This is a genomic window from Kribbella sp. NPDC055110 (assembly GCF_053607525.1).
This window is the reverse complement of record NZ_JBSGTS010000009.1, coordinates 57,672-113,864: the sequence shown is the minus strand read 5'-3', so window position 1 is coordinate 113,864 and position 56,193 is coordinate 57,672. Positions and strand designations below refer to the sequence as shown.

General features: G+C 68.2%; 55 protein-coding genes, 2 tRNA genes and 2 riboswitches (2 of these 59 running past the window's edge). Of the genes, 21 read left to right on the top strand and 36 right to left on the bottom strand.

The features are described 5' to 3' along the window. The 9 genes from ACWF0M_RS16540 to ACWF0M_RS16500 form a co-directional block, all read right to left on the bottom strand. Positions 1-294 carry the start of a nucleoside hydrolase gene (locus ACWF0M_RS16540; protein ID WP_452236521.1) on the bottom strand. It extends 624 nt beyond the left edge of the window, so the window shows 294 of its 918 coding nt (coding positions 1-294); it begins with the start codon at positions 292-294; its stop codon lies beyond the left edge, outside the window. A gap of 8 nt (positions 295-302) precedes the next feature. Next, complete coding sequence (locus ACWF0M_RS16535) at positions 303-1,121, bottom strand: carbohydrate ABC transporter permease (RefSeq protein WP_452236520.1); 819 nt, start codon at positions 1,119-1,121, stop codon at positions 303-305. Then, positions 1,118-1,978, bottom strand: coding sequence for a carbohydrate ABC transporter permease (locus tag ACWF0M_RS16530; protein ID WP_452236519.1), 861 nt, complete (start codon positions 1,976-1,978; stop codon positions 1,118-1,120). Before ACWF0M_RS16530 ends, ACWF0M_RS16535 begins: the two co-directional genes overlap by 4 nt. Further along, positions 1,975-3,258: a sugar ABC transporter substrate-binding protein gene (locus ACWF0M_RS16525; protein WP_452236518.1), complete on the bottom strand. Its 1,284-nt coding sequence runs from the start codon at positions 3,256-3,258 to the stop codon at positions 1,975-1,977. Before ACWF0M_RS16525 ends, ACWF0M_RS16530 begins: the two co-directional genes overlap by 4 nt. A gap of 157 nt (positions 3,259-3,415) precedes the next feature. After that, positions 3,416-3,491 (bottom strand) — tRNA-Glu (locus tag ACWF0M_RS16520). 78 nt (positions 3,492-3,569) lie between these two features. Then, a tRNA-Gln gene (locus tag ACWF0M_RS16515) sits at positions 3,570-3,641 on the bottom strand. A gap of 117 nt (positions 3,642-3,758) precedes the next feature. After that, positions 3,759-4,670, bottom strand: a complete 912-nt coding sequence (locus ACWF0M_RS16510) for a CPBP family intramembrane glutamic endopeptidase (protein ID WP_452236517.1) — start codon at positions 4,668-4,670, stop codon at positions 3,759-3,761. After that, entirely contained in the window at positions 4,667-6,175 is a 1,509-nt protein-coding gene (gltX, locus tag ACWF0M_RS16505; RefSeq protein ID WP_452236516.1) for a glutamate--tRNA ligase, read from the bottom strand. Before gltX ends, ACWF0M_RS16510 begins: the two co-directional genes overlap by 4 nt. Next, on the bottom strand, positions 6,168-6,956 hold the full coding sequence (locus ACWF0M_RS16500; protein ID WP_452236515.1) for a fumarylacetoacetate hydrolase family protein: 789 nt from the start codon (positions 6,954-6,956) through the stop codon (positions 6,168-6,170). Before ACWF0M_RS16500 ends, gltX begins: the two co-directional genes overlap by 8 nt. 40 nt (positions 6,957-6,996) lie before the next feature. Between ACWF0M_RS16500 and ACWF0M_RS16495 the strand changes: the two genes are divergently transcribed. The 3 genes from ACWF0M_RS16495 to ACWF0M_RS16485 are packed head-to-tail and all read left to right on the top strand — an operon-like array spanning position 6,997 to position 8,531. Beyond that, positions 6,997-7,479, top strand: coding sequence for a GNAT family N-acetyltransferase (locus tag ACWF0M_RS16495; protein WP_452236514.1), 483 nt, complete (start codon positions 6,997-6,999; stop codon positions 7,477-7,479). Further along, positions 7,476-8,327 carry a 3-methyladenine DNA glycosylase gene (locus ACWF0M_RS16490; RefSeq protein WP_452236513.1) on the top strand — a complete coding sequence of 284 codons (852 nt, stop codon included), beginning with the start codon at positions 7,476-7,478 and terminating at the stop codon, positions 8,325-8,327. Before ACWF0M_RS16495 ends, ACWF0M_RS16490 begins: the two co-directional genes overlap by 4 nt. Positions 8,328-8,336: 9 nt before the next feature. Beyond that, on the top strand, positions 8,337-8,531 hold the full coding sequence (locus tag ACWF0M_RS16485) for a hypothetical protein (RefSeq protein WP_452236512.1): 195 nt from the start codon (positions 8,337-8,339) through the stop codon (positions 8,529-8,531). Here ACWF0M_RS16485 and ACWF0M_RS16480 read toward each other — a convergent pair. Both ACWF0M_RS16480 and ACWF0M_RS16475 read right to left on the bottom strand, forming a co-directional pair. Next, the gene (locus ACWF0M_RS16480; RefSeq protein WP_452236511.1) at positions 8,518-9,144 is read right to left on the bottom strand and encodes a class I SAM-dependent methyltransferase; all 627 of its coding nucleotides are present in this window, start codon (positions 9,142-9,144) and stop codon (positions 8,518-8,520) included. The two genes, ACWF0M_RS16485 and ACWF0M_RS16480, sit on opposite strands and share 14 nt — an antisense overlap. After that, positions 9,141-9,965: a class I SAM-dependent methyltransferase gene (locus ACWF0M_RS16475; RefSeq protein WP_452236510.1), complete on the bottom strand. Its 825-nt coding sequence runs from the start codon at positions 9,963-9,965 to the stop codon at positions 9,141-9,143. The genes ACWF0M_RS16480 and ACWF0M_RS16475 overlap by 4 nt, the downstream gene beginning before the upstream one ends. 588 nt (positions 9,966-10,553) lie before the next feature. Between ACWF0M_RS16475 and ACWF0M_RS16470 the strand changes: the two genes are divergently transcribed. The 4 genes from ACWF0M_RS16470 (at position 10,554) to ACWF0M_RS16455 (ending at position 16,694) form a co-directional block, all read left to right on the top strand. After that, on the top strand, positions 10,554-11,819 hold the full coding sequence (locus tag ACWF0M_RS16470; protein WP_452236509.1) for a Fic family protein: 1,266 nt from the start codon (positions 10,554-10,556) through the stop codon (positions 11,817-11,819). Positions 11,820-11,888: 69 nt separating this feature from the next. Then, a complete protein-coding gene (locus ACWF0M_RS16465; protein WP_452236508.1) occupies positions 11,889-12,470 on the top strand; it encodes a DinB family protein in 582 nt (193 codons plus the stop codon). Positions 12,471-12,530: 60 nt separating this feature from the next. Then, a riboswitch (cobalamin riboswitch) is annotated at positions 12,531-12,698 on the top strand. 160 nt (positions 12,699-12,858) lie between these two features. Next, positions 12,859-15,645: a ribonucleoside-diphosphate reductase subunit alpha gene (locus ACWF0M_RS16460; protein WP_452236507.1), complete on the top strand. Its 2,787-nt coding sequence runs from the start codon at positions 12,859-12,861 to the stop codon at positions 15,643-15,645. Next, entirely contained in the window at positions 15,642-16,694 is a 1,053-nt protein-coding gene (locus tag ACWF0M_RS16455) for a ribonucleotide-diphosphate reductase subunit beta (protein WP_452236506.1), read from the top strand. The genes ACWF0M_RS16460 and ACWF0M_RS16455 overlap by 4 nt, the downstream gene beginning before the upstream one ends. Before the next feature lie 67 nt (positions 16,695-16,761). Here ACWF0M_RS16455 and ACWF0M_RS16450 read toward each other — a convergent pair whose 3' ends face one another. From ACWF0M_RS16450 to ACWF0M_RS16435, 4 genes are all read right to left on the bottom strand, one after another. Next, complete coding sequence (locus ACWF0M_RS16450; RefSeq protein WP_452236505.1) at positions 16,762-17,604, bottom strand: alpha/beta hydrolase; 843 nt, start codon at positions 17,602-17,604, stop codon at positions 16,762-16,764. Between the two features lie 97 nt (positions 17,605-17,701). Beyond that, a complete protein-coding gene (locus tag ACWF0M_RS16445; RefSeq protein ID WP_452236504.1) occupies positions 17,702-18,280 on the bottom strand; it encodes an isochorismatase family protein in 579 nt (192 codons plus the stop codon). Positions 18,281-18,292: 12 nt separating this feature from the next. Then, positions 18,293-19,582, bottom strand: coding sequence for an MFS transporter (locus ACWF0M_RS16440; RefSeq protein ID WP_452236503.1), 1,290 nt, complete (start codon positions 19,580-19,582; stop codon positions 18,293-18,295). Between the two features lie 32 nt (positions 19,583-19,614). Next, positions 19,615-20,061 carry a MarR family winged helix-turn-helix transcriptional regulator gene (locus ACWF0M_RS16435; RefSeq protein ID WP_452236502.1) on the bottom strand — a complete coding sequence of 149 codons (447 nt, stop codon included), beginning with the start codon at positions 20,059-20,061 and terminating at the stop codon, positions 19,615-19,617. 154 nt (positions 20,062-20,215) lie between these two features. Between ACWF0M_RS16435 and ACWF0M_RS16430 the strand changes: the two genes are divergently transcribed. From ACWF0M_RS16430 to ACWF0M_RS16410, 5 genes are read left to right on the top strand one after another with little or no spacing between them, the layout of a single operon-like run. Beyond that, positions 20,216-21,415, top strand: coding sequence for an ROK family transcriptional regulator (locus tag ACWF0M_RS16430; protein ID WP_452236501.1), 1,200 nt, complete (start codon positions 20,216-20,218; stop codon positions 21,413-21,415). Positions 21,416-21,426: 11 nt separating this feature from the next. Next, positions 21,427-22,725, top strand: coding sequence for an extracellular solute-binding protein (locus ACWF0M_RS16425; protein WP_452236500.1), 1,299 nt, complete (start codon positions 21,427-21,429; stop codon positions 22,723-22,725). Positions 22,726-22,731: 6 nt separating this feature from the next. Next, a complete protein-coding gene (locus ACWF0M_RS16420; protein ID WP_452236499.1) occupies positions 22,732-23,691 on the top strand; it encodes a carbohydrate ABC transporter permease in 960 nt (319 codons plus the stop codon). Beyond that, entirely contained in the window at positions 23,688-24,509 is an 822-nt protein-coding gene (locus tag ACWF0M_RS16415; RefSeq protein ID WP_452236498.1) for a carbohydrate ABC transporter permease, read from the top strand. Before ACWF0M_RS16420 ends, ACWF0M_RS16415 begins: the two co-directional genes overlap by 4 nt. A gap of 18 nt (positions 24,510-24,527) precedes the next feature. Continuing rightward, entirely contained in the window at positions 24,528-25,997 is a 1,470-nt protein-coding gene (locus tag ACWF0M_RS16410; RefSeq protein ID WP_452236497.1) for a glycoside hydrolase family 3 protein, read from the top strand. Here the strand turns inward: ACWF0M_RS16410 and ACWF0M_RS16405 are convergent. The 6 genes from ACWF0M_RS16405 to ACWF0M_RS16380 form a co-directional block, all read right to left on the bottom strand. Continuing rightward, positions 25,990-26,226, bottom strand: a complete 237-nt coding sequence (locus tag ACWF0M_RS16405; RefSeq protein ID WP_452236496.1) for a hypothetical protein — start codon at positions 26,224-26,226, stop codon at positions 25,990-25,992. The genes ACWF0M_RS16410 and ACWF0M_RS16405 overlap by 8 nt on opposite strands. Continuing rightward, entirely contained in the window at positions 26,223-27,812 is a 1,590-nt protein-coding gene (gene cimA / locus ACWF0M_RS16400) for a citramalate synthase (RefSeq protein ID WP_452236495.1), read from the bottom strand. Before cimA ends, ACWF0M_RS16405 begins: the two co-directional genes overlap by 4 nt. A gap of 365 nt (positions 27,813-28,177) precedes the next feature. Continuing rightward, positions 28,178-28,576: a hypothetical protein gene (locus tag ACWF0M_RS16395; RefSeq protein WP_452236494.1), complete on the bottom strand. Its 399-nt coding sequence runs from the start codon at positions 28,574-28,576 to the stop codon at positions 28,178-28,180. 77 nt (positions 28,577-28,653) lie between these two features. Further along, complete coding sequence (locus tag ACWF0M_RS16390; RefSeq protein WP_452236493.1) at positions 28,654-29,745, bottom strand: branched-chain amino acid aminotransferase; 1,092 nt, start codon at positions 29,743-29,745, stop codon at positions 28,654-28,656. Positions 29,746-29,794: 49 nt separating this feature from the next. Then, a complete protein-coding gene (locus tag ACWF0M_RS16385; protein WP_452236492.1) occupies positions 29,795-30,844 on the bottom strand; it encodes a 3-isopropylmalate dehydrogenase in 1,050 nt (349 codons plus the stop codon). Beyond that, entirely contained in the window at positions 30,841-30,996 is a 156-nt protein-coding gene (locus ACWF0M_RS16380) for a hypothetical protein (RefSeq protein WP_166680506.1), read from the bottom strand. The genes ACWF0M_RS16385 and ACWF0M_RS16380 overlap by 4 nt, the downstream gene beginning before the upstream one ends. Positions 30,997-31,142: 146 nt before the next feature. On the opposite strand from ACWF0M_RS16380, the gene ACWF0M_RS16375 reads away from it, so the two are divergent. Further along, positions 31,143-31,709: an O-methyltransferase gene (locus ACWF0M_RS16375; RefSeq protein ID WP_452236491.1), complete on the top strand. Its 567-nt coding sequence runs from the start codon at positions 31,143-31,145 to the stop codon at positions 31,707-31,709. A gap of 98 nt (positions 31,710-31,807) precedes the next feature. On the opposite strand, the gene serA is transcribed toward ACWF0M_RS16375, so the two are convergent. The 5 genes from serA to ACWF0M_RS16350 form a co-directional block, all read right to left on the bottom strand. Next, on the bottom strand, positions 31,808-33,406 hold the full coding sequence (gene serA / locus ACWF0M_RS16370; RefSeq protein ID WP_452236490.1) for a phosphoglycerate dehydrogenase: 1,599 nt from the start codon (positions 33,404-33,406) through the stop codon (positions 31,808-31,810). Between the two features lie 119 nt (positions 33,407-33,525). Then, on the bottom strand, positions 33,526-34,713 hold the full coding sequence (locus tag ACWF0M_RS16365) for a S1 family peptidase (protein WP_452236489.1): 1,188 nt from the start codon (positions 34,711-34,713) through the stop codon (positions 33,526-33,528). Positions 34,714-34,831: 118 nt separating this feature from the next. Beyond that, positions 34,832-35,851, bottom strand: a complete 1,020-nt coding sequence (gene ilvC, locus ACWF0M_RS16360) for a ketol-acid reductoisomerase (RefSeq protein ID WP_327641168.1) — start codon at positions 35,849-35,851, stop codon at positions 34,832-34,834. A gap of 27 nt (positions 35,852-35,878) precedes the next feature. Further along, the gene (ilvN, locus tag ACWF0M_RS16355; RefSeq protein ID WP_452236488.1) at positions 35,879-36,517 is read right to left on the bottom strand and encodes an acetolactate synthase small subunit; all 639 of its coding nucleotides are present in this window, start codon (positions 36,515-36,517) and stop codon (positions 35,879-35,881) included. Beyond that, positions 36,517-38,268: an acetolactate synthase large subunit gene (locus ACWF0M_RS16350; RefSeq protein WP_452236487.1), complete on the bottom strand. Its 1,752-nt coding sequence runs from the start codon at positions 38,266-38,268 to the stop codon at positions 36,517-36,519. The genes ilvN and ACWF0M_RS16350 overlap by 1 nt, the downstream gene beginning before the upstream one ends. Positions 38,269-38,647: 379 nt before the next feature. Between ACWF0M_RS16350 and ACWF0M_RS16345 the strand changes: the two genes are divergently transcribed. Together ACWF0M_RS16345 and ACWF0M_RS16340 are read left to right on the top strand one after the other, a co-directional pair. After that, positions 38,648-39,367: a class I SAM-dependent methyltransferase gene (locus ACWF0M_RS16345; protein WP_452236486.1), complete on the top strand. Its 720-nt coding sequence runs from the start codon at positions 38,648-38,650 to the stop codon at positions 39,365-39,367. A 2-nt stretch (positions 39,368-39,369) separates the two neighbouring features. Next, a riboswitch (ZMP/ZTP riboswitch) is annotated at positions 39,370-39,453 on the top strand. A gap of 18 nt (positions 39,454-39,471) precedes the next feature. Then, the gene (locus ACWF0M_RS16340; protein ID WP_452236485.1) at positions 39,472-40,377 is read left to right on the top strand and encodes a 5-aminoimidazole-4-carboxamide ribonucleotide transformylase; all 906 of its coding nucleotides are present in this window, start codon (positions 39,472-39,474) and stop codon (positions 40,375-40,377) included. Here ACWF0M_RS16340 and ACWF0M_RS16335 read toward each other — a convergent pair. The 4 genes from ACWF0M_RS16335 to ACWF0M_RS16320 all read right to left on the bottom strand — a co-directional run bounded on the left by ACWF0M_RS16335 (position 40,367) and on the right by ACWF0M_RS16320 (position 43,286). Next, positions 40,367-40,900, bottom strand: coding sequence for an AAA family ATPase (locus tag ACWF0M_RS16335; RefSeq protein WP_452236484.1), 534 nt, complete (start codon positions 40,898-40,900; stop codon positions 40,367-40,369). The genes ACWF0M_RS16340 and ACWF0M_RS16335 overlap by 11 nt on opposite strands. Before the next feature lie 65 nt (positions 40,901-40,965). Next, positions 40,966-41,247, bottom strand: coding sequence for a ubiquitin-like small modifier protein 1 (locus ACWF0M_RS16330; protein ID WP_452236483.1), 282 nt, complete (start codon positions 41,245-41,247; stop codon positions 40,966-40,968). After that, positions 41,244-42,338: a WD40/YVTN/BNR-like repeat-containing protein gene (locus ACWF0M_RS16325; protein ID WP_452236482.1), complete on the bottom strand. Its 1,095-nt coding sequence runs from the start codon at positions 42,336-42,338 to the stop codon at positions 41,244-41,246. The genes ACWF0M_RS16330 and ACWF0M_RS16325 overlap by 4 nt, the downstream gene beginning before the upstream one ends. Before the next feature lie 15 nt (positions 42,339-42,353). Next, positions 42,354-43,286 carry a 2-hydroxyacid dehydrogenase gene (locus tag ACWF0M_RS16320; RefSeq protein WP_452236481.1) on the bottom strand — a complete coding sequence of 311 codons (933 nt, stop codon included), beginning with the start codon at positions 43,284-43,286 and terminating at the stop codon, positions 42,354-42,356. A gap of 76 nt (positions 43,287-43,362) precedes the next feature. Here ACWF0M_RS16320 and ACWF0M_RS16315 point away from each other — a divergent pair, with 76 nt between their 5' ends. The 4 genes from ACWF0M_RS16315 (at position 43,363) to ACWF0M_RS16300 (ending at position 47,766) form a co-directional block, all read left to right on the top strand. Further along, a complete protein-coding gene (locus ACWF0M_RS16315; RefSeq protein ID WP_452236480.1) occupies positions 43,363-44,742 on the top strand; it encodes an FAD-binding oxidoreductase in 1,380 nt (459 codons plus the stop codon). Continuing rightward, on the top strand, positions 44,739-46,025 hold the full coding sequence (locus ACWF0M_RS16310) for a class I SAM-dependent methyltransferase (RefSeq protein WP_452236479.1): 1,287 nt from the start codon (positions 44,739-44,741) through the stop codon (positions 46,023-46,025). The genes ACWF0M_RS16315 and ACWF0M_RS16310 overlap by 4 nt, the downstream gene beginning before the upstream one ends. 80 nt (positions 46,026-46,105) lie before the next feature. After that, a complete protein-coding gene (locus tag ACWF0M_RS16305; RefSeq protein ID WP_452236478.1) occupies positions 46,106-47,179 on the top strand; it encodes a PQQ-dependent sugar dehydrogenase in 1,074 nt (357 codons plus the stop codon). 71 nt (positions 47,180-47,250) lie between these two features. After that, the gene (locus tag ACWF0M_RS16300) at positions 47,251-47,766 is read left to right on the top strand and encodes a general stress protein (protein ID WP_452236477.1); all 516 of its coding nucleotides are present in this window, start codon (positions 47,251-47,253) and stop codon (positions 47,764-47,766) included. Between the two features lie 308 nt (positions 47,767-48,074). On the opposite strand, the gene gatB is transcribed toward ACWF0M_RS16300, so the two are convergent. Genes gatB through gatC form a run of 3 tightly spaced genes read right to left on the bottom strand, consistent with a single transcriptional unit; the run spans position 48,075 to position 51,371 of the window. After that, positions 48,075-49,571: an Asp-tRNA(Asn)/Glu-tRNA(Gln) amidotransferase subunit GatB gene (gatB, locus tag ACWF0M_RS16295; RefSeq protein ID WP_452236476.1), complete on the bottom strand. Its 1,497-nt coding sequence runs from the start codon at positions 49,569-49,571 to the stop codon at positions 48,075-48,077. After that, positions 49,568-51,073, bottom strand: a complete 1,506-nt coding sequence (gene gatA / locus ACWF0M_RS16290; RefSeq protein ID WP_452236475.1) for an Asp-tRNA(Asn)/Glu-tRNA(Gln) amidotransferase subunit GatA — start codon at positions 51,071-51,073, stop codon at positions 49,568-49,570. Before gatA ends, gatB begins: the two co-directional genes overlap by 4 nt. Position 51,074: 1 nt before the next feature. Further along, entirely contained in the window at positions 51,075-51,371 is a 297-nt protein-coding gene (gatC, locus tag ACWF0M_RS16285; protein WP_130387521.1) for an Asp-tRNA(Asn)/Glu-tRNA(Gln) amidotransferase subunit GatC, read from the bottom strand. A 213-nt stretch (positions 51,372-51,584) separates the two neighbouring features. On the opposite strand from gatC, the gene ACWF0M_RS16280 reads away from it, so the two are divergent. Further along, positions 51,585-52,229, top strand: a complete 645-nt coding sequence (locus tag ACWF0M_RS16280; protein WP_452236474.1) for an ACT domain-containing protein — start codon at positions 51,585-51,587, stop codon at positions 52,227-52,229. A gap of 1,074 nt (positions 52,230-53,303) precedes the next feature. On the opposite strand, the gene ACWF0M_RS16275 is transcribed toward ACWF0M_RS16280, so the two are convergent. Both ACWF0M_RS16275 and ACWF0M_RS16270 read right to left on the bottom strand, forming a co-directional pair. Continuing rightward, positions 53,304-53,492 carry a hypothetical protein gene (locus tag ACWF0M_RS16275; protein WP_452236473.1) on the bottom strand — a complete coding sequence of 63 codons (189 nt, stop codon included), beginning with the start codon at positions 53,490-53,492 and terminating at the stop codon, positions 53,304-53,306. Between the two features lie 112 nt (positions 53,493-53,604). Continuing rightward, positions 53,605-54,603, bottom strand: a complete 999-nt coding sequence (locus ACWF0M_RS16270; RefSeq protein ID WP_452236472.1) for a hypothetical protein — start codon at positions 54,601-54,603, stop codon at positions 53,605-53,607. A 90-nt stretch (positions 54,604-54,693) separates the two neighbouring features. On the opposite strand from ACWF0M_RS16270, the gene ACWF0M_RS16265 reads away from it, so the two are divergent. Then, the gene (locus tag ACWF0M_RS16265; RefSeq protein ID WP_452236471.1) at positions 54,694-55,161 is read left to right on the top strand and encodes a hypothetical protein; all 468 of its coding nucleotides are present in this window, start codon (positions 54,694-54,696) and stop codon (positions 55,159-55,161) included. 83 nt (positions 55,162-55,244) lie between these two features. Here ACWF0M_RS16265 and ligA read toward each other — a convergent pair whose 3' ends face one another. After that, positions 55,245-56,193, bottom strand: partial view of an NAD-dependent DNA ligase LigA gene (ligA, locus tag ACWF0M_RS16260; RefSeq protein WP_452236470.1) — the 3' portion only. It continues 1,160 nt past the right edge of the window; 949 of the gene's 2,109 nt are visible here — the last part of the coding sequence; the start codon falls outside the window, past its right edge — the gene reads right to left on this strand; the stop codon is at positions 55,245-55,247.

Sequence of the window (56,193 nt, the reverse complement as noted above, 5' to 3'; positions counted from 1 at the left end):
CGGCGCGCTGTCGGCGCTGATGGTTTCGCGGGAGAGGTCGTCGTGCAGCGTGCCCTCGTGCCCGGCCCACCAGACCTTCCGCCCCGACAACGGCTCCACAGCACCTGGTACGACGACCAGGTCGCGGCCGGCCAACGCGGCGTACCGTCGCGCGAGTTGGGCGCGCAGCCGCGTGTCGCCGTACACCGTGTGAACCTCGAGCAGCTCGAGGTCCGGGCTGCCCAGGATCTGGGCCAGAGCCATGGCGTCGTCGACGTCGGAGCCGATATCGGTATCGAGAATGATGGATCGCACAGATCTCCTTACTTGAGCCCGGCACTCGACACGGACTGGACGAAGTACCGCTGGAAGCCGGCGATGACCACCAGCGGGATGACGGTGAGGACCACGGCGCCCGCGAAGACGAGACCGTAGTCGGTGAAGTTCTGGCCTTGCAGGTTGGACAGCGCGACCGGGCCGAGGATGTGCTTGGCGTCGGTGCCGATCAGCAGCGGCCAGACGTAGGCCTGCCATTGGAAGAGGAAGAGCATCAGCCCGGCGCCGATCAGGGCGGGCTTCGACAGCGGCAGGTAGATCCAGCGGAACACCCCGAACCAGCCCAACCCGTCGAGCCGGCCGGCCTCGACCAGCTCGGCCGGGATGCCGAGGAAGAACTGCCGCAGCAGGAAGATCGCCATCCCGTTGCCGATCCCCGGCAGCACCAGACCCGCGAACGTGTTGGTCAGGTGCCAGTCACGGAACATCGTCGACAGCGGGATCGCGATCGCGTCGAACGGCACCAGGAAGCTCAGTACGACGATGCCGAACACGAGCCCGCGCCCGCGGAACTGGAACGCCGCCAGACCGAATGCCGCGGTCGCGCAGACCGCGAGACCGATGACGACCGTGGCCGCGCTGACCAGGATCGAGTTGAGCGTCGCGCGACCGATCGCACTGTTCAATAGAGCGGAGTAGTTGGTGAGAGTCGGACGCAGCTCGAAGAACGTCTTCCAGGACAGCGGACTGAGGTTCGCGAAGGTCTCCGAGCCGGGACGCAGCGAGTTCGTCACGACCCAGAGCAACGGCAGAAAGAACAGAATGCCGACGACACCGCCGACCACCGAGAGGCTGACCCGTTTCACTGGTCACCTCGCAGCAGCCGGAACTGCCCGGCCACGATCGCCAGCGTCAGCGCGACCAGGATGACGACCTCGGCCTGCGCGACGTGGATGTCGCCGATCGCGTACGCGCGGCTGTACACGTCGTACATCAGCAGGTTGCTGTTGCCGTTCGGGCCGCCCTTGGTGAGGATCTGCACCGGCGCGAACACGAGCAGGTTCGAGACGGTGTCGGCGACCAGTACGAACGCCAGCGGACGACGTACCAGCGGGAGGACGACGGAGATCATCCGGCGCCACGGGCCGGCGCCGTCGAGCAGCGCAGCCTCGCGGACCTCTTCCGGGACCTCCTGGATGCCCGCGATCAGGAACAGCATCCAGTACCCGACGCCGATCCAGGACAGCAGGACGATCAGCGACGGCAGCACCTGACTCGGCGAGGTGAGGAACGGCTGCGCAGGCAGACCGAGCCGTTCCAGTACGCCGTTCGCGAGGCCGTCCGGCCGGTAGATGACACTCCAGATCACTGCCGACACCGCAGGCGGGGTGGCTATCGGCAGGATCACCAAGGTGCGCCACAACCGAGCGCCCGCGGCCCTCTGGGTGAAGAGGACCGCGAGCAGGAACGAGACCGCGACCTGGATCGGGTTCACCAGCACGGTGAAGAGCAGCGTCACGCCGACCGACTGCCGGAAGTCTTTGTTCGACAGCAGATCCGTGTAGTTGCCCAGGCCCGCGAACACCCGCCCACCGCGCAGGAGGCTCTCGGTGTAGAAGCTCTCCACCACCGCCGAGATCGCCGGGACGATCCGCAGGACAGCGAGACACACCAGCGCGGGGGCCAGGAAGGCGAGGGCAATCAACCCTTGCCTTTGCTTCACTTGATTGACTTCCAGGCGTCGGTGAGCTGCCTGGTTGCCTCCTGCAACCGGGTGTTCGGATCGGTCCCGTTCCGGATGTCGGCGAACGCCTTCCCCATGACTTCCTCGAACTGGATGTACCCGACACTCACCGGCCGCGACAGCGCGGTGTGCTCACTCTCGTACGTCGTGATCGCGGCAGCGCCGACCGTCTTCGCACCGGAGAACTTGTCCATCTGCGGGGTGTACTGCTTCTGCGCGTCGACATTCGCCGGGATGATCGTCGTCGTACTCGTGGTGGCCAGGTTGCCGGCCGCATCCAGCGTCGCGAACTCGAGGAACTTGCGCGCCATGCCCTGCTGCTTGGACGCCGGGTTGATGCCGAGCGACCACGAACCGGTCGGGGTGACCGGCTTGCCGCCCTGGAAGTACGGCATCGGGGCGACGCCCCAGTCGACCTTCGAGCTGCCGAAGATCTTCAGGTCCCACGGGCCGCCGACGAAGAACGCGACGTCACCGGCGGCGAACACCGGCCCGGTCTGGAAGCCGCCGATGCCACGCGGCGACAGTCCGCTCGCGAACGTAGCGCCGTACCACTGCATGGCCTTCTTCCAGCCGTCGGTCTCGACCGCCGGGGTGAGGGCGTCGTCGCCTTCGATCCCGGATCCGCCGCCGAGCGACTCGGCCAGCGGCTGCAGCTGGTAGTACGCCTCGGGCTGCTCCATGAACAGTCCGTACTTCGTGCCGCCCGACTGCATCGCCTTCCGGCCGGCGGTCTCGACCTGTTCCCAGGTCCAGCGCTGCTGCGGGTCCGCGGTCGGCGGCGTCACCTTCGCCTTGGCGAGCGCGGTCTTGTTGTAGAAGAGGAACTGCGTCGAGTTCCACATCGGCAACGACCACAGCTTGTCGCGGAAATGGTTGGTCTTGTACGCCGTCGCGCTGAAGGACGTCTTCACGTGCGCGTCGAGGTCGCTGAGATCGGTGAGGAACCCCTTCGCGGCCAACTGCGAGACCCGCGGCTCGTCGACCGTGTAGACGTCGATGCCGGTGTCCTTCGCGCTCAGCCGCTGCTGCATGGTCGCGTTGAACTGGTCGAACGGGATCTGGGTGTAGGTCACCTTGATCCCGGGGTTCTTCGCCTCGAAGGCCTTGATCACAGGCTGGTACGTCTCCGCGTTGTCGGTACCCGTGAACGTGATGGTCCCGGTCTGCGGACCGGGGTCCGCCGTCGCGCCGGAGCCGGACGAGTCGTCCGGCGAACCGCCGCAGCCGGCCAGCAGCAGGGCCGTGGCAATCGCCACGGCCGGAAGAGCGAAGAGGTTTCGCCGCACAGCGATCCCCTTTCCAGACAGAGGAGGTCTAACCGCTTAGACTCTAAGCGGTTAGACCTTGAGGTGTCCAGCACTTCGACCCGAACGCAGAAGCGCCCTCCACCGAGTGGTGGAGGGCGCTCGTCTCTGGTAGCCCCGACGGGATTCGAACCCGCGCTACCGCCTTGAGAGGGCGGCGTGCTAGGCCGCTACACAACGGGGCCAGAGGTGTGTCATCCGGACCTGACGGGCCGGGCAACGAGGTTGAACTCTACCGATTTTCACCGGTGCGGTCCAATCCGCTGGGGTACTAGGACTCGAACCTAGACTAACTGAACCAGAATCAGACGGGCTGCCAATTACCCCATACCCCAAAGGCATTTCACCGGGTCGAGAGTTTGTTTCCGCCCTCACCAACCCGGCTCGGAGAGCTTACCCGAGGCAGGGACCGGACAGCAAAACGGGCCCCACCGGCGGGATTGTCACTCCCGTCACACCCGTCCCGGGCCGGCGACCGGCACCGCGGTCAACGGCAACTCGGAGCGGTTGGCCAGTTTCATCCGCCCGGACATCCACCACGCGATCGCGCCGAACGCCACGAACTTCACCACGTCGATCGCCACCAGCGGCCAGGGCGCGTCCTTCACGCCGAGGCTCGCCCCGAGCGTGTCGGTCATCGCCGCGAACACGAACGTCACCACATTGTTCGCCGCGTGCGACGCGATACCCGCCTCCAGCCCGCCGGTCCGGAGGACGAGCATCCCCGCGATCAGACCGAACACGAGCCGGTCGACGAACAGCGCCGGGCTCTCCCACGGCCAGATCCCGTGCGCGGCGGTGAACAGGATCCCGGTGACGATCACGGCCACCAGCGAGGTCCGCACGAACGACCCGACGGCCTGCAGCAGGTACCCGCGGAAGAAGTACTCCTCCCCTGCGGCCTGGATCGGCGACGTCAGCAACGTGACCGCGATCACCGCGATCGCGTCCGGCGCCATGCCGCCACTGTGGCGTTCACCGGTGGCGAGCGGGACATTGAAGACCTCGATGATCGTGAACGCGATCAGTTCGAGCCCGATCGAGACCAGCGCGAACCAGGCCAGCGGGCGCCACCGCAGCCGGCCGACCACCGAGGACAGCAGGCCCGGGGTCTGCTTGTTCAGCGCCCGCGCGATCAGCACCGACAGCGGGATCAGCGAGATCAGGGTCAGGTTGATGCCCAGCAACCCGAACCAGGACAGCGTCCCCTCCGGGTCCTTCCGGATCGAGTACTGCACGGTCTGGATCACGACGCCGGTGATCATCCAGCCGACCAGGATCGTGAACGAGCCGAGGACGACGAACGCGCGCGGCGTGACGTCGTTGTCGAGCAGCCGCTGGTACGGCGTGGTCTGCCTGCTCATGACGTCGTACGGCGGGCGCGCTCGAGCCGGTGCAGAGACTTCTCCCGGCCGAGCAGTTCCAGCGACTCGAACAGCGGCGGCGAGATCCGGCGGCCGGAGATCGCCACCCGGACCGGGCCGAACGCGTTCTTCGGCTTCAGCCCGAGCCCGTCGATCAGCGCCGCCCGCAGCGCGGCCTCGATCGCCTCGGTCGTCCACTCGACATCTGAAAGCGCCTTCGCCGCGGCCGCCAGTATGGTGCCCGCGTCACCGGTCAGCACCTTCGCGGCGGCGTCCGGGTCGACCCTGAACAGGTCCTCGGAGACGAACAGGAATCCGACCATCTCGTCGGACTCCGACAGCGTGTTCATCCGCTCCTGCACGAGCGGTACGGCGGCCCGCAGTACCGCGAGCTGCTCCTCGGACGGCTGCTCCGGAAGCACTCCGGCCGTGGCGAGGAACGGGATCATCCGCTGCGCGAACTCCTCCTGCGGGAGCAGCCGCATGTGCGCGGCGTTGATCGCCTCGCACTTCTTCGGGTCGAAGCGGGCCGCGTTCGAGTTCACCTTGCGGATGTCGAACGCCTCGACCATCTCCGCCATCGTGAACACGTCACGGTCGTCGGCGATCGACCAGCCGAGCAGCGCCAGGTAGTTCAGCAGCCCCTCGGGCAGGAACCCGCGGTCGACGTACTCCGTCAACCCGGATCCCTTGTCGCGCTTGGACAGTCGCTTGTTTCCCTCGCCCATCACGAACGGCAGGTGCCCGAAGCGCGGCGTCCGGCCGCTGCCGACCCCGATGTCCGCGAGCGCCTCGTACAGCGCGATCTGGCGCGGCGTCGACGGCAGCAGGTCCTCGCCGCGGAGCACGTGGGTGATCTCCATCAGCGCGTCGTCGACCGGGTTCACCAGCGGGTAGAGCGGGTAGCCGTTCGCCCGGACCAGGACGTAGTCGCCGAGATTCTCCGGCAGGAAGGTGATCTCGCCGCGGACCAGGTCGTCGAACACGATCGGGTGGTCCGGCATCCGCAGCCGCACCACGGGCCGCCGGCCTTCGTCGGCGTACGCCTGGACCTGCTCTGGCGAGAGGTTGCGGCAGTGACCGTCGTACCCGCTGTGCTGGCCGGCCGTGCGGGCGGCCTCGCGGCGCTGGTCGAGCTCCTCCTGCGAGCAGTAGCAGTGATACGCCTTGCCGGCCGCCATCAGCTTGGCGACGACGTCCGCGTAGATGTCCATCCGCTCGGACTGCAGGTACGGTCCGAAGTCGCCGCCGACCTCGGGGCCCTCGTCCCAGGTCAGGCCGAGCCAGCGCAGTGCGTCGTACGTGTAGCGGTAGCCCTCCGCGGTGTTCCGGGCTGTGTCGGTGTCCTCGATCCGGAGCACCAGCTTGCCGCCGAAGTGCCGGGCGAAGGCCCAGTTGAACAGCGCACTGCGGATGTTGCCGACGGTGAGCAGGCCGGTCGGGGACGGTGGGAACCGGACCCGGACATCACTCGGCTCCAGATCGCCCAGTACGGCGTCAGTCACGCACGATCACCTTGTTCGTCAGGGTTCCGATTCCTTCGACGCTGATCGACACCTCGTCACCGGGCAGCATCGGGCCGACGCCCGCCGGGGTGCCGGTCAGCACCACGTCACCGGGCAGCAGGGTCGTGAAGGAGGTGATGTAGGCCAGCACCTCAGGGATGTCGAAGATGAACTGGGACGTGCGCCCGTCCTGCTTGGGCTCACCGTTCAGCTCAGTGCTGACCCGTACGTCCGACGCGTCGAACTCGGTGCTGATCCACGGGCCGAGCGGGCAGAACGTGTCGTACCCCTTGGCCCGGGCCCACTGCCCGTCGCTCTTCTGCAGGTCGCGCGCGGTCACGTCGTTCGCGATCGTGTAGCCGAAGATCACCTCGTTGACCCGCTCCTTGGGCAGGTCCCGGCAGATCCGGCCGATCACGATCGCCAGCTCGCCCTCGAAGTGCAGGTCGTTGGTCTGCTCCGGGTAGACGATGCCGTCCCGCGGGCCTATCACGCTAGTGTTCGGCTTCAGGAAGATCATCGGCTGCTGCGGTACGTCGTTGCCGAGCTCCGCGGCATGCGCCGCGTAGTTGCGCCCGACGCACACCACCTTGCTGCGCGGGATCACCGGCGCCAGCAGCCGGACGTCCGCGAGCTGCAGCTTCTCCCCAGTGAACTGCGCCGACCGGTAGAGCGGGTCCGAGTCGAGAACGTTGACAGTGCCGGTGAGGCCTTCGGGGTCGTCGGTCTCGACGACGCCGTACTTGGGCTCGTCGTCCACGGAGAATCTGGCGATACGCACGGGCTGAGCCTACCGGGGCGTGGGATGAGACAGTTATGCGGTGACTGTTGAGATCCGGCCGGCGCTTCCTGCGGAGTACGACGCTGTGGGCGAGCTGACCGTGGAGGCGTACTCGCACGACGGCTTCGTGCGTGGTGAGTACGCGATGACGCTGCGTGCCGCCGCGGACCGGGCCGCGAAGGCGGAGCTGTGGGTCGCGGCCGACTCGTCCGGGCTGCTGGGCACGGTTACCTACTGTCCTGTCGGCTCGGTCTACCGCGAGATCGGGCGGGACGACGAGGGCGAGTTCCGGATGCTCGGCGTGGCCGGTCGCGCACGCGGCTTGGGCATCGGCACCGCGCTGACCGAGCGCTGCATCTCGCGAACCCAAGAGCTCGGGCAGCGGCGAATCGTCATGAGCAGCGCCGTCTACATGACCACGGCGCACCGCATCTACGAACGCCTCGGCTTCGTCCGCCTGCCCGACCGTGACTGGTCCCCCATCCCGGGCGTCGACCTGTACGCCTTCGCCCTGGACCTATGACCATCACGCTCCCCCGCACCGAGTGGTCGTCGTACGCCGAGGACCACGCCCGCCACGTCGACGCCTTGCTGGCCGGCCACCTCGCCCGTCGAAAGCTCCGCGAAGCACATCCCGTCGAGGATTTCCTGTTCACCTATTACCCCACCCGCCCGAACCAGCTCCGCGTCTGGCACCCCGGCCCCGGCGTCCGCCTGCTCGACGCCCCGGAGTACGACACCCGCCGCGGCTATCTTCTGGCCGACGGGGCCGCCGCCCTCGATCCTGCCGAGATCGAACGCCGCGCGGACAGCATCAGGTGGATCCGGCGGCTGCTCGCGGCCACCCTCGATCGGCAGCCGCAGTTCGGGTGCTTCGGTCTGCACGAGTGGGCGATGGTCTACCGGTCTCCCGACGTACGGCACGCCTCCTGGCCGCTCCGGCTAGGTGCCGAGGGCACCGATCAGGTCGTGGAATCGCACAAGATCGGCTGCTCTCACTTCGACGCATTCCGCTTCTTCACCGACCCCGCGCGCCCCCTGAACACACTGCAACCCACACGCGAATCCCAGCCCGCGCTGGAACAGGGCGGCTGCCTGCACGCGAACATGGACCTCTACAAATGGGCGACCAAGCTGATGCCCTTCACCTCCAGCACACTGCTCCTGGACTGCTTCGAGCTCGCCCGCGACATCCGCACCCTCGACATGCGCGCCTCCCCGTACGACCTGGCCCCTCTCGGATACTCGCCCGTACGCATCGAAACCCCCGAAGGCAAAGCCGAATACACCGCCACCCAACGAACCTTCGCCGACCGCGCCCGCCCACTTCGCCACCAACTCGTAGCCCTCTGCGACGAGCTACTCGGCTAATCTCCCTGCATGGGAAAGATCGTCGCGATCGCGTTCGCCGTGCTGCTCGTTGCGATCGGCGGGGTCTGGACGCTCCAGGGGCTCGGCTACCTCAAGGGCAGCTCAATGACCGGCAGCACCCTGTGGGCAACGGTCGGCCCAATCGTCGCAGCCTTCGGCGTCGGCCTCCTCTACGTCGCAATCCGCGGCCCTAGGAAGCGCTGACCCGGAGCACTGCCCACTGGTAGTGCATGACGCGGTCGTCGTCCCAGGTCATCCACTGCTCCACCACGCCGTACCGACCGAGCACCTCGCGCAGTCCCTCGTCGCTGCGGATGCTGAAGAATCGACCGGGCCCGTAGCCCATGCCGTCCTCCCAGACGTGTTCGCGTCCGCTGACGTCGCCCCAGAGTCCGACCGCCAGCGGGGCGCCGGGCCGCAGCACCCGGATGATCTCCTGCAGCGCTTGGTCGAGGTCCTCGTCGGCCACATGCAGCAAGGTGCTCATCGTCCAACCGGCCTCGAACGTCGCGTCGTCGAACGGCAGGTCGAGCACTGACGCGACCTCCGCCCGCAGGCCGCGTTCGCGGCAGGCGTCGACGCTGGCCGGCGACAGATCCACGCCGGTGTAGGTGAAGCCCGCCGCCGCGATCGCCGCTCCGTCGCGGCCGGGACCGCAGCCTAGTTCGAGGACGGTGTCGCGGCCTTCGGCGCGGAGTTGGTCGAGGTACGCCGTACGCCGGGCGACTCGCGGCTCGGGGAGGTCGCGTTCGACGCGGTCCCGGATCTCGTTGGAGTAGTAGGTGATGAGGTCTTGCTCGCGTTCTGCGCGGGTCATGGCTTGGTGGCCTTCAGGGCGAAGAGGAGGGGGATGCGGGGTGCGGTGTCCGGGAGGCGCCACCAGCCGTTGGTGGTCTGTTGCATTGATGGCCAGCGGGGCCACGGGAGTACTTCGGACTCGCGGAGGCTGGTGAGTTGGAAGCCTGCGTCGGCGAGAGTCGTAGTGATCTCGCCGAGGCCGTGGCGCCATTCGTAGCTGGTCTGCCGGCCGGGCACCTCGTCGCCCGTGTAGGTGACGGTGGAGTCGTGAGCGATCGGGCCGCGGCCTTCGAGGTAGTCGGCGCGGAGCACCAGGTCCTCGGACTCGCCGGGCAGGGAGACCTCACGGAGCGCGTTGAGCAGCGGGTGGAACTCGACGATGTAGAGGACGCCGCCGGGTTTGAGCAGGTCGCGGACGACCTCGGCCCACTGCTTCAGTTCAGGCAGGTAACAGAGCGCGCCCTTGCCCGTGTAGACGATGTCGAACTGCCGTCCGTCGACCGCATCCAGGGCGTCGTACACATTGGCGTGTAGATAGTCGACCGCGACGCCCGCCTCGGCCGCGATCTGCCGTGCGGCCTCCAGCGACCTCTCGGACAGGTCGAGCCCGCTGGTCCGCGCACCCCGCCGCGCGAACTCGATCGTCTCGGTCCCCAGGTGGCACTGCAGATGCAGTACGTCGCGACCGTCGAGCGGACCGAGATCCTCCCACTCGTAGTCGGCGAACCAGAACTCCGCAGGCCGATCGTAGAAGTCACTCGCCGCATGCAGCGGCGCCCGCGCATCCCAGTCAGCCTGATTAGCGGCCACCATCCGCCGCGCCTGCGCATCCAGAGTCACACCCACCAGTCTCCCCACAGTCCACACAGGACCACCCGTCCGCCACCGCCCCAAACCAGTTCGGGGAGCCCCACCCTCCCAGAACAGGCAGCGTCGCTCCCCGAACTCACACACACTGACCCCCAAACCGGTTTGGGGAGCCCTGCCCCTCCCACACCAGGCAGCGTCGCTCCCCGAACTCACACACACTGACCCCCAAACCGGTTTGGGGAGAGCTTCCACCAGAACTGGGGAGCGCTGCTGCCCGATCCGGGAGGGTAGGACTCCCCACAACGCCCGGCCCGACAGCTGTCGAACTGCGCGCGATCGGTCGGCGGGGGGCACCTGTTGAGCTTGTGGGACTACAGCGTCGTGGTGGGGTGGAGACAGAACGTGGTGGGTGGCAACCTGCTATTTCCTGTTCAAGGCCACCGGTTCAGGGACAAGGCCTCCAGGAACCCCGGGCGGCGCGTGCAAACCCGTGTCGGATCGTCCGATTCGCTGGCCCTGGGCCTGCGTGGTTGTCCACGGATGGGTCCACAGGGCTGCCCGCTTTCCACAGTCTCCACAGGTCTTGTTCAAGGTTTGTGGATAAGGTTGAATAAGGGTATGGCACGGGTTGAGTTGCATCGGTGGCCTGGGCACCCGGACGGGTTCACCCGGGCGGAGCGTCTGGGTGGGTCGTACGAGCTGTATTTCCCCGACCCGCTCGTCGGACGTGAGTTCGACTTGTCCGACGACGTACTCGCGCTGCTCGAGGACGCCGCCGGCGATCTGGCCCGCCTGGACGCGACGGCCGCCGTACTGACCAACAGCGAGGCGCTGGCGCGGCTCCTGCTGCGCGCCGAAGCGGTCGGGTCGTCGCACATCGAGGGGCTCGTCGTCGGCGCGCGCCGGTTGCTGAAGGCCGACGTACTGCGGGAACGCATCAGCGACGTCACCGCCGAGGAGGTACTCGGCGCGGTGGACGCGATGACCTGGGTGACCGAGTCCGTCCAGGCCGGGGACAAACTCGAGGTCGACCACCTGCTCGAGGCGCATCGCCGGTTGATGGCGCAGTCGCCGCACCCGGAGTACGGCGGCGAGGTCCGCTACCTGCAGAACTGGATCGGCGGCCGCTCCCCCGCCGAGGCGTACTACGTGCCGCCGCCGGCGCAGGTGATCCCCGAACTGCTCGCGGATCTGATGACGTTCGTCCGCGAGTCGCGGCTGCCGGTGCTGGCGAAGACCGCGATCGCGCATGCGCAGTTCGAGACGATCCACCCGTTCGCCGACGGCAACGGCCGGACCGGGCGCGCGCTGATCCACCTGATCCTGCGCGCCGACGGCCTCATCACGCGCACCGTCCCACCGGTCTCGCTCTCGCTCGCCACCCACGCCACGGAGTACGTCGACGCACTGACAACCTTCCGGTACGTCGGACGCGCGACAACCGCGAAGGCCCGCGCGGCCGCGAACCCGTGGCTGGGAATGTTCGCAAAGGCCTGCACGCACGCGACCGCCGAAGCTGCACGCTTCGAGCAGACCGCCGCAGACCTCAAGGCCGAATGGCGGGAACGTGCGGCGCCGGTCCGCTCCGGCTCCGCGGCCGAACTCCTCATCGAGGCGCTGCCCGCCGCGCCGGTCCTGACGCTCGCGGCCGCGGCCCAACTCATCGACCGCTCCCAGCAAGCCGCGAACCAGGGCCTGGCCCGGCTGGTCGAGACCGGCATCCTGCGCGAGCTCACCGACGGACGCCGGAACCGGGTCTACGAGGCGCCCGAGCTGATCGACGCCTTCACGTTGCTGGAGCGTCGTTTCGCGAGTCCGGCCGCGGACACCCGGATCGAGCCGCCTAGCAGACCGGTCCCCACGAGGCCAGAACCGACACACTAGGCGGTTTGACTTTCCGGTCGCGATCGAGCAAGAATTCGAACACATGTTCGATCGTACAGGGGAGTTGTGATGCCGGAGGCGTTCGACTGGGACATCCTGCACCGGCCGTCGGCGATGGCGATGGTCCGCGGCCAGCTCGGGTTCAGCTGGATGGTGCTCTCCGGGCGGCTCGCCCAACTGACCGACGAGCAGTACTTCTGGCGACCGAGCAGCGAGGCGCTCACCGTCGTACGGCGGCACTATGCCGGGCGATTCCGGCCGCTCGGATCCGGTGAATGGGTCGCGCAGTGGCCGGACGAGCCGGACCATCGCGGACCGCGGACGATCGCCTGGCTGATCGCACACCTGACCGAGATGTTCTTCGAGCGCTGGGAGTGGACGTTCGGGGCGAGCCGGCAGGGGCGGGCCGACATCACCCTGCACGGCAACGCCCGGGACGCGGTCGCCTGGCTGACCTACTGGGTCGAGGCCTGGCAGGACGCGATCGCCAGCCTGGACGAGGACGCGGCGATGACGATCGGGCTGAGTCAGGCCAACGAACTGGACGCCGCCGAGCCGTTCGGTCATGTCGTCCTGCGGCTGAATCGCGAGCTGATCCATCACGGCTCGGAGATCATGACCCTCCAGGATCTCTATGCGGTCGCAGCGTGAGGACCACAAGATGTGCGACACGCGGCGTGGCGCTACCACAAGATCTAGATCGATCCGCCTAGCATCACTACTGTTGGTGGTTCGGGACGGTCAACACCACAAGATGTTGATCATTTCGAGGCAACAGGGGAATCCGGTGCGAATCCGGAGCTGCCGCGCAACGGTGTGCGGACGTGACGTCGAGTCGCGTCCGCGAGCCCGGATACCTGCCACCGGTGCGTGTACCGCCGGTGCACGCGGTCCGAGATCTCGCGGGTGGGTCGCAGGGCGTGACGGCAGGGTTCCCGGCCGGTGCCGCCGGTCCCGTCATGCGCCCGCTCGCGTGCTCCCGGGTCTCCGAACTCTTCTGGAGCGCACACCTGTGACCATTGCTTCCTCATCACCCTCGGTGGCGGCAGACCTTCGCACGGAGCTGACCGTCGTCCGCCGCGACGGCAGCAGTACGCCGTTCGACGCCACCAAGATCTCCGTCGCCGTGACGAAGGCGTTCCTCGCCGTCGAGGGCGCCGACGCGGGCGCCACGCACCGGGTCCGTGACCTGGTCGCCGACCTGACCGGCCGGGTCGTCGCCGCCTTGACCAGCCGCGGTGACACCCGCCGCAGCGTGCAGGTCGAGGACATCCAGGACCAGGTCGAGCTGGCGCTGATGCGCGCCGGCGAGCACCAGGTCGCCCGTGCCTACGTGCTGTACCGCGAGGAGCGGACCAGGGCCCGCACCCCCGCCGACCCGAGCGGTGTCACCGAGAAGCCGGCGCTGACTGTCCGCGCGGCCGACGGCAGCCGGTCCCCACTCGACGTCGACCGGCTCCGCGTGATCGTCGCCGAGGCCGCCGCCGGACTCGATGCGGTCGACCCCGAACTGATCCTGAACGAGACGCTCGGCGCCTGCTACGACGGCATCGCGCAGCACGAGGTCGAGCTCGCGCTGGTGATGGCCGCCCGGTCGTACGTCGAGACCGAGCCGCAGTACAGCTTCGCCGCGTCCCGCCTGCTCCTGGACCAGATCCGCCGCGAGGCACTGGGCCGCGTCCACGGCGAGCCCCGGCAGGCGAGCCAGTCCGACATGACCACGGCGTACGTCGACTACTTCCCGCGCTACATCCAGCTCGGTATCGAGGCCGGGCACCTGGACCCCGAGCTCGGCACCTTCGACCTGGAGCGGATTGCGGCCGCGATCCGTCCCGAGCGCGATCTCGACTTCACCTTCCTCAGCCTGCAGACGCTCTACGACCGGTACCTGCTGCACATCGACAAGGTGCGGTTCGAGTTGCCACAAGCCTTGTTCCTGCGGGTCGCGATGGGCATCGCGCTGCGCGAGGAGGATCGCGACGCGAAGGCGATCGAGTTCTACGAGGTGCTCAGCACCTTCCGGTTCATGACCTCGACGCCGATCCTGTTCAACTCCGGCACCACCCGGCCGCAGCTGTCGGCCTGCTTCCTCACCACCGTCGAGGACGATCTGGCCGGGATCTTCACCGGCATCCGCAACAACGCGCTCCTCGCCAAGTACTCGGGCGGCCTCGGCAACGACTGGACCCCGGTCCGCGGCATCGGCGCCCACATCCGCGGCACGAACGGCGAGTCCCAGGGCGTCGTCCCCTTCCTCAAGATCGCCAACGACACCGCCGTAGCCGTGAATCAGGGAGGAAAAAGAAAGGGCGCGGTGTGTGCCTATCTGGAGACCTGGCACATCGACATCGAGGAGTTTCTCGACCTGCGGAAGAACACCGGGGACGAGCGTCGCCGGACCCACGACATGAACACCGCGAACTGGGTTCCCGACCTGTTCATGCAGCGGGTCGAGGCCGGTGGTGAATGGACGCTGTTCTCGCCTGATGAGGTTCCGGAGCTGCACGATCTGTACGGCGCCGCATTCGCCGAGGCGTACGCCGGGTACGAAGCGGCCGCGGATCGCGGGGAGATCCGGGTGTTCAAGCGGGTGCAGGCGGTCGACCTGTGGCGGCGGATGCTGACCGTCCTGTTCGAGACCGGACACCCGTGGATCACGTTCAAGGATCCGTGCAACCTGCGGTCGCCGCAGCAGCACACCGGCGTCGTCCACTCGTCGAACCTGTGTACCGAGATCACTCTCAACACCGGTCCCGACGAGATCGCGGTCTGCAACCTCGGCTCCCTCAACCTGGTCGCCCACCTCACGCCGGACGGCCTGGACACCGGCCTGCTCCGCGACACGGTCCGGGCGGCGGTGCGGATGCTCGACAACACGATCGACGTGAACTTCTACACGACCCCCGAGTCGGAGCGGTCGAACCTGCGGCACCGGCCGATCAGCCTCGGGTTGATGGGGTTCGCGGACGCGCTGTTCACGCTGCGGATCCCGTACGCGTCCGACGCTGCGGTCGAGTTCGCGGACCGCTCGATGGAGGAGATCAGCTACCACGCGATCGAGGCGTCCAGTGAGCTCGCCGCCGAGCGCGGCCGGTACTCGTCGTACGACGGATCGCTGTGGAGCCTCGGGATCCTGCCGATCGACTCGCTCGACCTGCTGCACACGGCACGCGACGGTGACGTGATCATCGACCGCGACACGCACCTCGACTGGGACGGTCTGCGCGCGAAGGTCCTGCGTGACGGCATGCGGAACTCCAACGTGATGGCGATCGCGCCGACCGCGACGATCTCCAACATCTGCGGTGTGAGCCAGTCGATCGAGCCGACGTACAGCAACCTGTTCGTGAAGTCGAACATGTCCGGCGAGTTCACCGTCGCCAACCCGTATCTGGTGGCCGATCTGAAGGAGCGCGGGCTCTGGGACCAGGTGATGGTGTCGGACCTGAAGTACCACGACGGCGTGCTCGCGGGGATCGAGCGGATCCCTGCGGACCTGCGGGAGCTGTACGCGACGGCGTTCGAGATCGACCCGATGTGGCTCGTGAAGGCGGCGTCGCGGCGGCAGAAGTGGATCGACCAGGCGCAGTCGCTGAACCTCTACATGGCGAAGCCGTCGGGTCGGGCGCTCGACGAGCTTTACCGGTCAGCTTGGCGTTATGGCCTCAAGACGACTTATTACCTGCGTTCCCAGTCAGCAACCCATGTCGAGAAATCCACACTGCAGGGCACCGACGGCCGACTCAACGCCGTACCCGTATCCATCCCCGAGCCCACCGGAGCGGTCTGCTCCATCGACGACCCCGACTGCGAGGCCTGCCAGTGACCACCGGACTGAGCGAGATCAACCTGGGCGCATCCCGGGTGCAGGTCACCGACAAGGCGATGATCAACTCCCGCGCCGACGTGAACCAACTGCTGCCGTTGAAGTACACGTGGGCCTGGGAGAAATACCTTGCCGGATGCAACAACCACTGGATGCCGACCGAAGTCTCCATGCAGGCGGACATCTCGTTGTGGAAGTCGAAGGACGGCCTGACCGACGACGAGCGTCTGATGCTCAAGCGGAACCTCGGGTTCTTCGCCACCGCGGAGTCCCTGGTCGCGAACAACATCGTGCTCGCCGTCTACCGCCAGCTGAGCAACCCCGAATGCCGGCAGTACCTGCTCCGCCAGGCGTTCGAGGAGGCCGTGCACACGCACACCTTCCAGTACATCTGCACGTCACTCGGGCTCGACGAGGGCGAGTTGTTCAACATGTACCGCGAGGTGCCGTCGATCTCCGACAAGGACGCGTGGGCGCTGAAGTACACGCAGCATCTGGAGGACCCGGATTTCCGCACCGGTACGCCGGAAGCGGACACCGCGTTCCTCCGCGACCTGATCGCGTTCTACGTGGTGTTCGAGGGGATGTGGTTCTACACCGGGTTCGCGCAGATCCTGTCGCTCGGCCGGCGGAACAAGATGGTCGGAATCGCCGAGCAGTACCAGTACATCCTGCGCGACGAGTCGATCCACCTGAACTTCGGCATCGACTGCATCAACCAGATCAAACAGGAGAACCCGCACCTGTGGACGACCGCGTTCCAGGCCGAGGTCCGGCAGATGCTGACCGAAGCGTGCGAGCTGGAAGTCGCGTACGGCCGCGCGACCATGCCCAACGGGATGCTCGGGCTGACCGCGGACCTGTGCGAGCAGTACATGCACTTCGTCACGGACCGCAGAGCAGAACAAATCGGTATCGAACCGATCTTCGGTGAAACGCGGAACCCCTTCGGATGGATGTCAGAGGTGATGGACCTGAAGAAGGAGAAGAACTTCTTCGAGACCCGGGTCATCGAGTACCAGTCCTCGAGCGGACTCAGCTGGGACTGACTCGATCCGGATCCATCACAGACAGGGAGGCCCGCGGTGCAACTCGCCGCTCCGCGGGCCTTCCGCCTCAGGCCGCGTACTTGCGGATGAAGTCGAGGGCGGTGCGGGCGACCTCTTCCCAGCCGTGGTCGATCACTAGTGAGTGGCCGCGTCCGGGAAGCTCGACGAACTCGGTGATGCCGGGGTTCTTGGTGTGCTGCTTGTACGCCGCGTGCGTGATCGCGTGCGGCACCGTGTGGTCCTTCTCCCCCGAGATCAGCAGGATCGGACCGCGGTTGTCCGCCTTGTAGTCGACCTTGGTCTCGCTGAACGGGTTCAGGTTCGCCACCGCGGCCTGGAAGATCGGTACGCCGGACGCCGCGACGTGGAACTCGTCGTACAGCTGCCGTGCCTCCTCCTCGTCGAGGTTGTTCGCCCAGCCGTACTTGAACTCGTCGAACGTCAGCGTCACGGACCGGCGGGCGTTCGCCGGGTTCCCGAGCACCGGCGAGCCGGCCTTCAACGCGGACGGCGGCAGCGGCAGTACGCCGCGACCCGGGGCCGGATCGATCGACACGGTGACGGCGGCCGCGCCGGTACCAGCGATCTTTTGCGCGATCAGCCCGCCGAACGAATGCCCGACCACGGCCGGCTTGCGGTCCAAGCCAGCGATCGCTTCGAGGTAGTGGTCGGTGACTGCCTGGACCATCTTGCGCGCGAACACCTCGGGATGGTCGCGCGCCTCGGCCACCGTCTCCGGATCGTCCGGCCAGCCGGGTGCGATGGTGCTGTAGCCGTTCTCCTCGAACAACCGGCGCCAGCGGTCCCAGCTGCTGGACAGCAGCCAGAGACCGTGGACGAACACCACCGGTTGCTTGCCGGATGCGTTGGCCCCCTGGACTTCAGACTGTTCGCGATCAGTCAGCGACATAGTCCCCTCCTCGGACTCGGAATGCTAGCGATGCTAGTCCTGCGGCACCGGCGCGCCCAGCAGTCGAAGAAATGCGAGCGCACCCGCACTAACTGGCTCAGTCGAGGAGCGCGATGATCTCCGCCGTCGAGCCGGTCTCGCCCAGTCGCGGGAAGATCCAGTTCAGGGAGTTCTCGTGGGCGGAGGCGGACAGGTCGGTCATCGCGTCGGTGGCGAGGGTGACGTGATAGCCGTGCTCGTACGCCGCTCGCGCGGTCGACTCCACGCCGATACTGGTAGCGACGCCGGTCAGCACGATCTGCGTGATGCCGCGCCGGCGCAGGTGTACGTCGAGGTCGGTGCCGTGGAACGCGCCCCAGTTGCGCTTCGTCACGACGATGTCCTCGGCGTGACCGGCCAACTGGTCGACGATCTGATCGGCGCCCAGTGGCTGGGTCGCGCCGGCCGACCGTGCAGCTTGCTCGGTACGGCCGGTCGGCCGGTCGCCGCCGTCGGCCGCGAAGCTGACCCGGACAAGGACCACCGGGAGGTCGTGCTTGCGAAAGGTATCGGCGAGCTCGACGGTCTTGCTGATGACGTCGGCGGTCGGATGCGGCGCACCGGGGAGTACGGCGACACCGTTCTGCAGGTCGATGACGACGAGGGCGGTCTTCGGGTCAAGGGTGGTGACAGGCACGGATGAACCTTCCTATTCGGGTAGATCGAGGAACATGACCAGTGCGAGCAGACCGGCGACGACGAGCAGGAAAATCGCCAGCTCGTGCAGTCCGGCCGTGGTTGCGCCGTACTGGAAGAAGTGGGCGTTCGCCGCGGCGGAGATGAGCGCGCCGACGTACACGCAGGTTCGGAGCAGGCCTGCGGACGAGCCGATCCGGGCCGGATCGGCCTGCTGGTACAGGGCGGTCTGGTTGGCGAGATTATTGAGGCCCTGCGGTACGCCGGCGATCACGCCGACGACGGCGAGGATCCAGATCGGCGTACTCGGGCCGACGAACAACTGCGCCGCCGCGGCCACCAGCAGAAAGAGGCCTCCGGCAACGAGTTTGCCGCGGATCGCTGCCCGCCGGCCCGTCAGCGCCGTGACCACCACGGCCGCCAGGGACAGCGGCAGCAGAAGCAGCCCGGCTGAGGACGCACCGAGTCCACGGGACTCCTCCAGCCATTGACTGAATCCGTAGAGGAACGAGTACGCGCCCACGAACGCGAGCACCTGACGTGCGTAGGTCAGGATCAGCGGCCGGTTCCCGCCCAGCACGCGCAGGTCGATGAACGGCTCCACGACCCGCAACTGCGCGACCACGAACGCAGCGCCGAGGACGAGCGCGAGCACCAGCAGGTACCAGCGCGAGACCCGCGGCTGCATCAGGAAGAACATCAGCGAGACCAGCGTGGTGGTGAACAGCACGATGCCCACGTAGTCCAGTCCACCGGCGCCCCGCGAACGTGCGCGCCGCGGCAGCCAGAGCGCACCGAGGACCACGCAGATCACCGACAGCGGCACGTTGATCGTGAAGATCAAGTGCCATCCCCCGAGCCCGATCAGGAGGCCGCCCAGCGTCGGGCCGATCACCGCGATCACCTGGTTCGCGATCGACAGGCTGCTCAGGATGACGGCGGGTGTGTCCATCCCGGTCCGGTCGGCCTCGCTGCGGATCAAGGACATCGACGCCGGGTACGCCGCCGACGTACCGAAGCCGAGGAGGACGCGCGAGACGATGAGTACGCCGAGGTTGGGGGCCAGCGCGCCGAGCAGACCGGCCAGGCCGACGAGTGACGTGGCGAACAGGTAGAGCGGTCGCGGACCGAACAGATCGATGAGTCGGCCCATCACAGGCTGACCGACCGCGGTGGCCAGGTACAGGCCGGTGACCAGCCAAGCGGTCTGCGACGGCGGTACGCCGAACGCGGCGCCGATCGGGATCAGCGCGACCGCGAGCATCGACGAGTTGATCGGGTTCAGGATCGACCCGACAAGCATCGGTGCGATCAAATGCCGATCGAAGCGCTGGGTCAACGCCCGGTCGCCGCCTCGACCGCGTGGTCCAGCAGCGCGAGCGCCTTGATGATGGCCCGCCGCTCGGCCTCCGTGCAGTGGTCCTGCAACGTCCGCGCCAGCCATTCCTGCCGGACCTTGCGATCCCCCTGCAGGCGATGCCGCCCGGCCGAGGTCAGCGACACGACGTGCCGTCGGCCGTCCTCGGGATCGGGGTGCCGCTGGATCAGATCGGCGTCCCGGAGCGCGGCGACGATCGCGGCCATCGACTGCGGCCGGATCCGCTCCGCCGCGGCCAGCTCACTCGCCGACGCCGGCCCGTCCTTGTCCAACCGGCTCAGCACCGACGACTGCGACGGCGTCAGATCATCGGTCTCGGCCAGCGCCTTCAACTGCCGCTTGACGCGGCCGAAGACGACCCGCACCTCACTGGCCGCGCGTGCCGCGGACGCTGAGATCTCCATGTCGCCCACCATAACTCATCAGTCCAGACTGATCAGTTCGGGCTGTCGTTCGAGCACCTGGCAGCGCGGCAACCACTTTCCGGAATCCCTGGACACGGCACCGCGGGCCGGACTAACGTCTCAGCTCAACCAATTCTATTCACCGTGAGAATAAATGACGAAGATGGTACAAGGCCCCAGGACGGCGAACCGTGGAGCGATCATCGCCGCGCTGCTGTCCGGGTCTGGGATCGACCGGCGGCAACTGGTCGAGCAGACCGGACTCAGCTGGGCCACAGTGGCCCGGATCGTGGACGACCTGCTCGCCGACGGGCTGGCCCTGGAGCAGCACAAGATCGTCCGGGAGGGCCCGGGCCGGCAGGCCGCGGCACTCGGGTTCAACCCGCGGTCCGGGCTGGTCTGCGGGATCGATCTCGGCGGCACGTACTGCCGGACGGTGATCGCCGACGGCGTCGGTTCGGCGATCATCCGGTGCCGGGACGAAACACCGCGGGACCTGGGCGCCGCCGAACTGGCGTCCTGGACCGCCGACCGGGTGCTCGGGCTGGTCGAGCGGTACGGCGACGGCGTACCGCTCAGGTCCGTCGCGATCGGCCTGCCCGGTGTGGTTGCCTCGACCAAGGACCGCGTGGTCGGCGCGTTCAACCTGCCGCAGATCCTCGGCACCACCTTCGTCGAGACCGTCGGCTCCGAGCTCGGCGTACCAACGATCATCGACAACGACTCCAACCTGGCTCTGCTCGGCGAGCTGCACTACGGCGACCTGCCCGCGGACGACACCGTCGTACTGCTCAGCCTGGGCACAGGTCTCGGCTCGGCGGTGGCCTTCAACCGGCAGGTCCTCGCGGGCTCCGAGGGTCTGCTGGGCGAGTTCGGCCGGCTGCGGTTGCCCGGCCGCAAGGAACGTCTGCGGGACCTGCTGTCCGGGGCGGGGCTGCTGTCGCTGGCCCGGGCGTCCGGGCACCGGCTCCGCTCGGCCGACGCGGTCTTCGCCGATCCGGACCGTTTCGGCAGCCTGGTCGACGACGTCCAGGACGCACTGCTGCACCTGGTGTCGATCGTTGCCCTCGCCTACGAACCGGGCACGGTGGTCTTCGCCGGTGGCTTCGCGGGCGCGTTCAGCGACGCCGTACTGGAGTCGGTCGGCGCCGAGACGTACGAGACCGTCGGCGTCCGCAGCGACCTGCGGCGCTCGGTACTCGGGGAATCCGGCGGCCTGCTGGGCGCGATAGCGGCCGCACTGGGGGGCTACTACACCTCGATCGGGGTGGCTCGTCACCAGGTCGCCGCGATCACCACCTCCGACCTCGGCGTCGCGGCCCTGCTGGACGACTGCGCCGTCGATCACTCATGAGAGGAACTGGCATGCAGCGCTGGAAGACCATAGCTGTCCTCGCGTCGATCTCAGCCGTCCTGACCAGCGTCGCCGCGTGCGGCGGTGGCGACTCGAGCAAGTCCCAACCGGGGAACGAGCTGACCGTCTGGATGATGACCGGCGGCCCCGGCGACAACAAGATCATCAACGACGTCACGAAGCAGTTCAACGAGAAGCATCCCGACGTGAAGGTCACCGTCGAAGTGCAGCAGTGGGACAACATCGTCACCAAGCTGACCACGGCGCTCGCCTCCGACAGCCCGCCGGACATCGTCGAGATGGGCAACACGCAGACCCCACTGCTGACCGCGTCCGGAGCTCTGGCCGAGCTGACGGAGCAGAAGGGCGAGTTCGAGTCGTCCGACGAGTGGCTCGCCGGGCTGGCCGGACCGTCGACGTACCAGGGCAAGCTCTACGCCACTCCCCTGTACGGCGGAACGAAAGTCGTCATGTACAGCAAGAAGATGTTCGCGGCCGCGGGCATCGCCAAGCCGCCGGCGACCGTCGACGAGCTGATCGCGGACTGCGGGAAGCTCGCGAAGGCGCACACCGCGACGCCGAACTTCTCCGCCTTCTACATGCCCGGCCAGTACTGGTTCGCCGGGATGCCGTTCCTGTTCGGCAAGGGCGGCACGATCGCCACCGAGAAGGACAACAAGTGGACCGCGCAGCTGAGCAGCCCGGAGAACCAGGCCGGGCTCGCCGAGTGGAAGAAGTTCCAGAACGCCTGCTCGACGCCGTCCTCGATCGGCGCCGACACCGACAGCCCCGACCAGGACCAGGTCTTCGCCGACCAGAAGGCCGCGATGATCTACGTCAAGGCGTGGGAGCCCGGCGCGGTGGCCGAGAAGAACGCCAAGTCCGGCGCCGACGCCGGCTACTTCATCATGCCCGGCTACGAAGCGGGTAAGCCGCTGCCGGTGATCGTGGCCGGCTCGACGATCGGCATCGCCCAGAACAGCCCGAACAAGAACCTGGCCGTCGACTGGCTGAAGGCTGTCACCGGCAAGACGTTCCAGCAGACGATGACCCAGACGATCCATCAACTCCCGGTCGTCGCCGCCTTCCTGCCGACGGGCAACGTGCCCGAGGTGCTGAAGCTCGGCGCGCAAGCAGCCACGGTCAGCCAGGCACTGCCGTCCACGCCCGGCGAGGCGACGCTCGAGACCGAGAGCTACAACGAGCAGTTCTTCTCGAAGATCGCCAAGGGTGCCGACATCGCGAAGTCCGCGCAGGAGTACGACAAGCACGCGACCGAAGCGTTCAACGCCCAATCCGGACAGCGCTGACGGCCGATGAGCTCGCTGACCCAGGAGACCGCATCGGTCACGCCGCGCACAGACCTTGCTGTGCGCGGCAATCGGCTCGCGCGGCTCACGCCGTACGGGCTGATCGGACCGGCGTTGATCGCGTTCGCGGCCGTGCTCGGCTATCCGATCGTGCGGCTGATCTGGCTGTCGTTGCAGGACTTCGGGCCGCGGTCGCTGTTCACCGGGGAGGCTCCGTTCGTCGGCCTCGACAACTTCACCCGGGTGCTGGCGGACAGCGACTTCTGGTTCACGCTGCTGCGGACGTTGATCGTCAGCGTCGCCTGCGTCGGCGGTCTGATGGTGATCGGCTTCCTGCTGGCCTCCCTGCTGATGCAGGTGTCGGCCTGGGCGCGCGTGCTGCTGTCGGTCTGCCTGGTCTTGGTCTGGGCGATGCCGATGGTGTCGGCGACGATGATCTGGCGGTGGTTGTTCGAGCCGCAGTACGGCGTACTGAACTGGGTCATCACGCAGGTCAAGGTGTTCGGTGACTTCTCCGCGCACGACTGGTTCTCGTCGCCGAGTCAGGCGTTGTCCCTGATCATCGCGCTGATCGTCTGGAAGGGCCTGCCGTTCGTGGTGCTCACGCTGTACGCCGCGATGGGCCAAATACCCGGGGACCTCTACGAAGCGGCCGCTCTGGACGGCGCCGGACGGTGGAACGTCGCGCGGCACGTCACGATGCCGATCCTCGGCCCGGTGCTCGCCGTACTCGTGCTGCTCGAAGTGATCTGGTCGGTCAACTCGTTCACCCCCATCTGGGTTCTGACCCAAGGCGGCCCCGACGGCGGTACGACGACCCTCGGCGTCTACTCGTACCTCGAGGCCTTCACCCGCAACGACTACAGCGGCGGCGCGGCGATCGCGATCATCACGGTGCTGCTGCTCGCCGTACTGTCCGTGCTCTACGTACGGCGGTTGTTCGCGCAGGACGAGGCGATCGCATGAGGAGAAAGCGCGCGCTACCGAACACGATCGCGGTACTCGTCTCGCTGGTGGTGATCTTCCCGGTCTACTGGATGTTCGCGACCGCGCTCAAGCAGCCCGGCAAGATCCTGTCCGCGACGCCGGAGTTCCTCCCCTGGCCGCTGAGCCTGGAGAACTTCCGTACGGCGCTCACCCACGGCCCGTTCCTGCACTACGTCCGCAACTCGTTGCTCGTCTCGGTGTCGACCGTGCTGATCGCACTGGTCGTTGCCCTGGGCGCCTCGATCGCGCTGGCCCGGTTCCGGTTCCTCGGCCGCCGGGCGTTCCTGGTCGGGCTGGTGCTGGTCCAGATGGTGCCGGGCTCCGCGATGGTGATCCCGCTCTACCTGATGCTGCGCTCGGTCGGCGCGATCGACTTCGTCCCCGGACTGATCATCACCTACATGACGTTCGTCCTGCCCTTCACGATCTGGACCTTGCGCGGCTTCGTGGCCGGGATCCCGCTGGAGCTCGAAGAGGCCGCGATGGTCGACGGCTGCGGCCGGTTCGGCGCGTTCTGGCACATCCAGCTCCCACTGCTCGCGCCGGGCATCGTGGCCACCTCGATCTTCGCCTTCATCAGCGCCTGGGACGACTACCTGTTCGCCTACGTGTTCCTGAAGTCGCAGAACAACTACACGCTGCCGGTCTGGCTGGTCTCGTTCCAGACGTCCGACGGCATCGACAACGGCGCCACCATCGCGGCGTCGGCGATCTTCTCGCTCCCCGTGCTGATCGTCTTCCTGCTGATCCAGCGCCGGCTGGTGGGCGGGATGACAGCCGGTGCCGTCAAAGGCTGATTTCCCTTGGAGGAAGTAGTGAACGCAGAGCTCAACCGGCTCGCCCACGGTGTGCTGTTTCCCGCGCTCGGCCGTCCGAAAGTGCCGAACTGGGTGCCGTCCCGGATCGAGGCCGGCCTCGGCGGGTTCGTGATCTTCGGCAAGGACATCGCCGGCGGTCCGCCGTTCCAGCAGTTGGCCGCGCAGTTGCACGGTCTGCGCGACCATGTGCTGCTCTCGATCGACGAGGAAGGCGGTGACGTCAGCCGGCTCGCGGATCTCGGCGGGTTCTCGATGCCCGGCAACCGCGCGTTGGGCGAGCTGAACGACGTGGAGCAGACCCGGAAGGCGGCGTACCAGATCGGGCTTTCGCTGGTCGAGGCCGGGATCGACTGGGACCTGGCACCGGCGGTCGACGCGGCCGTCAACCCGCTGAGCCCGAACGGGATCCGTTGCTTCGGGGCAGATCGGGGGCTGGTCAGCCGGCACACAGCCGCCTGGGTGGAAGGCATGCAGGCAGCCGGGGTCAGCGCGTGCGCGAAGCACTACCCGGGTCACGGTCTCAGCGGTACCGATGCCCACCTCGCCACGCCGCTGGTCGACGTCTCGCGGGAGGAACTGCTGACGAGCTACCTCGATCCGTTCCGAGCGGCGATCGAGGCCGGCGTCGACAGCATCATGGTGTCGCACGACCTGGTGCCGCAGGTGGACGACGTACCGTCGACGATCAGCAAGGTCCTGTTGACCGACATCCTGCGTGGAGAACTCGGGTACGACGGGGTGGTGATCACCGATGCGCTCGAGATGTACGGGATCGCGGACGTGGCGCCGCTGCCCGAGGCCGCCGTACGGGCGATCGAGGCCGGAGCCGACGCGCTCTGCCTCGGGTCGTGGGCCTTCCTCGACGACGTGGATGCGGCTGCGGCCGCGTTGGTCGACGCCGTTGAGAGCGGACGGTTGCCGTTGGAGCGGTTGGAGCAGGCGAACGAGCGGCTGGCTCGGCTGGGGACACGACCCAAGGCGGACGTGGCGGAGCGAGACAACGAGTTGGGCTCGCGGTTGGCTGAGCAAGTCGTCGTGACGCACGGGGATGCGCGGGTGCGGAGTGACGCCGTACTGATCATTCGGTTGGAGCCGACGCACTCCCCTGCCGCTGGATCGTCCGGGTGGGGCGTGGAGACGCTGCTGCGGGATGCAGGCAAGGTTGTCGAGGGCATCGGCTTGTCGGGGTCGACGTACAACGGGCCGGGGATGGCGCGGGCCGGCGTCGGGGAGTTCCGGTCGGAGTACGGCGCCGACAGTCAGGTGGTGCTGATGGTTCGGGGCGCGCATCGGTTCGACTGGCAGGAGAAGCTGATCGCCGAACTGCAGACCCAGCACCCGGACATGATCGTCGTCGACATGGGCGTGCCCGGTGTCGACTACTCGGGCTTCGCGGGCTGGATCCAGACCTTCGGCAGCGCCCGGGTCTGCTCCGAAGCAGCCGCCCGCCGGCTCCTGATCAGCTGACCGCGACCTCGAGTACGCCGATCACCTTCTCGAGCCGCGCGGCCACCCGCCCGGCGTCGAAACCGTTGCCTTCGACGACGATCCGCAGCTCGCCCCGGTCCAGTGACAGGGCGAGCTCGCGGACGTCGTACGGATTGAGCAGTACGGCGATCCGCGCCAGCATTCCGCCCGTCTCGACAACCTCGGCGGTGAAGACCGTCATCGTGCGCTCGACGGCGAGCAGACTCATCGCACGACCTCCTTGTGGCGCAAGAGGCCGAACGTGAAGCCGTCGACCAGGGCCTCCCAGGACGCCTCGACGATGTTGTGGCCGACGCCGACCGTCACCCACGAGCCCTCGCCGTCCGCGGTCTCGATCAGCACTCTGATCACCGCGTCCGTCCCGTGCCCCTGGTCGAGGATGCGGACCTTGTAGTCGACCAGCTCGAACTTGTTCACCACCGGGTACGCGCGCTCGATCGCCGTCCGCAGCGCGTGGTCGAGCGCGTTGACCGGGCCGTTGCCCTCGCCCGTGACGATCTCCCGTTCGCCGCCCGCGACCAGCTTCACCGTCGACTCGGACACCGCCTCGCCGTCGGCGCGCGACTCGGTGATGACGCGCCAGGATTCGACGTCGAAGTACGACGCGCGCTGCCCCGTCACCTCTTCGGTCAGCAGCAATGAGAACGACGCGTCCGCGGCCTCGAACGTGTACCCGCGCGACTCCATCTCCTTGACCCGCTCGGTCACCCGGGTGACCACGTCGCGGTCGTTCCCGAGGTCGAACCCGAGCTCGCGGCCCTTCAGCTCGACACTCGCCCGGCCCGCCATCTCGGACACCAGCATCCGCATGTCGTTGCCGACCTTGGCCGGATCCGTGTGCTGGTAGAGATCCGGGTCCACCTTGATCGCGCTGGCGTGCAGGCCCGCCTTGTGGGCGAACGCGGACAGGCCGACGTACGGCTGCCGGGTCGACGGCGGCACGTTCGTCACTTCGGCGATCGCGTGTGCGAGCCGGAACGACTCGGCGAGATTGCCCTCCGGGAGCAGCCTCAGGTCGCGCTTCAGCTCGAGGTTGGCGACGATCGCCAGCAGGTCGGCGTTACCGGTGCGTTCGCCGTACCCGTTGATCGTGCCCTGGACGTGCGTGACGCCGGCCTCGACGGCGGCGATCGTGTTCGCCACCGCGCAGCCGGCGTCGTTGTGACAGTGGATGCCGAGCCTGGCCCCGGTCGATTCGAGTACGTCGTGGACGACGTCCTGGAGCTCCCGGGGCAAGGTCCCGCCGTTGGTGTCGCACAGGGCGACGACGTCGGCGCCGGCCTCGGTGGCTACGCGTACGACCTCGAGCGCGTAGGCCCGGTTCGCGCGGTAGCCGTCGAAGAAGTGCTCGGTGTCGAGGAAGACCCGCTGGCCGTTCTCCCGCAGGTGCCGGACGGTGCCGGCGACCATCCGGAGGTTCTCGTCGAGCGTCGTCCGCAACGCCCGCTCGACGTGTGCATCGTGGCTCTTGGCAACGAGTGTGACCACGCCGGCGCCGGACTCCCGCAGCGCGGCGACCTGCGGGTCATCAGCCGCGTTGGACTCCGGCTTGCAGGTCGCACCGAAGGCCGCGAACGTCGCGTTCCGTAGGTGCAGCTCGGTCTTCGCCCGCTCGAAGAACTCGGTGTCCTTGGGGACGGCGCCCGGCCAGCCGCCCTCGATGAAGCCGACCCCGAGCTCGTCCAGGTACTGCGCGATGGCGATCTTGTCGGCCACGGACAGCGCCAGACCCTCCTGCTGCGCACCGTCGCGCAGGGTGGTGTCGTAGACGTGGAAATCGTCCGAGATGCTCATGGGTCGGCCTTCCGCGAGGGGTCTGTCGGGCAAACAAAAAACCTCCCGCAAGGTGCGAGAGGTCTGCGCGCTCAGGTACAGCTTGCCGAGCGCGCCTAGGAAATAATCACCCGATAGTGCTTCATGACGTTTCGCAGTCTGCCACACAATGTCCGGACCATGACGAGCCTGTCTCGCATCACGAACATTCAGTACTCCCCGCAATACTCCAGCGCCCGCCCCAGTCCAGTCGCGGCCGCCCTCACCTACCCCGCCACACCGCGTGACCAGCACCGCGTGATCCACGGCACGTCTGGGACAGAACACGAACGGTTATCCCCTCGAATGCGTACCGGGCCGAGCGGGCCGGCGGAGGGCTGTGGGGTTCAGGCGGTGAGGGACCAGCCGGGGTCGTCCCAGGCGGTGTAGAAGTCTTCGCGGGTGAGGGGGCGCAGACCCCAGTCCTCGCGGTCCAGGGACTGGTCGGTGAGCATTCCCTCGTCGTCCTCGAGGCGCTGCCACCAGTACCGCCGTACCTCGCCGTCCTCGCCGACGCCGAGCTGCCGGACGACGACCCACTCCCGCTCGTGCCAGACCGCCTCGTACAGCCAGTCGGTGCCGTAGTCGTCGACAGCCGCGCCGTACGTCCGCGACGCCGTCCCCCGATCCAGATCCCGAATCAGCTCCACGGTCGCTCGAATCGCGGCAACAGTCTCCCCAGACCACCCACGCCGCTCAGCCAGCTCCGCGTAGTACCCCTCGACATCGTCCGGGAAGCTGCTCATAGGCCCCGACCCTATCGAAAAAACACAACGTCCGAAGAACTGTGGTTCATGGCCCACAGTTCTTCGGACGTAAGGGATCAGAACGCGCGGGTCATCCAGCCGTGCGGGTCTGCCGCGCGGCCGTACTGGACGTCGAGGAGGGCGGTGCGGACGGCCGCGGTGACCGGGCCGCCGTTGCCGTCGCCGATCTGGGTCTCGCCGTCCTTCCACTTCAGTGAGGCGACCGGCGTGACGACCGCGGCCGTACCGCACGCGAACACCTCGCGCACCTTGCCGGAGGCCGCGCCCTCGCGCCACTCGTCGACCGAGACCTTGCGCTCGGTGACCGTGTAGCCGAGGTCGGTGACCAGCTTCAGGATCGAGTCCCGGGTGACGCCCTCGAGGATCGTGCCGGACAGCTCCGGGGTGACGACCGAGTTGTCGTCGAGGACGAAGTACAGGTTCATCCCGCCGAGTTCCTCGACCCACTTCTTCTCGACCGCGTCCAGGAACGCGACCTGGTCGCAGCCCTGCTCGATCGCCTCGGCCTGGGCGAGCAGCGAGGAGGCGTAGTTGCCGCCGGTCTTCGCCGCGCCGGTGCCACCGGGGGCCGCGCGGGTGTACTCCTCGCTCAGCCAGATCCGGACCGGCTTCACGCCGTTCGCGAAGTACGAACCGGCCGGCGACGCGATCGCGCAGTACGTCACCTGCGCCGACGGGCGGACGCCGAGGAACGGGTCCGAGCCGAACATGAACGGCCGCAGGTACAGCGACGTCTCACCACCACCCGGCACCCAGGCCTTGTCGATCTCGACCAGCTTGTGCAGCGAATCGAGGAACGTCGCGGTCGGCAGCTCCGGCAGCGCGAGCCGGTGCGCGGACCGCTGGAACCGGATCGCGTTCGCCTCCGGGCGGAACAGGTGGATCGAGTCGTCGGGATGCCGGTAGGCCTTCATCCCCTCGAAGATGGTCTGGGCGTAGTGGAACACCGAGGTCGCCGGAGACAGCTCCAGCGGTCCGAAGGCGGTGATCCGTGCGTCGTGCCAGCCCTTCTCGGCCGTCCAGGTGGCGATCGCCATGTGGTCGGAGAAGTACTGCCCGAATCCCGGGTTCGCCAGGATCTGGGCGCGCTGGTCGTCGCTGGCCGGTTGGGTGTTTGGCTCAACGGTGAACTGTAGATCGGCGCTCATAGCCGCACCGTACCTCTCCACCAACTGGTCATGCGAGCGTCCACCTTCGTCAGCCGGCCGCGCGCTTGGCGATCGCGTCACCGATCTCCGCGGTACTGCGGGCAGCGCCCGTGCGCTCCTCGATATCGGCCGTGACGGCGTCCTCGATCGCGCGCGCAGCCTCGGTCAGACCGAGGTGCTCGAGCAGCAGCGCCGCGGACAGGATCGCCGCGGTCGGGTCGGCCTTCTGCTGGCCCGCGATGTCCGGCGCGGAGCCGTGCACCGGCTCGAACATGCTCGGAGCGGTCCGGTCCGGATTGATGTTGCCGCTCGCGGCCAGCCCGATCCCGCCGCTGATCGCGGCCGCCAGGTCGGTGATGATGTCGCCGAACAGGTTGTCGGTGACGATCACGTCGAACCGGGCCGGGTCGGTGACCAGGAAGATCGTCGCCGCGTCCACGTGCAGGTAGTCGACGGTGATCTCCGGAAACTCCTCGGCGACCTTGTCGACGGTCCGCTTCCACAGGTGACCGGCGTACACCAGCACGTTGTTCTTGTGCACCAGCGTCAGCTTCTTGCGCGGGCGGGCCTGCGCGCGGGCGAAGGCGTCCCGGACGACCCGCTCGACGCCGTACGCCGTGTTCACCGACACCTCGGTGGCGATCTCGGCCGGTGTACCGACCCGGAGCGCGCCGCCGTTGCCGACGTACGGGCCCTCGGTGCCTTCCCGCACGACGACGAAGTCGACCTCGCCCGGGTTCGCCAGCGGCGAGCCGACGGACGGGTAGATCTTCGACGGCCGCAGGTTCACGTAGTGGTCGAGGGTGAACCGGAGCTTCAGCAGCAGGCCGCGCTCGAGGACGCCGGACGGGACGCTCGGGTCCCCGACCGCGCCGAGCAGGATCGCGTCGTGCTTGCGGATCTCCTCCAGCTCGGCGTCCGGCAGCGTCTCACCAGTGGCGTGCCAGCGCTTCGCGCCGAGGTCGTACTCGGTCCGCTCGAACGTCACGCCGTACTGCGCGGCGACCGCGTCGAGGACCTTCAGCGCCTCGGTAGTCACCTCGGGTCCGATCCCGTCACCGGGGACGACGGCCAGCGTGAAGTTCTTCGTCTCGCTCACTTCTTGGGTTCTCCCCCATTGTCACGGCGGTTCATGGCCTCTTGGACAGCCTTGACCTCGTCGCTCGCCGGGCGCGCGGTGCGGCGACGCCGGGTCGCCTTGCGCTCGCGCGCGTCGATCGAGGGCCAGTTGGCTGGATACATGTCGTACATAGCGCTGCTCCCAAATATGTCGTGGGCGGCAGGATGCGGACGAATTTACTCGCACATCCGACTAATTCTCCACAATGCGGGCAGCCTGTCCCGGAATATGAGATCCGGGTGGGGTGACTGGACCGGACCTGTGCGACTCTCAGCCGGTGAGTGCTCCTCCAGAACTGCCGCCGCTGGTGTCGGCTGCCCTCAGCCTGTCCGGCCGGCGTGGATTCGTCAGCTCCACCCGGAACGAGACCGGCCGATTGCTCGCCAGCCTCGCGGCCTCGAAGACCGGCCTGCTCGGTGAGCTCGGGACCGGCTGCGGCGTCGGCTCGGCCTGGCTGCGCAGCGGCGCCGGCGAGAGCACGTCGATCGTCACCGCGGAGAGCGATCCGCAGCTCGCGCAGGTGGTCGCGGAACTGTTCGCCGACGACGAGCGGATCGAGGTCGTCTCCGCCGACTGGACCGCGCTGATCGAGCGTGGCCCGTTCGCGCTGCTGTTCGTGGACGCCCGCGAGGCGAAGCTGTCCGCCCGCGACATCATCGCGGACGTTGTCGAGCCGGGCGGCTTCGTCGTACTCGACGACTTCACGCCGTCAGCGGTCTGGCCGCCGATGTACGAGGGGCGCGTCGACACGCTCCGCCAGGAATGGCTGATGGACAAGCGCTTCACCACCGTCGAGGTGATGGTCGCCCCCGACGCCGCCGTACTGCTTGCCACCCGCCACTAGAACTGAAGCGGGCCCGAGCTATGGAGCTCGGGCCCTTGTCAGCCGCCATGCGCCTGCGGGCGGCTGACCGCCTCCAGTAAATCAGTCGTTCGGGTGAATCAGGCCTCGAGGTCCACGGTGCGGGCTGTGTCTGCCTGAACCGCGGCCGCGATGTCGTCCAGGACCGCCGGGACGATGTTCGAGTCGACCGAGAGCGCGACCAGGGCCTTGCCGCCCTTGCGGTCGCGGCTGACCTGCATGCCGGCGATGTTGACGTCGGCGTCGCCGAGGATGCGGCCGATCTGCCCGACCGCGCCCGGCCGGTCCTCGTAGGTGAGGAACGCCAGGTGCGCGGCGAGCTCGACCTCGACGTCGTACCCGTCGATCTCGACCAGCCGCTCCGACTGCCGGACGCCGACCAGCGTGCCGGACACCGACACCTGGGCGCCGTCGGCGAGCGTGCCGCGGAGCGTGATCAGGTTGCGGTGCTCGGGGCTGTCGTGGTCGGTGACGAGCCGTACCTCGAGGCCCCGCTCGGCGGCCAGCAGCGGCGCGTTCACGTACGAGACGTTGTCCTCGACAACATCCGCGAAGACACCCTTCAGCGCGGCGAGCTCGAGCACCTTCACGTCGTACTGCGTGATTTCGCCGCGGACCTCGACGTCGAGCTGCTGCGCGACGCCGCCGGCCAGCGCGGTGAAGATCCGGCCGAGCTTCTCGGTCAGCCCGATGCCCGGGCGAACGTCCTCGGCGATCACGCCGCCCTGGACGTTGACCGCGTCCGGAACCAGCTCACCCGAGAGCGCGAGGCGGACCGACTTGGCGACCGCGATACCGGCCTTCTCCTGCGCCTCGTCGGTGGACGCGCCGAGGTGCGGCGTGACGACGACGTTCTCGAACTCGAACAGCGGCGAGTCGGTGCACGGCTCGGACGCGAAAACGTCCAGACCGGCGCCGGCCACCCGGCCCTCCTTGAGCGCGCTGTACAACGCCTGCTCGTCGACGATGCCGCCGCGGGCCGCGTTCACGATGATGACCTCGGGCTTGACCTTGTGCAGCTGCTCGTCGCCGATCAGGCCGATGGTCTCCGGGGTCTTCGGAAGGTGCACGGAGATGAAGTCACTGATCGCCAGCAGCTCGTCCAGGGTGGCGAGCCGGACGCCCATCTGCGCGGCCCGGCCGGCCTGCACGTACGGGTCGTAGGCGATCACGTTCATGCCGAATGCGGCCAGCCGCTGCGCGACCAGGACGCCGATCTTGCCGAGGCCGACGATGCCGACGGTCTTCTCGAACAGCTCGACACCCGAGTACTTGCTGCGCTTCCACTCGCCCTTCTTGAGCGACTCGTTCGCGGCCGGGACCCGGCGTGCGGACGCCAGCAGCAGCGCGACGGCCAGCTCGGCGGCGCTGGTGATGTTGGAGGTCGGCGCGTTCACGACCATCACACCGGCCTGGGTGGCGGCCTTCACGTCGACGTTGTCCAGGCCGACACCGGCGCGGGCGACGACCTTCAGCTTCTTCGCGGCGGCCAGGGCCTCGGCGTCCACCTTGGTGGCACTACGGATCAGGATGGCGTCGACGTCGGCGATGGCCGGCAGCAGCGCGGCGCGGTCGGCGCCGTTGATCTGGCGGATCTCGAAGTCGGGGCCGAGCGCCTCGACGGTGGCCGGGCTGAGCTCTTCGGCGATCAGGACGACGGGCCGGGTTACGTCAGTCATGGAGGAATCTCCTGCAGAAGCGGTAGGGGCTCATGAAGAACAGAGCACCGCGCTGTGCCCGCTGCTTCGATGGTACCCCGTTCACTCCGCGCCGTGTTCAGTGACCCGAATGGCGGTCACTAGGAGTCGCAGCTGACCGGATCCGTCGCGTTGGTGGCCCTGTCGATCACCAGCTGGCCGTCCGACCGGACCAGGTCGAACCTGATGTCCACCCGGTTGCAGTTCTTGAAGGCGGCGCCCTTCGCGGTCGGTGCGAACAGGACGTTGTACGCCAGCCGCGCGTAGGAGCCGTCCGGCGCCAGATCGGTGAGGCGCGGGTTGAAGATGTACGACGTCGCGTGGCTGTTGCTGTCCCTTTTCACGTCCAGGGACGTCGCCAGTCGTGCGGAGTACAACGGCTGCACCCCGGGGAAGTCCTTGCGGTTCTGCAGGGTCATGTACTTCGTGAACAGGCGCTGCACCTCCAGGGCCAGCGGCGTGTTGGCGACCTGCAGCACCGGCGTGATCCCGGCCTGCGGACCACGCGAGACCGGACAGGTCCCGCCCGCTGCGACGGTGAGGCCCGTTGGCGACGGGGCGACGTACCCCTGGAGTTTGTCGAGGCCGACGATCGTGCTGGCCTGGACCGTGTCGCCCACGACGAGGCCGATGAGGTCGCCGGTCTTGTCGACGACCGGGCCGCCGAGCTTGGCCGCGTTCATGACCTCGCCGAGTGCCTTGGGGTCGGCTGCGGAGCCGATCGCGTTGATGACCTGTTTACCCGCTGAGGTGTAGCCGACCAGCGCTCGCTCGGCCTTCGGCTCCGGATTCACCGTCGGGAGTTGCAGCGGCGCGCCCTCGAACCCGATCGACTGCAGTACGGCGACACCGTCCGCGCTGGTGCCGAGCAGGTTGGCGCGCCGGATGCGGCCGTCCGGCGTCACCACCACGATCGATCTCGGCTCCTCGACCGCGGACGTGGCGGTCAGGATCCGGCCGTTGTCGATCAGTACGCCGGAAGCCTCGCCGGTCCCCGCACACGTCGTCGCGAGCACCCGGACGACAGCCGGGCCGACCGACTTGAGCACCTCGTCGGTATTGAGCTGCAGGGTTTCCTGCCGGATGAACCAGCCCGCACCGGCGCCGCCGGCGACGATCACGATCAGCACAAGCAGACCGGCCAGGAACCGGCCGAAGATCCACGGACCGCGAGGCTGCGGCTCGGACGGGTGCGACGGGCGGCTCGGCGACTCCAGCTGGGTCAGCGTGCCGGCCCCCGCCGGAACCCGCCGCGGCGGCCGCGGAATCCCGCTCCTGCCGTCCTCCACCGCTCGCCTCCCCCGGAATCACCAGTACAGACCACAACCGTCACATTGTGTCAAACAAACAGGCCCGGACCATCCACCTGGATGGTCCGGGCCTTCGAGTCAGCTGTCGGACAGCTCGTCAGCGCGCAGCGCTGCCCTCGACGTAGTCGTCGTCGTGTGACTTGACCCAGGCCATCAGGCCGCGCAGTTCCTTGCCCACGGCCTCGATCGGGTGCTCCTGGCTCTTCTTCCGGAACTCCGCGAACTCCGGCGCGCCGGCGTCCTGGTCGGCGATGAAGCGGGCCGCGAAGGTGCCGTCGGTGATGTCGCCGAGGACCTCCTTCATCCGGGCCTTCACCGACGCGTCGATGATCCGCGGGCCGGACACGTAGTCGCCGTACTCGGCGGTGTCGGAGACCGACCAGCGCTGCTTGGCGATGCCGCCTTCGTAGATCAGGTCGACGATCAGCTTGAGCTCGTGCAGGCACTCGAAGTACGCGACCTCGGGCTGGTAGCCGGCCTCGGTCAGGGTCTCGTACCCGGCCGTGATCAGCGCGGAGACGCCACCGCAGAGGACGGCCTGCTCACCGAACAGGTCGGTCTCGGTCTCCTCGGTGAAGGTGGTCTTGATACCGCCGGCCCGCAGACCGCCGATGCCCTTCGCGTACGAGAGCGCCAGGTCCCACGCCTTGCCGGTGGCGTCCTGCTCCACGGCGACCAGCACGGGTACGCCGCGACCCTCGGTGTACTCGCGACGGACCAGGTGACCCGGGCCCTTCGGCGCGACCATGAACACGTCGACACCCGCCGGCGGCTTGATGTAGCCGAACCGGATGTTGAAGCCGTGACCGAAGACCAGCGCGTCGCCGTCGACCAGGTTCGGCTCGATGGCCTCCTTGTAGAGCTTGCGCTGCGCGGGGTCCGGCGCAAGGACGACGATCACGTCGGCTTCCTCGACCGCCTCGGCCGGGGTGACGACCCGCAGGCCCTGGGCCTCGGCCTTGGCCCGGCTCTTCGAGCCCTCCGGCAGACCGACCCGAACGTCGACGCCGGAGTCGCGCAGCGAGAGCGCGTGGGCGTGGCCCTGGGAGCCGTAGCCGAGGACGGCCACGTGCCGGCCCTGGATCACCGACAGGTCGGCGTTGTCGTCGTAGAACATTTCAGCAGCCACTTGGGGCACTTCTCCTTAGTGTTGATTCGGTACGGCGGCGGATCGGCCCGGCGGCGGCGCCGGTACCGGGTGGTGGGCAGCTCCGGCGGCGGGTCGGGCCTGCACGGTCGGAGGCCCGGTCTGCACGTGCGGCGGCGGCACCGGAACCGGCCGCAGGGTGCGGTCGGAGATGGAGCGGCTGCCCCGGCCGATCGCCACCATGCCGGACTGCACCAGCTCGCGGACGCCGAAGGGTTCCAGCACCCGGAGCATGGCCTCGAGCTTTTCGGGATTGCCAGTCGCCTCGATCGTGATCGCGTCCGGTGCCACGTCCACCACCTTCGCACGGAACAGCTGGACGGTCTCCAGCACCTGTCCGCGGGTCAGGGTGTCCGCCTTGACCTTCACCAGCAGCAGTTCACGCTGAACCGTCTGCGTGGGCTCGAGCTCGACGATCTTGATCACGTTCACCAGCTTGTTGAGCTGCTTGGTGATCTGCTCCAAAGGCTGCTCGTCCACGCTGACCGCGATGGTCATCCGGGAAACTTCCGGGTGCTCGGTCGGGCCGACCGCGAGGGAGTCGATGTTGAACCCGCGCCGGGAGATGAGCGCCGCGACGCGGGCCAGCACACCGTGCTTGTTCTCGACCAGGATGCTCAAAGTGTGCTTGGACATTAGAGCTCCTCGCTGTCCCAGTGGGGCGCCATGTCGCGGGCGATCTGGATCTCGTCGTTGCTGGTGCCGGCGGCGACCATCGGCCAGACCATCGCGTCGCGGTGCACGACGAAGTCCACGACGACCGGCTGGTCGGTGACCGACATCGCCTTGTCGATGGTGGCGTCGACCGAGTCCTTGTCCGAGCAGCGCAGCCCGACGCCGCCCATCGCCTCGGCGAGCTTGGCGAAGTCCGGGATCCGGGCCGAGTGCAGGTCGGTGTTGGAGTAGCGCTTGTCGTAGAACAGCGTCTGCCACTGGCGGACCATGCCCAGCGACTGGTTGTTGATCACGGCAACCTTGATCGGGATGCCCTCGAGCGCGCAGGTGACGAGCTCCTGGTTGGTCATCTGGAAGCAGCCGTCGCCGTCGATCGCCCACACGGTCTTGTCCGGCCGCGCGACCTTGGCGCCCATCGCGGCCGGCACGGCGTACCCCATGGTGCCCAGACCGCCGGAGTTCAGCCAGTGACCGGGCTTCTCGAACGGCAGGTAGTGCGCGGACCACATCTGGTGCTGGCCGACGCCGGCCGTGTAGATGGCGTCCGGGCCGGCGATCTGGCCGATCCGCTCGATCACGTACTGCGGCGACAGCGTGCCGTCCTCGGGTTCGTCGTACGCCACCGGGTACTTGGCGCGGACCGATTCGAGCTGACCACGCCAGGCGTCGTACGACGGGGTGCGGCCGACGCTCTCGATCTCGGTCTTGAGGGCCGCGATCAGATCGACGATGACCTCCTTGCAGTCACCCACGATCGGCACGTCGGCGGCGCGGTTCTTGCCGATCTCGGCCGGGTCGATGTCGGCGTGGATGACCTTCGCCTCAGGGGCGAACGAGTCGAGCTTGCCAGTCACCCGGTCGTCGAACCGGGCGCCCAGGGTGATCAGCAGATCGGAGCGCTGCAGGGCCCCGACCGCCGACACCGAGCCGTGCATCCCGGGCATCCCGAAGTGCAGCTCGTGGGTGTCCGGCAGCGCGCCGCGGGCCATCAGCGTCGTGACCACCGGGATGCCGAGCAGCTCGGCGAGCTCCTTCAGTTCGGCGCTGGCCCGGGCCCGGATCACACCGCCGCCGACGTACAGGACGGGCTTCTCGGCGGCGACGATCAGGCGGGCCGCCTCGCGCACCTGCTTGGGGTGCGGGCGGGTCACCGGCCGGTAGCCGGGCAGCGACAGCTCGGTCGGCCACTGGAAGTCGACGCCCGGGGTCTGCATCGCGTCCTTGGTCACGTCGACCAGCACCGGGCCGGGGCGGCCGGTGGAGGCGATGTGGAACGCCTCGGCGATCGTGGTGGCGATGTCGTTCGGGTCGGTCACCAGGAAGTTGTGCTTGGTGATCGGCATCGTGATGCCGCGGATGTCCGCCTCCTGGAAGGCGTCGGTGCCGATCGCGGCGCCCGCGACCTGGCCGGTGATCGCCACCAGCGGCACCGAGTCCATGTACGCGTCGGCGATCGGCGTCACCAGGTTCGTCGCGCCGGGGCCGGAGGTGGCCATGCAGACGCCGACCTTGCCGGACGCCGCGGCGTACCCCTGGGCGGCGTGACCGGCGCCCTGCTCGTGACGTACCAGGATGTGGCGGATCTGGGTCGAGTCGAGCATCGGGTCGTACGCCGGGAGGATCGCGCCGCCCGGGATGCCGAAGACGGTGTCGACCCCGGCATGTTCCAGTGCGCGGATCAGAGCCTGTGCCCCGGTCAGCTGCTCACTCATGAGTGCCTTCCCTCAGTCAGTCACGCTGTTTTGCCTAGAAAAGCTGTGCTGCTCGCGACCGATCCATCCTCGCTCGTGGCCGTTGTCCCTGCACTACTGGGTCGCAGATAGTCGCATTGGCAACAAAAAACCCCCTCCGCCGGGTGGGCTGAAGGGGGCGCGCTCGACTCAGTGGTCGCGTCAGTCGGCGCGCCGCACAAGTACGAGGAGAATCGATCGCATATAGGCATTATTCGCCGACAACCGGCAGCCGGGTCAAGTTCAGCCCGCCCGTGTCTCACTCCCCGAGACGCCCGTCTTACGCACAGCGAGTCGGTTGGTAGCCCAGCAGGTCGGGATACCGAGCTCGGCTGGGTCGCGGCCCAGTAAGGTGCGGTGCGTGATCGATGACCCGTACGGCGACGAGCAGTTGGTGGAGCTCTACGACCTGGACAACCCGTCCGGAGAGGATCACGACTATTACCGCGCTTTGGCCGCGGGCACTGCGAAGGTCCTGGACTTCGGCTGTGGAACCGGTCTGCTCACCCGATCGCTGGTCGCGCCGGGGCGGGTGGTGATCGGCATCGATCCGAGTCCCACGATGCTCGGGTACGCACGCCGGCAACCCGGCGCCGAGGCGGTCACCTGGATCGACGGGGACCACCGGGTGGTGCAGCCGACCGGCGACGTGGACCTCGTCGTCAGCAGCGGAAACACGATGATGCACGTCGCGGAACACGCGGCAGCCGTCACCGCGCTGGCCGCCGCGCTGCGGCCCGGCGGGATGTTCGCCTTCGAGTCGCGCAATCCGGCGGCCCGCGCGTGGGCCCAGTGGACGAGCGAGGCGACGTACGGCGAACGCGACACGGCAGCGGGCCGCCTGAAAGAGTGGCTCGAGCTGATCGAGATCGCCGATGGACGAGTCGTCTTCGAGGCCCACAACGTCTTCGAAGACGGCCACGACGCCGTCTACCGCAACGTCCTGTACTTCCGCTCCCCTGCAGAGATCACGGCCGACCTGGTCGCGGCGGGCTTCTCGGACGTGGTCATCGAGGGCGGTTGGCACGGCGAACCGTTGGCTGAAGGATCACGTCTGCTGGTGGTGCGCGCGACGAAGTAGGCTGGGTGCGCCGCGACTGGCGAGGGTGGAGTACCACCGGGGAGCGGGGTTGTTCGTGTAAGGCGTCGTCCGCCTGGGCGCCTCCGATTCGATCGGAGGTCCTGATGCGTTTGCGGTACGGAATGAATCCTCATCAAACGGCGAGTGTTGGCTCTGCGCCGTTCACGGTGGTTGCGGGCGAGCCGTCGTACATCAACATCCTGGATGCGCTCACCGGGTGGCAGTTGGTGCGGGAGGCCGCGGAGCGGTTCGGCGTACCGGCTGCGGCGTCGTACAAGCATGTGTCGCCGGCTGGTGCAGCGCTCGGCGAGACGGTCGCGGACGCGTACGCCCGTGCGCGGGACGCCGATCCGAAGTCGTCGTACGGCGATTTCGTGGCGGTCTCGCATCCGGTGGATCTGGAGCTGGCCGGGGTGCTAAAGCGGGTCGTGTCGGACGGGATCATCGCGCCCGGGTACGACGAGGGCGTGGTGGAGATCCTCGCGGCGAAGAAGCGCGGGACCTACCTGGTGCTCGAGGCGGACGAGGCGTTCGAGCCGCCGGCCGAGGAGGTGCGTGAGCTGTACGGAGTGCGACTGACGCAGACGCGCGATGCGCTGCCGTTGACGCGCGACCTACTGCGCGACGACGTGCCGGATGATGCCGCGCGCGACCTGCTGCTGGGGATGATCGTCGCGCGTTATACGCAATCGAACACGGTCGTGATGGTGAAGGACGGGATGACGATCGGCGTCGGCGCCGGGCAGCAGTCGCGGGTGGACTGTACGAGGCTCGCCGGCGAGAAGGCCGCGCTCTGGTGGGCCCGGCATTCGACCGATCCTCTCACCGGTGTCTCGATGGTTTCCGACGGCGCGCTGCCGTTCACCGACAACGTCGTGGAGGCCCAGCGGTACGGCGTTTCGCACATCGCCGATCCGGGCGGTTCGATCCGCTCACCCGAGGTCGCGGCCGCCTGCGCCGCTGCCCGGATCACCTGGTCGGAAACCGGCGTACGCCTGTTCAGGCACTGAGCAAGTAGTCGCCTGAGGCAACGGCTTTGCGGACCTCGGCCGCTGTCCGCGGCGCATCGAGCATGGTGGTGTCGATCGCATGCGGCTCCAGCGCGCCGAGGTCCGCGAACGCACCGTGCAGACCGGTGAGCGCGTCGGCATCCGTCAGCTCAGGCTCGGGTCGGTCCTGACCGCGCTGCAACGTCGTTCCGAGATCCGGCCGAAGTACGACGTACGACAGGGACCACTGGGCGGCGGCCGCGCGGAACGGGTCGAGGAACCACGGTCCGATGATGCCGTCGACGACCACGTCGTACCCGCCGCGCGCGTACACGCTCACGGTCGCGACGATCGCGTCGACGACTACCTGGTTCTGGCGGTGCGCTCCTGGCAGGTACGGCGCGATGAATCCGGTGCGGATGCCGCGGTAGAACTCGTCGGTCGTCAGGTGCATCGTCGGCCGCGGCGCGTCGGTCGCGACCAAGCGGGCCACGGTCGTCTTGCCGGAGCCCGACGGGCCGGTCAGGAGGAGGACGTTGCTCATGCCGCCCGACGTTAACCAAGCACGCCGCGGAACGGCAGTCTTTTCTTTTTCGCCGGCGCCGGACGTCAGCCGCCCGCGACGCTCGGGAGGACGAGGAGCTCGTCGCCTTCGGTCAGCTTGGTCTCGAGGCCGGAGAGATCGCGGATGTTGTCGTTGCCGAGGTAGATGTTCACGTGCCGGCGGACCGCGCCCTGCTCGTCGGTGAGGCGGCGGCGGAGCGCCGGATGGTCGGCTTCGAGCGCCGCGAAGACCGAGGCGACGGTCGGCGGACCGTCCACCTCGACCTCCACGCGTTCGACACCGCCCGCGAACGGGCGCAGCACCGTCGGCACGCGGACCGCGATCATCCAATCACCGCAGCGCGCACCGTGAGTACGTCGGGAAGGTGGCGCGCGACCTCCGCCCAGCTGTCGCCGGCGTCGGCGCTCGCATAGACGCAGCCGTCGCGCGTGCCGACGTATACGCCGGCCGGGTCGGCGGTGTCGACGGTCATCGCGTCGCGCAGCACCGGGACGTACGAGACATCGGGCAACCCGGTGGCCAGCGGCTCCCAGGTCGAGCCGGCGTCGCGGGACCGGTAGACGCGGCATTGCGCCTCGGCCGGGATCCGGTTCGCGTCCGCGACCAGCGGGAAGACGTACACGGTCTCGGGCTCGTGCGGGTGCACGACGATCGGGAACCCGAAGTCCGACGGGAGGCCGTCCGCGATCGACTTCCAGATCGCGCCGCCGTCGTCCGACCGGTACACGCCGTGGTGGTTCTGCGCGAACATCCGCTCGGGGACGTCGGGATGCGCGGCCAGCTTGTGGACACACTGACCGAACTCCGGATACGGGTCCGGGAAGAACTTCGCCTGGATCCCCTGGTTCCGCGGCGCCCAGGACCGCCCGCCGTCAACGGTCTGGTACACGCCACCGGTCGACATCGCGACACTCACCTGGTCGGCGTCGGTCGGATGCGGCAGCACGGTGTGCACGGCCTGGCCACCGAATCCGGCGCCCCACTCCTTGCGGTGCGGGTGGTCCCACAGACCCGTGACCAGCTCGAACGTCACGCCGCCGTCGGTCGACTTCCACAGGGCGGACGGCTGCGTCCCGGCGTACACGACGCCCGGCTGACCGGCCGGAGCCGGCTGGATCTGCCAGACGCGCTCGAGGGAGGCCTCGGCGTCGGCGGGGAACCCGATCGAGCCCTCGGGCGGCTCGGCCCAGGTCGCGCCGAGGTCGTCGGAGTGGAAGACGGCCGGGCCCCAGTGCTCGCTGGTGCCGCCGACGAACAGCCGGGGCTGATCGCCGCGGATGTCGATGGCCACGGCGTACACGCCCTGCATCTCGAACTCCGGCACCGGTCCGTCGAGCCGCCACTCCTCGCGGGCGGCGTCACTCCGGCCGATCCAGAGACCTTTCTTGGTCCCGATCAGCAGTACGGCCTCGGACATCGTCGTCCTCCTCCTTCAGCGTGGCGGACCTGCCACCACATTGATCAACGGTTCCCCGGACGCGTAGCGCTCCATTTGCGCGCGCACCAGCCTGGCCACCCGCGGCGCGAACGCCGTCGAGGCGCCGCCGCGATGCGGATTGATCAGTACGTTCGGAGCAGACCACAGCGGATGTCCGGCGGGCAACGGCTCGGGATCGGTCACGTCCAGCGCGGCCCGGATCCGCCGCGTCCCGAGCTCGGTCAGCAACGCGTCGGTGTCCACGATCACACCGCGTGCGACGTTCACCAGCAGCGCGCCGTCCTTCATGCTCGCCAGGAACTTCGCGTCGACCATCCGCTCGGTCTCCGGCGTCGCCGGTGTCAGCAGCACGACGACGTCCGCGCGCGGCAACAGCTCCGGCAGCTCACTCGTAGGGTGCACACCGTCGCGGGCCCGCCGCGCGACCCGGATCACGTCGCACTCGAACCCCGTCAGCCGCCGCTCGAGCGCCTCGCCGATCGCGCCATACCCGAGGATCAGCACCGTCCGGTCGGCGAGCGAGTCGTCGACCTCGTCGTACGACCGCGGCCAGACGTGCTGCTCCTGGTCACGGACGGCGCGCGGAAGATTCCGGTACGACGCCAAGATCAGCCCGACTGCCAGCTCGGCCGTGGACGCGTCGTGCACGCCGCGCGCATTGCACAAGGTGACGCCGTCGGCGAGCCGCGACTGCGCATGCTCGAACCCGGCCGTCTGCAGCTGGACGACCTTCAGGGCCGGCATGTCGCGGACGACGTCGAACACGCCGCCACCGCCCATGTAGCTGGGCACGTAGAACTCCACCTCGTCGAGCGACTTCGGCCGCTCACCGCCGGCGTAGAAGTCCACGTCGAACCCCTCGGGCACCCCGCCCAGGAACGCGTCCGCGTCCTCCCACGGAAGCCATGCCTTCACCACATCAGCCATGCCCCGAACCTACTCGGGGTCGTGGACAGTTTTGAACTCCCGTGCCAGAGCGCGGGCGCCGTCGTACTCTGGATCGGTGCCTTCGACATCGGATGTGGCGGTGGTGGTCGCGCACGATCAGGCCGTCGGGCGGTTGCGGGAGTCGTACGAGCTGATCCCCCGGGGTGAGCCCGTCCGGCTGGCGAAGCGCAGCTCGAACCTGTTCCGGCCGCGGACCGAGATCGCGCGCCCGGGGCTGGACGTGTCGAAGCTGACCGGCGTGATCAGCGTGGACCCGGCGGCGCGGACGGCCGACGTGCAGGGCATGTGCACGTACGAGGACCTGGTCGCGGCGACCCTCCCGCACGGGCTGACACCGATGGTCGTGCCGCAACTCAAGACGATCACGCTAGGCGGCGCGGTGACCGGGCTCGGCATCGAGTCGTCGTCGTTCCGCGCCGGCCTCCCGCACGAGTCCGTGCTCGAACTCGACATCCTCACCGGCGCCGGCTCGTTGGTCACGGCGCGTCCCGAGGGCGAGCACGCCGACCTGTTCCGGATGTTCCCGAACTCGTACGGCACGCTCGGGTACGCGACCCGGTTGCGCATCGAGCTCGACCGCATCTCGCCGTACGTCGCCCTCCGGCACGTCCGGCTCGGCCTGGACGCGCTGGCCCCGGCCATCGACGAGATCGTTGCCTCAGGCACGTACGACGGGGAGCCGGTGCACTTCGTCGACGGCGTCGCGTTCAGCCCCTCGGAGGCGTACCTGACCCTCGGGCGGAACAGCGACGCCGCGGTGCGGACGAGCGACTACACCGGTCAGCAGATCTACTACCGCTCGATCCAGCAGCGTCAGAAGGACTTCCTGACCGCGCACGACTATCTCTGGCGCTGGGACACCGACTGGTTCTGGTGCTCCGCCGCGTTCGGTGCACAGAATCCCGCCGTACGCCGGTTGTGGCCGAAGCGCTGGCGCCGGAGCGACGTGTTCCACAAGATCGTCGGCTTCGAGAACCGGCACCACGTCGCCGCCCGGCTGAACCGGCGCCGCGGCCAACCGGACCGCGAGCGCGTGGTGCAGGACGTGGAGATCCCGGTCGCCCGGCTGGCAGACTTCCTGCGCTGGTTCGACGAGAACGTCGGCATGCGCCCGGTGTGGCTCTGCCCGCTGCGACTGCGTGGGTCGTCGTCCTGGCCCCTCTATCCGCTGCAGCCCGGCGAGACGTACGTAAACGTCGGCTTCTGGGGCACCGTCCCGATCGCGCCCGGCGCTGCCGACGGCGACGTCAACCGGCGGATCGAGCAGGCCGTCACCGACTTCGGCGGCCACAAGTCCTTGTACTCCGACGCCTACTACGACCGTGACACCTTCGACCGGCTCTACAACGTCCCGGCGTTGGAGCAGGTGAAGAAACGCTACGACCCTGACGCCCGGCTGACCGGGCTCTACGAAAAGGCGGTGACGCGCCGATGACGACGCTAGCGACTCAGGTATCGATCGCCGAAGCCCTCACAGCTGTGGCACCGGACGGACTGCCGTTCCGGTTCACGGCGTACGACGGGAGCGCGACCGGACCGGAAGACTCCCCCGTACACATGCATCTCGCCTCCGAGCGTGGACTGTCGTACGTGCTGACCGCGCCTGGCGACCTCGGAATGGTCCGCGCGTACGTGATGGGTGACCTGGAGATCACCGGCGTACACCCGGGCAACCCGTACGACCTGATGCGGATGATGCTGAACCAGGTCCATTTCCACCGCCCGACGCCGAGCGAGGCGCTACGCATCGTTCGCGGGCTCGGCTGGAGTCACCTGAAACCGCCACCTCCGCCGCCGCAGGAGCACCTGCCGAAATGGCGTCGTACCTTCGAGGGGCTGCGGCACTCGAAGGCGCGGGACAAGGCGGCGATCCACCACCACTACGACGTGTCGAACCGGTTCTACGAGTTGATCCTCGGGCCGTCGATGACGTACACGTGCGCGGTCTACCCGTCGCTCGAGGCCACGCTCGAGGAGGCGCAGGCGGAGAAGTACGACCTGGTCGCGCGCAAACTCGATCTGCGACCGGGGCAACGGCTGCTCGACGTCGGCTGCGGCTGGGGCGGCATGGTCCGGCACGCGGCCCGCGAGTACGGCGTACAGGCGCTCGGCGTCACGTTGTCCGCGGCCCAGGCGGAATGGGCGACGCAGGCGATCAAGCGGGAAGGCCTGGAGGACCGCGCCGAGGTGCGGTTCCTCGACTACCGCGACGTCGCCGAGCGCGACTTCGACGCGATCAGCTCGATCGGCCTGACCGAACACATCGGCGTCCGCAACTACCCGTCGTACTTCGGTTTCCTGCTCGACCGGCTGAAGCCGGGCGGCCGGCTGCTCAACCACAGCATCACCCGGCCGGACAACCGGTTCCGCTCGACCGGCGCGTTCATCGACCGCTACATCTTCCCGGATGGCGAATTGATCGGCTCCGGCCGGATCATCGCGGAGGCTCAGGACGCCGGCTTCGAGGTCCGCCACGAGGAGAACCTGCGCGAGCACTACGCCCTCACCCTCGCCGGCTGGTCCGCGAACCTACTCGCCAACTGGGACGAGGCAGTGGCCGAGGTCGGCTACCCCACCGCGAAGATCTGGGGCCTCTACCTGGCCGCCTGCCGCGTCGGCTTCGAACGCAACACCACCCAGCTCCACCAGATCCTCGCCGTGAAACTCGACGACAACGCCGACGCCCACTTCCCCCTGCGCCCCACCTGGATGAGCTGAACCGTTCGTCGACCTGCGGTGTAGTAATGATGCAGGGCTAGCGGAGGAGGCGGCGCGTGCCGGGTAAGGGTGCAGTGGTGGTGGCTGCGCTGTCTTTGGTGGCGGGATGTTCGGACGCGACGCCGACGACTTCTCCGTCGACGCCGGTGCCGTCGAGTTCAGGTACGGCGGCACCTGCGGGCACGCTCAAGCTGACAGTGGCGGGGACGGTGGCGACCGGGATCGAGGTGCCGTGGGGGTTGGCGTTCCTGCCGGACAAGAGTGCCCTGGTAGCGGAGCGCGACTCGGGGAAGATCAAGCGGATCGCCGGGCAGCAGGTGACTGAGGTCGGGACTGTCGACGGGGTGCACTCGTCGTCGGAGGGTGGGCTGCTCGGGCTGGCCGTCGATCCGGGGTATCCGGGGAAGCCGTACCTCTACGCGTACTACTCGGGCGGCGACGACAACCGGATCGCGCGGATCACCTACCAGGACGGGAAGTTGTCGGACCAGCAGGTGATCCTGGACGGGATCCCGGCGGCCGCGATCCACAACGGCGGGCGGCTGCGGTTCGGGCCGGACGGGTTCCTGTACGCCGGGACCGGCGACGGGTCGGACGGGCCGAACTCACAAGACGACGACTCGCTGGGCGGAAAGATCCTGCGGATCACCACCGACGGCAAGGCCGCGCCGGGCAACCCGGACGGCCGGGTGTGGATCACCAAGGGCCATCGCAACGTGCAGGGCCTCGCGTTCGACGGGAACCAGTTGTACGCCGCGGAGTTCGGGCAGAACACCTGGGACGAGCTGAACGTGATCACGCCCGGCTCGAACTACGGCTGGCCGGCCGCCGAAGGCATCAGCCAGCTGGACGGGATGACCGACCCGATCGCCCAGTGGCACACGGCCGACGCGTCGCCGTCGGGGATCGCATTCGCCAACGGGTACGTCTTCATGGCGTCGCTGCGCGGCCAGCGGCTCTGGGCGATCCCCGTTGCCGGAGGCAAACGAGTCGGCGAGCCGCAGGCGTTCTTCACCAACCAGTACGGGCGTCTGCGCACGGTCGAACTCGCACCGGACGGGTCCTTGTGGGTCACCACGTCGAACACCGACGGCCGCGGCCAGCCCCGCGACGGCGACGACCGGATCCTCCGCGTGACGATCAACACCTTCTGATCCGTCAACCGTTTGAACCCTTCGGTCGTCTGGTACTTGTTGAAGAACAGTGACCTGAGGAGGAGATCGGTATGCCGACCGGCCAGGCGTCTGGCGTCCCCAGCAGTGTGATCGCAGCGGTGAGCAGGTACGACGATGCTCAGCGAACAGTCGAATACCTCAGAAGCTACGGGATGAACGCGGCGAACCTGGAGATCGTCGGAGCCGGACTCCGGCAAGCCACCAGACGCAGAGCGGTACCGGTCGTCCGGCTCACCTGCGTTGGGGCGTTGCAGGGCGCGTTGCTCGGCGTACTCGCGGCCGTCTTCGTGACGCTGGTCGCCCAAACCACGCTGACCGGCCTCGCGGTCGTGGTCTGGGGCTTCGTGTACGGCGTACTCGTCGGAGCCCTCTGGGGTTTGTTCCGCGGACTCGTGCGCAATCGCCCGGACCTCGTCAGCACCGAGATCCTGCCAACCCGCTACGAGGTCCGCTGTACGGCCGGCGAACTGTCCGTAGCGCAAACGCTCCTAGCGGACGCAGCAGACGTCGACGACGACGGCCGAGTAGACCGCAGCGTAATCGCCGACGCACCCCACGCAGCCTGACCATCTGAGGTTTGACCGGCTCTCGTGTAACGCATGCCGGCCGCCCCTCAAGCGAACCTGGCGCAGGCGCCCGAGGGTGAGGGGGTTTGGGCCGGATCGGGCAGGAATCCTCCCCACTCACCTCCGTCCCGCAAGGGTGAGCCCACTGGTGGCGCAGCCGTGCGGCGACGGTGGTGACGGTGGCGGAGGAGGACAGGAACTGGTGTCTGGAGACAGGAAATGCCATGTCCCAGCCCCCCATAACCTGTCTCAGGGCGGTAACCCACCATCTCAGAGGTTGACCCTTGAGATGGTGGGTGTGGGGGGTGTCAGATGCCCAGCTTTTCGTTCAGGAGTTGGCGGACCTTGGCGGCGTCGGCTTGGCCGCGCATGTCCTTCATGACCGCGCCGATCAGGGCACCGGCCGCGGCGGGCTTACCGGAGTTGACCTTTTCGACCACGTCCGGGTTCGCCGCGATCGCGCGGTCGATCGCCTCGAGGAGCGCCGAGTCGTCCGACACGAGCGCCAGCCCGCGCTTCTCGATGATGTCCGCCGGCGTACCTTCACCGGCGAGCAGACCCTCGAACACCTGCCGCGCGAGCTTGTCGTTCAGCGTGCCGTCGTCGACGAGCTTCTGCACCTCGGCGACCTCGGCCGGACCGACTCCGAGCGCGTCCAGGTCCTGACCGGACTCGTTCGCCGAGCGGGCCAGCTCACCCAGCCACCACTTCTTCGCGGCCGCCGGCGTGACGCCGAGCTCGATCGTCGCCACGATCGGCTCCAGCGCGTTGCCGTTGATGACGTCGCGCATCTCGAGGTCGGTGAAACCCCAGTCCTCCTGCAGCCGCGTACGACGTACCGAAGGAGCCTCAGGCAGCGTCGCGCGCAGCTCCTCGACCCATTCGCGGGCCGGCGCGACCGGGACCAGATCGGGCTCCGGGAAGTACCGGTAGTCGTCGGCGTCGGACTTCTCGCGGCCGGACGTGGTGATACCGGTGTCCTCGTGCCAGTGCCGGGTCTCCTGCAGAACCTTGCCGCCGGAGTTCAGCACCGCCGCCTGCCGGGTGATCTCGTACGTCACAGCGCGCTCGACCGAGCGGAACGAGTTCACGTTCTTGGTCTCGGTCCGCGTGCCCAGAACAGTCGAGCCGTGCGGCTTCAGCGAGACGTTGGCGTCGCAGCGCAGCGAGCCCTGGTCCATCCGGACGTCGGAGACACCCAGCGCGAACAGCAGGTCGCGCAGCATGCTCACGTACGCCCGCGCCACCGCCGCGGCCTTCGCCGGCGGCACCTCGATCGTCTTGGTGACGATCTCGATCAGCGGGATGCCGGCCCGGTTGTAGTCGACCAGCGAGTGCGAGGCACCGTGGATCCGGCCGGTCGCGCCACCGACGTGGGTGGACTTGCCGGTGTCCTCCTCCATGTGCGCGCGCTCGATCTCGATCCGGTACGTCTCGCCGTCGACGACGACCTCGGTCCAGCCGTTGAACGCGATCGGCTCGTCGTACTGCGAGGTCTGGAAGTTCTTCGGCATGTCCGGGTAGAAGTAGTTCTTCCGGGCGAACCGGCACCACTCCGCGATCTCGCAGTTCAGCGCCAGGCCGATCTTGATCGCGGACTCGACCGCCTTCGCGTTCACCACCGGCAGCGCGCCCGGCAGCCCGAGGCAGACCGGGCAGGTCTGAGTGTTCGGCGGCGCGCCGAATTCGGTCGGGCAGCCGCAGAACATCTTCGACTTCGTGTTCAGCTCGACATGGACCTCGAGACCCATGACCGGGTCGTACTGCGCGAGTGCGTCGTTGATCTCTACAACTGCCGCGGTCATCGGGTCACCTCCAGCTCCGGAGCCTTGGTCATCAGTACGCCGCCCCACTGGTCGGCCAGTGCGGACTCGAGCGCGGCACCGACCTTGTAGAGCAGATCGTCGCGCATCACCGGCGCCATCACGTGGAAGCCGACCGGCAGGCCGTCCTCGTCGGCGAGGCCGCACGGGAACGACGCGGCCGCGTTACCAGCCAGGTTGGACGGGATCGTGCAGAGGTCGTTCTTGTACATCGCGATCGGGTCGTCGATCCGGTCGCCGATCGCGAACGCGGTCGTCGGCGTGGCCGGCGACACCAGTACGTCGACCTGCTCGTAGGCCTTGGCGAAGTCGCGGGCGATCAGCGTCCGCACCTTCTGCGCCTGGCCGTAGTACGCGTCGTAGTACCCGCTCGACAGCGCATGTGTGCCGAGGATGATGCGGCGCTTCACCTCGGCGCCGAAGCCGGCCTCGCGGGACAGGCTCGTCACCGTCTCCGCGCTGTTCGTGCCGTCGTCACCGACCCGCACCCCGTACCGCATCGCGTCGAACTTGGCCAGGTTGGACGAGGCCTCGCTCGGCAGGATCAGGTAGTACGCCGGCAGCGCGTACTCGAAGTGCGGGCAGGAGACCTCGACCACCTCGGCGCCGAGCTTGGTGAGCAGCTCGACCGCCTCGTGGAAACGGGCCTCGACACCCGGCTGGTACCCCTCGCCGCCGAGCTCCTTCACGACACCGATCCGCAGACCGGCGACATCACCGTTGCGCGCGGCCTCGACGACCGCCGGGACCGGCTGGTTGATCGAGGTCGAGTCCATCGCGTCGTACCCGGCGATCGCCTCGTGCAGCAGCGCCGCGTCGAGCGTCGTCCGCGCACACGGACCGGGCGTGTCGAGGCTGGACGCCAGCGCGATCAGCCCGTACCGCGAGGTCCCGCCGTACGTCGGCTTCACACCGACCGTTCCGGTGAACGCACCCGGCTGCCGGATCGAGCCGCCGGTGTCGGTGCCGATCGCGAGCGGCGCCTCGTACGCCGAGATCGCGGCCGACGAACCGCCGCCGGAACCACCCGGGATCCGGGTCAGGTCCCACGGGTTGTGGGTCGTGCCGTACGCCGAGTTCTCGGTGGAGGAGCCCATCGCGAACTCGTCCATGTTGGTCTTGCCGAGGATCACGATCCCGGCCGCCTTCAGCCGCTTGACGACCGTCGAGTCGTACGGCGGCTTCCAGCCCTCGAGGATCTTCGAACCGGCCGTGGTCGGCACACCCTCCTGGGTGAGCACGTCCTTCAGCGCCAGCGGTACGCCGGCCAGCGGGGACAGCTGCTCGCCTGCGGTGCGCTTGTCGTCGACTGCCTTCGCCTGCGCCAGCGCGCCTTCGGTGTCGACGTGCAGGAACGCGTGCACGGCACCGTCGACGGCGGCGATCCGGTCCAGGTGGGCCTGGGTGATCTCCACCGAACTGGCCTGCCCGGACGTCATCAGCTCCGCGAGCTCCGCTGCGGTCTTCCTGGTGAGGTCGCTCATATCAGTCCTCCTCCAGGATCCGCGGCACCCGGAAACGCTGCTCCTCCGCGGCCGGCGCGCCGGACAGCGCCTGCTCGGGGGTGAGGCACGGGACGTTCTCGTCGGCGCGCATCACGTTGGTCAGCGGCAGGGCGTGCGAGGTCGGCGGGATGTCGTCCGCCGCCACCTGGCTGACTTGCCCGACCAAGGTGATGATCTGGTCGAGCTGCGGCGCAAGGTGGTCGAGCTCGTCGTCGGAGAGCTCGATCCGCGCCAGTCGCGCCAGGTGCGCAACCTCTTCGCGGGTAATCGATGGCATGAACTGATCCAATGCATGCAGTACCTGTTAGCCATGTGGACACGTGGCTACCAGGTACTTTAGTGGGCCGTCTGTGACAGCTGCATTTCCGTACCCCGCAGCTGTGGACAGCGGCCGGATGAGATGGGTCGGCGTGTCTTTGCCTACCGCTCTGTAACATGGGCGGCGACAAGGCGTTACGCGCAAGGTGATCGGCTGGGAGATGATCGTTCGGTGTTCCTGCTGCGCTTGATCATCCCCGACCGGCCCGGTTCGCTGGGTGTGGTCGCGACCGCCCTCGGTGAGGTGGACGCCGACATCCACGCGATCGAGATCGTCGAGCACCGGCGGGAGAACGGCACCGCCGTCGACGACATCGTGGTCGACCTGCCACCGGGCGTGCTCCCGGACCGCCTGGTCTCCGCCTGCAACGGCGTACCCGACGTCGAGGTCATCTGGTTCTCGCGGTACGGCGCCGGCGGCGGTCTGCACATGGACCTGGAAGCGGTCGAGCAGATGACGTCCGCGCCCGCGGACGCGATCGACATCCTCGTCGAACAGTCACCGGCCGTACTGCACGCGGACTGGGCGGCGCTGCTCGACGGCACCGGCAGCGAGGTGAAGGTCGCGCTGGAGACGAGCGCGACGCCGGAGTTCGGCGACATGGCGAGCGGCTGGCTCCCGCTGGAGAAGGCGACGACCCTGGCAGCTCCGGACCACAAGGGCCTGTCGGAGTCGGTGCTGGTCGCCGCACCGCTCGACTCCGACCGCCGCGTCCTCGTCATCGGCCGCCGCGGAGGCCCTGAGTTCCTCGGCTCCGAAGTAGCCCGCCTCTCCTACCTGGCCTCACTAGCCGTAACCATCCGCGCCACCGCCTAACCCCCGCAAACCGGCGCCCCCGCCAGCGCGTGGACCAGTCACGCGAATGGATCAGTCACGCGAATGGATATCCCCTCGCGTTGTGGCTTCTCCCCTCGCACACCAACGGAGAACCCCAACACGCGGGGATATCCCCTGCCGTTCTGACGCAGATCTAGGTGGGTGGTCGACGGGTTCCGCGGCGGCGGCGGGGCTTGGTGTGACGTGCACGCTCGACAGGACATGTCCAGTGAACAGGTAGTGCACCTGAGCGTAAACGCGCCCGCGCGTACACCGTCACACCGGTGCACTACCTGTCGAGCGTGCACATAACCCCGCCGCGGGCAGCCGTCCCGCCACCAACCCCATCACCCAGCCGGCACCACAACATCCACCCGTCCAGCACAAGTACGGATATCCCCTGGCGTTGTGGGTTCTCCCCTCTAACACCAACAGAGAAGCCACAACACCGACGGATATCCCCTCGTGTGCGAGGGCTCTCGTCGCGCCCGACCTCGGCGCCGGCCGACGGGATGGACCGGGCGGTGCATGCGGCGGTGCGGTGCGTGCGGTGGTGCGGTGCGTGCGGTGGTGCGGTGCGTGCGGTGGTGCGGGCGGGCGGGCGGTGGGACTGGAGACAGGAGCTGGTGGGCGGAGGCAGGGAATGTCGGGTTCCAGGTCTCCACGGCTTGTCGCAAGTCTCCGGATGCCGCCACGGACGCCCACACATCTGACCGGAGCGCCGGATATCCCCTGCCGTTCTGGCGCAGATCTGGGTGGGTTTGGCCGATCCGGCGGCGTCGACGCGCTCGCGCGAGGTAGCCCGCTGATCCACCACTGGCGGCTTGCATCACCCGCTGGCGGCTGCATCACCCGCTGGCGGGTTGCAAACCCGCCAGCCGCACAACAACCCACCAGCCGCACAACAACCCACCAGCCGCACAACACCCCACCAGCCGGTGCGGGCGGGCTTACCTGGGTTCGCGTCTGCGGGTGGAGCAGGAACGCATGGGGCGAGAGGCGCGAAAACCCCCGCTCGGCGGATTGCTGCGAGCGGGGGTTCTGCTGTGTCTCGGGTGGAGCGGAGCGTCAGGCTCAGGTGAATTGGAAGTAGGCGAGGGCCCAGAGGCCGGCGATGATCAGGAGGACGACTACGCCGATCAGGCTGACGATCAGGATCGCCTGGCTGTTGCTGCCGTTCCGGTCCGGGAGGTCGAACTGGGTGGGACCCCAGGCCCCGCCGCCGTCGACCCGCCGGACCGCCTCGGGCGGTGGCTGGGCCATCGTCCGAGACTCCCGCTTCTCCCGGGGGAACTTCAATCCGTCCTCCGTGCTGCTTCCGTACTGCGTCTGCGCTGCTTCCCGTACTGCGTCTGTGCCGCGTCTGTGCTGCGGATCAGGCGTAGAACGACTCGTACTGGATCGAGACCTGCTGCGACGTGTAGCTGGCCGACGTGTTTCCGGTGATCTCGACCTTCCAGCCGCCTACATAAGCAGAGTACGACTTCCCGTCGTTGTGCGCGTCGACGTACGCCTTCACGGCCGCGACGTTGCCGCCCTTGAGGGCACCGAACGCGTCACCGAGCGCAGCCGGCAGCGCCTTCTTGGCGTCCTCGGCCTCACCGGAGGCGCTGATCTCGATGTCCTTGATGCCCTTGCCGCTGCTGGCGAAGAAGAAGACCCGCTGGTACCCGTACTTGCCGACATCCTTCTTGCAGGAGGTCGTACAGACGTACCCCTTGGCCTTCAGCGCCGTCACCAACTGCACCTGGGTCGTGTCGAACGACTGGTCCGGCAGGTCCAGCGAGTCCTCGCCGGACTTGTGACCGGACAGCCGGACGCTCTGGCCCTGGTTGCTCAGCTGGAAATCGCCCCAGGTGGTGCCGACCTCGTCGGAACGCTGACCGGTCTTCACCGCGTCCTGGACCTTCTTCACCTGGTCGGCGCCGAAGGTGTCGTTGCCGACCGCCTGCAGCACCTGGTCGAAGGCGACCTGGGCGTTGTTGAAGTTGTCGTCGTCCTCGGCCTCCAGCCGCACCGCGACGATGTTGCCGTCGGAGCTGAACTGGAAGATCGCCTCGGCGCCCTTGCGGCCGTCCGGCTTGAAGCAGCCGCGGTGCGCGCCCTGACCGGTGTTGAACAGGTCGCTGCAGCCGAAGCCGAGGCCCTGCAGCTTCTCGGTCGCCGCCTTCGCCTGGCCGGTCGCGTTGCCGAGCTCGCCGTTCTGGCCGGGACCGCCGGAGGTGGAGGTCGTCGGGCTGCCGGTGGGCTCACCGGTCGGCTGCTCGGTGGTCGTCGGCTGCGTCGTGGGCTCGTCGCCGCCGCCGAACGCGCGGATGCCGAGGAACACCAGCAGGCCGATCACAATGAGACCGACCACACCGCCGCCGATCACCAGCGGCAGCTTCTCCTTGCTGATGCCACCCGGGCCCTTGGAGCCCGGACCGCCCGGCTGCCACTGCTGGCCGGGACCGCTCTGCTGCTGGTGCCAGCCGCCTTGCTGCCGGCGCTGGCCCCACGACTGCTGCTGGTAGGCGCCACCCTGCTGCGGCGGCTGACCCCAGCCACCCGCCGGCGGCTGCCCCTGCTGCGGCTGACCAGGCTGCCCTGGCTGACCCGGCTGACCGTGCTGACCGTGCTGACCAGGCTGGCCCGGTTGCCCAGGCTGCTGTCCCCAGCCACCCTGCTGCGGCGGCTGACCGTGCGGAGGCTGGCCCTGCTGCGGCGGCTGACCGTGCGGAGGCTGGCCGTGCTGCTGAGGCTGCTGCGGCTGGGGCTGCTGCGGCGGCTGTCCCCAGCCACCACCTTGGCCCTGCCCCGGGGGCTGTTGTCCCCAACCACCCTGCTGTGGCGGCTGGCCGCCCTGTCCCCCGTGCTGCCCGCCTGGCTGGCCCCCCGGCTGCCCAGGACCCCGTGGTCCCTGCGGCGGCGTCGTCATATGTGCTCCTTCTGACCCAGGTGTCGACGTGCAAAGTTAACAGTCGGACGGCTCAGCGTTCCCGCTGGATCCTTCCGGTGCGCGGACTGCCGAAATCGTTACGACTCGTCGGCCGAGGGTGTGGTCGCCACCGCGGCAGCCGCCTCGGCGCCGTCGTCGAGCAGCACCCGGAACCCGGCCGCGTCCAGGATCCGCACGCCGAGCTGGACGGCCTTGTCGTACTTCGATCCCGGCGAATCGCCGACCACCACGAAGGACGTCTTCTTCGACACCGAGCTCGCGACCTTGCCGCCGCGTCCGACGATCGCCTCGGTCGCCTCGTCCCGGCTGAACCCCTCGACGGTCCCGGTCACCACGACCGACAGCCCGGTCAGCGTCTGCGGCAGCGTCGGCCCGCTGCGCTCCTCGCGCATGACCACGCCGGAGGCCTGCCACTTGTCCACGATCGCCTGGTGCCACGGCACCTGGAACCACTCGATCAGCGCCTGCGCGATGGTCGGCCCGACGCCCTCGGTCTCGGCCAATTGCTCCTCGGTGGCCGCCCGTACGTCCTCGATGGTCCTGAACACCTCGGTCAGTGCGACCGCAGCGGTCGGCCCGACGTGCCGGATCGACAGCGCGACCAGCACCCGGGACAGCGGCTTGGTCTTCGCCTCCTCGAGGTTCGCCAGCAGCTTGCGGGCGTTCGCGGACAGCGCGCCGGCCTTGGTGGTGAAGAACTCGCTCGCGGCCAGCTTCTCTTCGGTGAGCGCGAACAGGTCGCCCTCGTCGGCGATCAGCTCGCCGCGGATGAGCGCGTCGGCCGCCTTGAACCCGAGCCCCTCGATGTCGAACGCAGACCGGCCGGCCAGGTAGAACAGCCGCTCGCGCAGCTGGCCCTGGCAGTACTGCGAATTCGGGCAGCGGATGTCGACGTCGGACTCCTTGGCCGGCGCCAGCACCGTGTCGCACCACGGGCACCTGGTCGGCATCTCCCACGCCGGCAGGCCCTTCGGGCGCAGGTCCACCACCGGTCCGAGGACCTCGGGGATCACGTCACCCGCTTTC

Bases quoted from the DNA above. Each gene is read 5' to 3' on its own strand.
- ACWF0M_RS16395 (WP_452236494.1), bottom strand. From the start codon at position 28,576: ATGAGCAGCTTCCCGGACGATGTCGAGGGGTACTACGCGGAGCTGGCT.
- ACWF0M_RS16275 (WP_452236473.1), bottom strand. From the start codon at position 53,492: ATGGCCCAGCCACCGCCCGAGGCGGTCCGGCGGGTCGACGGCGGCGGG.
- ACWF0M_RS16485 (WP_452236512.1), top strand. From the start codon at position 8,337: ATGGGAAAGATCGTCGCGATCGCGTTCGCCGTGCTGCTCGTTGCGATC.
- ACWF0M_RS16380 (WP_166680506.1), bottom strand. From the start codon at position 30,996: ATGTACGACATGTATCCAGCCAACTGGCCCTCGATCGACGCGCGCGAG.
- ACWF0M_RS16425 (WP_452236500.1), top strand. From the start codon at position 21,427: ATGCAGCGCTGGAAGACCATAGCTGTCCTCGCGTCGATCTCAGCCGTC.
- ACWF0M_RS16510 (WP_452236517.1), bottom strand. From the start codon at position 4,670: ATGAGCAGGCAGACCACGCCGTACCAGCGGCTGCTCGACAACGACGTC.
- cimA (WP_452236495.1), bottom strand. From the start codon at position 27,812: ATGAGCATCTCGGACGATTTCCACGTCTACGACACCACCCTGCGCGAC.
- ACWF0M_RS16325 (WP_452236482.1), bottom strand. From the start codon at position 42,338: ATGTCCGAGGCCGTACTGCTGATCGGGACCAAGAAAGGTCTCTGGATC.
- ACWF0M_RS16415 (WP_452236498.1), top strand. From the start codon at position 23,688: ATGAGGAGAAAGCGCGCGCTACCGAACACGATCGCGGTACTCGTCTCG.
- ACWF0M_RS16490 (WP_452236513.1), top strand. From the start codon at position 7,476: ATGACCATCACGCTCCCCCGCACCGAGTGGTCGTCGTACGCCGAGGAC.
- ACWF0M_RS16300 (WP_452236477.1), top strand. From the start codon at position 47,251: ATGCCGACCGGCCAGGCGTCTGGCGTCCCCAGCAGTGTGATCGCAGCG.
- ilvN (WP_452236488.1), bottom strand. From the start codon at position 36,517: ATGTCCAAGCACACTTTGAGCATCCTGGTCGAGAACAAGCACGGTGTG.
- ACWF0M_RS16435 (WP_452236502.1), bottom strand. From the start codon at position 20,061: ATGGAGATCTCAGCGTCCGCGGCACGCGCGGCCAGTGAGGTGCGGGTC.
- ACWF0M_RS16320 (WP_452236481.1), bottom strand. From the start codon at position 43,286: ATGGCTGATGTGGTGAAGGCATGGCTTCCGTGGGAGGACGCGGACGCG.
- ACWF0M_RS16470 (WP_452236509.1), top strand. From the start codon at position 10,554: ATGGCACGGGTTGAGTTGCATCGGTGGCCTGGGCACCCGGACGGGTTC.
- ACWF0M_RS16350 (WP_452236487.1), bottom strand. From the start codon at position 38,268: ATGAGTGAGCAGCTGACCGGGGCACAGGCTCTGATCCGCGCACTGGAA.
- ACWF0M_RS16430 (WP_452236501.1), top strand. From the start codon at position 20,216: ATGACGAAGATGGTACAAGGCCCCAGGACGGCGAACCGTGGAGCGATC.
- ACWF0M_RS16420 (WP_452236499.1), top strand. From the start codon at position 22,732: ATGAGCTCGCTGACCCAGGAGACCGCATCGGTCACGCCGCGCACAGAC.
- ACWF0M_RS16310 (WP_452236479.1), top strand. From the start codon at position 44,739: ATGACGACGCTAGCGACTCAGGTATCGATCGCCGAAGCCCTCACAGCT.
- ACWF0M_RS16465 (WP_452236508.1), top strand. From the start codon at position 11,889: ATGCCGGAGGCGTTCGACTGGGACATCCTGCACCGGCCGTCGGCGATG.
- ACWF0M_RS16335 (WP_452236484.1), bottom strand. From the start codon at position 40,900: ATGAGCAACGTCCTCCTCCTGACCGGCCCGTCGGGCTCCGGCAAGACG.
- ACWF0M_RS16450 (WP_452236505.1), bottom strand. From the start codon at position 17,604: ATGTCGCTGACTGATCGCGAACAGTCTGAAGTCCAGGGGGCCAACGCA.
- ACWF0M_RS16405 (WP_452236496.1), bottom strand. From the start codon at position 26,226: ATGAGTCTGCTCGCCGTCGAGCGCACGATGACGGTCTTCACCGCCGAG.
- gatA (WP_452236475.1), bottom strand. From the start codon at position 51,073: ATGAGCGACCTCACCAGGAAGACCGCAGCGGAGCTCGCGGAGCTGATG.
- gatB (WP_452236476.1), bottom strand. From the start codon at position 49,571: ATGACCGCGGCAGTTGTAGAGATCAACGACGCACTCGCGCAGTACGAC.
- serA (WP_452236490.1), bottom strand. From the start codon at position 33,406: ATGACTGACGTAACCCGGCCCGTCGTCCTGATCGCCGAAGAGCTCAGC.
- gatC (WP_130387521.1), bottom strand. From the start codon at position 51,371: ATGCCATCGATTACCCGCGAAGAGGTTGCGCACCTGGCGCGACTGGCG.
- ACWF0M_RS16390 (WP_452236493.1), bottom strand. From the start codon at position 29,745: ATGAGCGCCGATCTACAGTTCACCGTTGAGCCAAACACCCAACCGGCC.
- ACWF0M_RS16330 (WP_452236483.1), bottom strand. From the start codon at position 41,247: ATGATCGCGGTCCGCGTGCCGACGGTGCTGCGCCCGTTCGCGGGCGGT.
- ilvC (WP_327641168.1), bottom strand. From the start codon at position 35,851: ATGTTCTACGACGACAACGCCGACCTGTCGGTGATCCAGGGCCGGCAC.
- ACWF0M_RS16340 (WP_452236485.1), top strand. From the start codon at position 39,472: ATGCGTTTGCGGTACGGAATGAATCCTCATCAAACGGCGAGTGTTGGC.
- ACWF0M_RS16440 (WP_452236503.1), bottom strand. From the start codon at position 19,582: ATGCTTGTCGGGTCGATCCTGAACCCGATCAACTCGTCGATGCTCGCG.
- ACWF0M_RS16480 (WP_452236511.1), bottom strand. From the start codon at position 9,144: ATGACCCGCGCAGAACGCGAGCAAGACCTCATCACCTACTACTCCAAC.